Origin of the sequence: Pseudomonas antarctica (genome assembly GCF_900624995.1) — a bacterium.
Taxonomy (GTDB): domain Bacteria; phylum Pseudomonadota; class Gammaproteobacteria; order Pseudomonadales; family Pseudomonadaceae; genus Aquipseudomonas; species Aquipseudomonas antarctica.
In genome coordinates this window covers 1-47,723 of the sequence record NZ_UYXQ01000030.1, presented here as the reverse complement: position 1 = coordinate 47,723, position 47,723 = coordinate 1, and the positions used below count along the sequence as shown (strand labels likewise).

Below are 47,723 nucleotides of genomic sequence, written 5' to 3'. Positions count from 1 at the left end.
ATCCCGAACTCAGCAGTGAAACGATGCATCGCCGATGGTAGTGTGGGGTTTCCCCATGTGAGAGTAGGTCATCGTCAAGATTAAATTCCAGAACCCCTGTTTGCTAACGCAAACAGGGGTTTTGTTTTGGGCGGTCGGAAAGCGTGAATGGGCTCATTCGCCCTTAGCGCGAATGGTGTCGCCAGCCAATTAAAGCAACGTTCTGATTGCCTGCTTTCATCGGCCACCCCGGTTCTTCCCGACAAATTTGCACAGTTATTTCTGAACCAGACCACTAGAATAGGCACCTAACCTTTTTTACAGTTCGAGCCCTATCTATGCCCGATCCAGTTGATACCCTCAAGGTGTCGGACTTACCACTGGAGGATCTGGTGGCATGCCATGAGTGCGACTTGCTGATGCGCAAACCCGTACTCGCCCTCGGTGAAAAAGCCCAATGCCCGCGCTGCGGTTACGAGTTATATGCGCACCGCCACAGCGTCGTTGAACGAAGCCTGGCCTTGGTGCTTGCCGCGTTATTGCTGTACATCCCCGCGAACTTTTTACCCATCATGCAGCTCAATCTACTCGGGCAGTCCTCAGAAGACACCGTATGGAGTGGTGTTGTCGGGCTTTTCGATACCGGTATGCAAGGCGTCGCGGCCGTGGTGTTTCTGTGCAGCATGGGCATTCCCCTGCTTAAGTTGCTCTGCCAATTGGCGGTTCTGCTCAGCATTCGCTGGAGGATCGGTCGCAGTTATGGGCTGTTGCTCTACCGCATTTACCATCACCTGAAGGATTGGGGGATGTTGGAGGTTTACTTGATGGGCGTGCTCGTTGCGATCGTCAAACTCGCCGACATGGCCTCCATCACGATAGGCCTGGGGCTTATCTGTTTCGTCAGTCTATTAATGGTTCAAGTACTGCTTGAGGTGGTGATGTCGCCCCACCAGATCTGGCAAGCGCTGTCAGGAGAGGATGATCATGCGGGCGATTGATGCGGGCATTCTGATTTGTACCGAGTGCCACGAGTTGAACAAGCAAGCGGCTGATACAGAGGAGCAACTCTGCACCCGTTGCGGTGCGCTGATCCATGCCCGTCGCCCCAACAGCCTCACGCGTACGTGGGCATTACTGATCACGGCGGCGATCTTGTACATCCCGGCCAACTTATTGCCAATCATGACCGTCAACTCCCTTGGCCAGGGCGATCCTAGTACCATCATGGCCGGTGTGATCCAGCTGGTTCAGCACGGTATGTTCCCCATCGCAGCAGTAGTATTTATCGCCAGTATCCTGGTGCCGACATTCAAGCTGGTGGGCATTGGCCTACTGTTGTTTTCGGTGCAGCGTCATCAACCGTTGAGCGCGCGACAACGCATTGTCATGTACCGCTTTATCGAATTCATTGGCCGGTGGTCCATGCTGGATATCTTCGTGATCGCCATCCTGGTGGCGGTTGTTAACTTTGGGCGACTTGCCAGTGTCGAGGCCAATCTCGGTGCCGCAGCGTTCGCCAGTGTGGTGATCTTGACGATGCTTGCCGCAGTAACTTTTGATCCCCGACTGATTTGGGACAACACGGAGTCGGACGACGACCATGAGTGATTTGCCAAAAGCTAAAACCCGCCCAGCCTCCAACTGGTCGGCCATTTGGGTGTTGCCGTTGGTGGCCCTGATCATCGGCGGCTGGCTGGGATGGCGTGCCTATTCCCAGCAAGGCATCGAGATCCAAGTGCGCTTTGAAAGCGGTGAGGGCATCCAGGTCAACAAGACTGAGGTAGTCTACAAAGGCATGACCGTGGGCAAGGTCAAGACGCTGGCCCTGGACGACGAGGGCAGCAATCGCGGGGTGATCGCGACCATCGAAATGAACAAGGATGTCGAGCAATACCTCAAGACCAACACGCGCTTCTGGCTGGTCAAACCCAGCGTCAGCCTCGCCGGTATCACTGGCTTGGAAACCCTGGTCTCGGGTAACTACATTGCCGCCAGCCCTGGCGATGGTGAGCCCACACGCAAGTTCAAGGCCCTGTCTGAAGAGCCGCCGTTATCCGATGCCAAGCCCGGCCTGCACTTGACCATCAAGGCCGATCGCCTCGGCTCGCTCAACCGTGGCAGCCCGGTGTTCTACAAGCAGATCCAGGTCGGCCAGGTTAAAAGCTACCTACTGTCGCAGGACCAGAGCACCGTCGAGATCAAGGTCTACATCGAGCCGACCTACGCCAGCCTGGTGCGCAAACATACGCGTTTCTGGAACGCCAGCGGCATCAGCATCGACGCCAACCTCTCCGGCGTCAAAGTGCGCAGTGAATCCCTTTCCAGCATCGTCGCCGGCGGCATCGCGTTCGCCACGCCCGAGAATCGCAAGGACAGCCCTGCGACCGACCCGAGCCTGCCGTTTCGTCTCTACGAAGACTTCGACGCCGCCGCAGCAGGCCTCAAGGTCAAGGTCAAACTCACCGACTTCGAAGGCCTGCAGGCCGGGCGTACCCCGGTCATGTACAAAGGCATCCAAGTCGGTAGCCTGAAAACCCTGAAGATCGACCCAGACCTGTCCAGTGCCAACGCCGAGTTGACCCTCGACCCACTTGCCGAAGACTATCTGGTGCAAGACACCCAGTTTTGGGTGGTCAAGCCGTCCATCTCCCTGGCCGGTATTACTGGCCTGGAGGCACTGGTCAAAGGTAACTACATCGCCATCCGCCCCGGCGACAAAGGCAGCGCACCACAGCGTGAGTTCGTTGCTCGGGCCAAGGCGCCGCCGCTTGACCTGCGTTCCCCAGGCCTGCACATGGTGCTCTTCACCGATAATCTCGGCTCGCTGGATGTCGGCAGCCCGATCCTCTACAAGCAGGTCAAGGTCGGTTCGGTGCAGAGCTACCAGTTCTCGCGCAAGAACAAGCAACTGGTGATCGGCGTTCACATCGAGAAAGAATACGAAAACCTGGTCAACGGTTCGACACGCTTTTGGAATGCCAGCGGCGTCACGCTGACGGGCGGCCTCACCGGCGGCATTCAGGTGAAGAGTGAATCCCTGGCCAGCCTCATGGCCGGCGGTATAGCCTTCGAAACACCAGAGCCAAACGTGCCGCTGAAAAAGCGCATCCCACGTTTCCGTTTGTTTACCGATCGTGAGGCGGCCAATCAACATGGCACCTTGGTGACCATCAAGGTTGATCGCGCCGACGGTTTGCGCGCCGGCACGGCGGTACGCTTCAAGGGCCTGGACGTAGGTAAAATCGAGAGCGTCGATCTGAGTGCCGATATGCAGTCCGTGTTGCTCAGTGCACGCATTACCCAAGTGGCTGATCGAATCGCACGCACCGGCAGTCAGTTCTGGGTGGTCAAGCCTGAGCTGGGTCTGATGAAAACCTCGAACCTGGAAACCCTGGTGACCGGCCAATACATCGAGGTACAGCCTTCAGCGAAAAACGCGAGGCCACAAAAGAGCTTCGTCGCCTTGGAAAAACCACCAGAGGCAGTTCATCACGAGGAAGGCCTGAGCCTGGTACTCAGCGCCGCACGCCGTGGCTCGTTGAAGGAGGGCGTCCCGGTCACTTACCGCGAAGTCACGGTCGGCAAGGTCACCGGCTACGAGCTGGGCCAGACCGCTGACCGCGTGCTGATCCACATCCTGATTGAGCCCAAGTACGCGCCACTGGTACGCAGCGGCAGCCGCTTTTGGAACACCAGCGGCTTCGGGCTCGACTTCGGCCTGTTCAAAGGCGCGACGGTACGTACCGAGTCCCTGGAGACCCTGGTCGCGGGCGGCATCGCCTTCGCTACGCCAGATGGCGAGCGTATGGGCAACGTCGCACGTGCGCAGCAAACCTTCCCGCTGTTCGACAAGTTTGAGGATGAATGGCTGACGTGGGCGCCTAAAATTCCGCTCGGAAAATAGACCGAGGCGCGCCTATCGCGGGCAAGCCCGGCTCCCACATACAACCGCATTTATCTTGTAGGAATGCGGTCACCTGTGGGAGCGGGCTTGGCCGCGAAGAGGCTGTAACAGGCGACAAAAAAGGCCCCTGGATTTTCACCCAGGGGCCTTTTTGCATTTCATTTCAGCCGATCAAATCTCATCCAGCTCCGGCTCATCCGCCTGCACATTCACCGTGGCCTTTACTGCATCATGACGACGGATGTACTTCCAATCCGCCTCATCGATATAGATACCATTCGGCCCGCTGCCACCTTCCAGGTCGATCGCCACTTGGGCGGATACCTGCGGTTTCACACTGGCCAGAATCGGCACGAAGCCCAGCTGCAAGCTGGTTTCCAGCAGCGCCGCCTGGTTCTTCTCATCGATGTCCGCCGCCTCGTCGAGGTAGTACGGCAAGCGCACACGCCCGGCCTGATCACGGTCCATCAAGTGCAGCAACAAGTACATGTTGGTCAGCGCTTTGATGGTCATGGTGGTGCCGTTGGACGCCGCACCATCGATGTCGGTGTGAATCACCGGCTGGCCATGCACCTTGGTGATCTCGAACGCCAGCTCGAACAAGTCCTTGAGGCCCAACTGGTTATGGTTGGCCGCCACCAGGCGCGCCAAGTATTCCTTGGCCTCTTCGTTCTTGTTGTCCTGCTCGGCGCTTTGGCTTAAGTCGAACACCGACAGGGTCTCGCCTTCTTCATACTGACCGGCACTGTGGATGATCTGGTCGATATGCTTGAGGGCTTCCTTGTTCGGCGCCAGCACGATGCGGAAGCTTTGCAGGTTGGACACCTGGCGTTTGTTGATCTCGCGGTTGAACAACGCCAACTGGTGTTCCAGGCTGTCGTAGTCGCTGCGGATATTGCGCAGGGTGCGCGCGATATCGGTGACGGCTGCACGGCGCGCCTTGCCCAAGGTCAGGGCTTCGTCGGTGCGGTGCGCATAGGCGTTGATCAGCAGGTGCAGGCGACGCTCCATATCATCTTCACTGTCGAACTTGGCCACACCTTTGAGGCGCACCTGCGCATACAGTGCGTCGATCTGCCCATCGGCGCGCAGCAAACCTTGCCAGCTGTCCTGATAGTCATTGAGCAGCGGCAACAGGTTGTCCATGGAGTCGTCGACCGGGTCCATGAACGGCGTCCCGAACGGCAAGTCCGCCGGCAACAGCTGGCGACGACGCAGTGCGTCATCCAGCGTGCGTTGCTTGGCTTCCATATCGCCGATCTGACGGCCGACCAGTTGCAGCTTGGCCGACAGTTGCTGCACGCGTTCGGTGAAGGCGTCACTGGAGCGCTTCAACTCATCCTGCGCGGCTTCCATCTGCGCCAGCTGTTCCAGCTTCTCGCCTTCTTCAGCGCTGAGGGTTTGCGCGCGTCGGAAGTCTTCCAGCGCCTTTTGTGCATCCAGCACTTGCTGGTACAGCGCTTCGGTCTGGGTCTTGCTCGCCGCACGGTCAGAGGCTACAGCCTGCTGCGTCTTAAGCTGCTTGAGTTCTTTTTCCAGGCGCTCTTTCTGATCGCGCAACGCCGCGCGATCCGCCAATGCCTGCAGCGCAGGTGGCTCGATGTGCGAGATGTCGATGGACAGCCCCGGCACTTCAAAACGCTCGCCTTTGAAACCGTCGAGGATGTGCTCCAGGGATTTGACCCATTGGCCGTCCTCATCCAGCGTGATGCCATGCTCGCCCAGCGGCAGGCTGAACAACGAGCTGTTGAACAAGCGCATCAGACGCTCGACATCCTGCTGCGAAAACTCCTCGCGCAGTTTGGCGTAGCTGTTGTTGTCCGCGTGATCAAGCTGCTGCTTGACCGACTTCAGGCGTTTTTCCAGGTCGCGCAGACGCTCGTCCAAGTCCTCGGCGCTGAACTGCCGGGACTGTGCCAACGCACCTGCCAACTCATCGTGGGCATCCTTGGCGGCCAGCAGTTGCTGCTCCAGCACCTTGACGTCATCCACCAGCGCAAAGCGATGCTTGAGCACCGACAGCTCGCCCAGCCAACGCTGAATACCACTGATTTCCCGCTCCAGGCGCATCAGCTCCTGGGTGCCGCCACGCTGGTCGTTTTGCAGCGAGTCCTGCTCGTTGCGGTAATGCTCGGCCTGGAGGGTCAGCTCTTCCTTGCGTGCACTGGCGTAGTCCGACCAGGTGCCGAGCAAGGAGTCCAGCAACGGCGACAGGCGATGCAGTTTGCCGCGCAAAATGTCGCGCTGTTTCACACCATTGGCCAGGGCTTCAACCAACGGGCCGGCAGCCACCAGCGAGTTGTAGTCCTGCTCCATGCGTCGCACATCGCGGAAGGCTTCTTCGCACGCCGCGATGTAATCGACGCTGCCCGAACGCAGGCTGTGTTCGAAGGCATCCAGGAATAATTGCTTGAGCTTGGCCGCGGTGATTTCGCGCATGTGCAGCAGGTTGATAAACAGCGCGCGGAAGGTTTTCAGGCTCTGCTCGCTGGTGGAGCGCAGCGGGATCAGGGTCAGGTCAAGCGGGATTGACGTGTGGCCGCCCACCAGCAAACGCCGTAGTTCATCCGGCTTGAGTTCGTAGGCTTTCAGGCCTTCGCGTTCAAGGTTGGTGAACAGCTCTTTCTGACGCAGGCAGGTGTCGTTTTTCTGGTAGTGGGCCAGGTCCAGCTTGCCGGCATAGGCAAAGAACTGGTGACCAAAACCACCGCCAGGGCCACGCCCGACTACGCCGATCACGTGTGGGCCGTGGGGCAGCGAGACTTCTACAAGGATGTAGCTGGTGTCGGTGGCAAAGTAGAAGCGTCGCGATTGCTCCAGGGTGTACTTGCCGAAACTCATGTCCGACATACGCGCCAGAATCGGGAATTGCAGGGCGTTGATCGACGCGGATTTACCCAGGTTGTTCGCGCCATACACCGACAGCGGTTCTTCCAGCGGGAACAGGCCCAAACTGTAACCGGCGGTGTTCAATAGGGCGAAGCGGCGGATGCCGTAGCGTTCCTTACTCATGCATCGGTCTCCTGTTCTTCGGCAATCGCACGGGCGATGGCGTCTTCTTCGCTTTCTTCGGCGAAGTCGCTCAAGTCCAGCGGGTCATCGGTTTTGAGCAGTTTCTCATCGCTGTCTTCGTCGATGATCACCGGCGCCGGCAGTGGCAATACGCTGTGCACGCTGGCCGCGAGGTCACGGTCTTGCTGAACCGACAGGCACACGTCGAGGAAACGGTGCATCGGCGGCAGGAAGCGATAAACGCCGTTGTCTTCGCTGGCAAAACCCAACTGGGTCATGCGGCGCATGATTTTTTCTTCGAGTTCTTCCTGGGTCTGCACTTCGGCCTGGATAAACAGGTCGCGGTACTTCTCCAAAAGCGACGGCAGTTCATCGCGGCCGAGGCTGCCGCCGTCGAGCACGGCAATCGGGTCGCGGCCCTGGTCGGCCAAATGCTCGACGATGATAAAGGTGAACAGCGCCAGGCGCTGCGCGGTCTTGTTGACCTGCGCGCTGGCGATGGCGGAGTCCGGCACGAAATAGTAGAAACCGCGCGTATCGCAGACCAGCTCAAAGCCCAGTGCCTTGAACAGCGTGCGGTATTGGTCCTGGAAGTTCGACAGTTGCGCGTACAGCTCCGGGTCGCGGCGGCTGACGTGGTAACCCTTGAACAGCTCGCGAAAGATCGGCGCCAGTTGGGACAGTTCGGATAGATCAAGATGCATAAGGGGTGCTCGCAGAATGCTCGGCCGCGTCAGTGCTGGCCGGGAGCAGGGCGAATGAGCGCAGGCTGACCTGATGCTCGTGTGTGTGGTAATCGCGGCGCTCCAGGCGTTCGCGCTTGAAGCGTTTTTCGCGGGACAGGCGTGAGAACCAGTACAACAATTCGTCGGTGGCGCCGTCCGGTTCCTGCTCCAGCAGCCAGCTCATCAAGTCCGGCATCGGCAGTGCGTCTTCGCAGCGTTCGAGCATTTCCTTGACCGTGCGCGGTGCACGCTGGGCTTCGCTCTTGTGGGATTTGTGCGCCTTGGGGAAACGCGCCGGTTTCGGCTCGAAATTCGCCAGGGCATACACATAGGCCTCGACCTGGCTGGCACTGCCGAGGAAGGTGCTTTGCGGCCGCGTGAACATCGGCATCGCCGCCTGCGGCACCGCGTCCAACCCTTTACGGCGGATGGCCGACAACGCGAGTGCCGCGCCACGGGTCACGGCGTTGTGCCGACGTGCTTCTTCACGCAACGGCAGCAGCAGCTCGCGGGCGTGACGCAGGGTCAGTTGGGCGCTGGTCTGCATTTCGAGGATGCGCGCGTGAGTGCGCAACAGCATGTCGTCGTCGACCAGATGGCCAAGACGCTGCTGCTCGGTGAGCATGCGCAGCAGCACGTTCTCGACCTTGCGCACGCCTTGCTCGAAGGCGCCGTCGGCGTTCACCAGTTGGATCATCGGTTCGACGTATTCGTCCCAGGTCGCCAGGACCTCGGCGTAACGCTGGCGCAATGGGATCTGCCGGTCGCTGGTCTTGGCGCGGTCGGCCACGGCAGCGAGGGCTTGTTCGTCGTTGGCGAGTTTTTTAAGCACGTCGCGTACGCGCATATCCAGCAGGCGCAACTGACGGGCCAGGTCGTGGCCATCGCGGATGTCGAAGGCGTCCTGGATATAACCGGCCAGGCGCTCAAGGTGGCGCAGATAGGCTTCGATTTCCAGGCACAGGCCAAGCCGGTGCTCCTTGCGAAGATAGGCGAGGAAGTCATGGATCTGCGCGTTGAGCTCGAAACGGTTCGGGCTCTTGGCGACAGGCACCAGGATATCCAGGCGAATCCACACGTCCAGCAGGCTGGTGATGTCCTGTGGCGTGCTGTCCAGTTGTTGGGCGGCCAATTGCGCGCGCAGCTCGCTCAGGCTCAAGGTGCCTTGGTCGAAGTGTTCGCACAGTGGCTCAAGTAAGGCCCAGTGTTCGGCGAGGGCGCGCAGGACGCGCTTGGGTTCGATCATGGGAATGGCCGGCTGGTTGGCGATTAAAAGTCGCGATTGTACTGCATCAGGCGCGGGATTTATCCACAGCCGGTCAGTGCGCAGTGGGCGATTGTTACCGAACAGCGGTAGAATCCCTGCTCTTTACTTATCCACAAGTGGCCGAGCTGTGCTTATCGAGTCCCGACGTCGCGCTTACTTGACCGCCATGCAGGTGGTCAACTGGCTGCCCCGCACCGAACTGCCGTTTGCCGCCCCGTCGCGGCCCGAGCTGCTGCAAGCGCTTGAGCCCTATGAGGCGTTCGAGGTTTCGGGCGAGGAGGCCGCCGCACCGGTCGCGGTGGTCAAGCCCGTCCCCGAGGTGCGGCCGGTCGTCGAGCGGGCGAAAATTGAAGTGCCGCGCCCATCGCCAATGGCCAAGCCGGCAGTGGCCGAAGAAACTGCCCCGGTGGCCAAGGCGCCCGTGGTGCCGCCGCCGCGTTTTGCCCTGCAATTGCTGCGGGCCGGGCGTTGCCTGCTGTTGGTGGAGTTACCCACCGGCGAGCGCTTCCAGACCCGCGACCCGGCCTACATGCTGCTCAAGGACATGCTGCGCGCGGCCGGCCTGCCCGATAGCCCGCTAATCGTCGGTGACCCGGTGCGCTGGCCGCTGCTGGTGCGCGGCAACATGGACCAGGGCCCGGAAGCCGCGCGGGATTTTGTCCAAGGTTTCGTGTCTGCGCGCTTGGAAGACGAACCCTGCGTGTGCCTGTGGCTGATCGGCCTGCCCGCCGTACGGTTTGCCGGCGAAGCGAATGCCGAAGCCTGGTACCGCGAACTGCAGGTCGAAGGCCTGGGGTCCGTTTGGGCCCTGCCGGGCCTGGAATTATTAATGGAAGAGCCACAGCGTAAGGCTGATGTTTGGCAAGCCATGCGCCGGCTAATGGCGCGCTGGAAAAGTACCGATGAGTGAAGCTTTATCCTTCCGCCCGATGACCGAGGCGGACCTCGACGCTGTACTGAAGATCGAATACGCGGCGTTCAGCCATCCCTGGACCCGTGGGATTTTTCTCGATGGGCTAGGCAAATACCAGATCTGGCTGATGTTCGAGGGCGAGCAACAGGTGGGGCACGGTGTGGTGCAGATCATTCTCGATGAAGCACATCTGCTCAATATCACCGTCAAGCCGGAAAACCAGGGCCGTGGTTTAGGCCTGGCTCTGTTGGAACATTTGATGTCCCGGGCGTATGCCGCCAGTGCTCGCGAATGTTTCCTGGAAGTGCGCGACAGCAATACCGGCGCGTTCCGCCTGTATGAGCGTTATGGGTTTAACGAAATTGGCCGTCGGCGAGATTACTACCCTGCCGTGGGTGGCCGCGAAGATGCCGTCGTGATGGCCTGCACGCTAGTCGACTGAATACACAAGCCAATGTGGGAGCGGGCTCCCACATTTTGAACCGCGCTGTGTCAGCGGTTACCGTCGACCGGATCAATATCGGCCAACTCAGCCTCATCCAGCCCATTCCCCCCGCCGATTTCATCTTCATCGACGATGCTCAGATCGTAATCCGCCGGGCTGTCTTCACCTTCCTCCCGTGCATCGCGCGCGCCATCTTCGTGGATCAGGGTTTCCGGGCTCATATCATCGTCGGTCGACTCATGGTCATCCGTCGACGCACCGGTCATCCCTGCCTCGCGTACCCGTTCGTCGGGCAACAAATGCTCGCGCTCACTAGGCGGGATCTCATCGCCGATTTCCGCCGTTGGCCCTTGCTCGTCAAAGTCCAGCTCGCGCATCGAGCCCATGCGGTCTTCGTTGTCGTCAATTGGTTCTGGCTGCGTAGCGCCGTAGGGACGTCGTGATTCGGTCATGGCCATTCCTCATACTGTGGGGCTTATAGTGTGTGGACCGGCACGGCGACCTAAAGATTCAAGCTAATTGCGGTTGGGCGTGACCCGGACGAGCGCTCGTCTGTCACACAGCTGCGCATCATTCCTGAGGCTTTCCCTGATGAACGAACTACAAAACTTGCTTGATAACAACGAACGCTGGGCGGATGCGATCAAACAGGAAGATCCCGAATTCTTCGCCAAACTTGCCCGCCAGCAAACCCCGGAATACCTGTGGATCGGCTGCTCCGACGCCCGCGTGCCGGCCAACGAGATCGTCGGCATGCTGCCGGGTGACCTGTTCGTGCACCGCAATGTGGCCAACGTGGTGCTGCACACCGACCTCAATTGCCTGTCGGTGATCCAGTACGCGGTCGATGTGCTCAAGGTCAAACACATCCTTGTCACCGGCCACTACGGCTGCGGCGGTGTGCGCGCCTCGATGCAGGACCGCCAATTCGGTCTGATCGACGGCTGGCTGCGTACCATTCGTGACCTCTACTATGAAAACCGCGACTTGCTGGCCCAATTGCCGACCGAAGAAGAGCGTGTGGACCGCCTTTGCGAGCTGAACGTGATTCAGCAGGTGGCCAACGTCGGTCATACCAGCATTGTGCAAAACGCCTGGCACCGTGGGCAGAGCCTGTCGATCCACGGCTGCATCTACGGCATCAAGGATGGCCGTTGGAAGAGCTTGAACACCACGATCAGTGGCTTCGAGCAACTGCCGCCGCAATATCGCCTGCGTCCGCTGGGTGAAGCTTAAGGCCGTTTGCGCAGGCGCCATTGGGTCATGAAGGCCTGACCATCAGCGTTCAAGGGCTCTGCACTGCCGGTGATCCAGCCCCGGCAGTTCAACTCGCCGCATTGGCAGGCGAACTGCCGGAACAGCGCGTCTTCGGTGGTGGCGTAATCCATCGTCAGCAGTTCGCCGGCAACGATGGACCGCACGCTCCAGACTTCCAGGTAAGTGGAGTCGAAGAACACGTTCGGGTTGCAGGAGTGCCTCACTAGGCCGCTGAACCACGGGTCGTATAAGTGGATGCGTGTGGATAGCTGCAAGGTATGCGTGCGCCGCTCGTTCAAGGCGTGGCCGGACACTCGAGCGATGCGTACGCGACTGTCGAAGTCGACGCGGGCCTCGATGCCTACGCCGATGCCATTGGTGCCCTGCGCGATCTGGAAGTGTTTGGTCGAAGGGTAACCCTGTTCGACGAGCACCGTCTGGAAGGGGTAGAGACCCTTACTCACAGCAGTTTTAGCCTTATCCATGGCTTGAGTTTTCATAACTCTCCCGGGTTAGGCTGCATCGACTTGCGAGTGGAGTCTGACTACCAGTCTTGCAGCGGGTGTGTGCTGTTCAAGACTCGCTCAAGTTAGGCTCGGTTTCTACTGTGAAACCTGACAGTAGAAACCGCTTATATTTTGTGCGAACTACAGCGCTGGGGCTAAGACCGCTGGGGTGGGTGCGGCATTCCTCAGTTGCTTTAACTGAGCCTTGATGGGGGGCGTGGCGCATTTGGCGTTCGCTTGTTCCGCAGTCAGGTTGCGCACCGAGGTGTAGAACAATTCACAGGTCTGCTCCTTGCGCGTCACTTGCCACGTGTTCATGCAGGCCTTGAGCAATACATTCGCATCGCTGGCAGGTTTGTGTCCCATGCCGGCCTGCCAGCAGGCAGCGCTCAAATCTTGTCCCATCACCTTCAAACCCGCTTCATCCGCTTGCTGCTCATCGCCGCCATAGCTGGCCGGGTCCGCCGCATACCAGATGTAACTCGGGTGGTTCGACCCCAGCACCGACACGCTTTTACCCGCTGCCGGGCTGATCTGCGCCAGGCCAAGCACCGCCACGGTCTGGCCGTATTGTTGCTTGATCCAATTACGCACCGGTGCGCCAAATGCGACCATCGGTAATGAGCCGTTCGCGCGCAGGCTCAGCTCCCTGACCATGCGGGTCTGGTAATCGGCGAAATAGCTGTAGACGTTTTCCAGATCCTTGCCGGCATTGGACGGCGCGGCGATCGGTGCAATATCGATGATGGTCTGGTAAGCCGGGGTTTCGGTGGCCGGGATGCCGTTGTCGGTGAGCAACGTGGCCCATCGGTCAGTGGTGGCCGATTCCAGGTAGTCCTGCGCCTGGGTCAGCGAATAATCCGGCGGGAAGTGCAGCAACTCGATGCTTTTGCGGTTTTCCAGCGCCATGCCCAGCGGCAGGAACAGGTACCAGTTGTAGGCCCATTTGCCGTCGGCGTTGAGTTTGCTGGCGCCTTGGTAGGCTAAGTCTGCGGTATTAAGCAACGTGGTCAGAGGCTGGCCGTAATGCTCCGGCACGCCGGTGAAGGTGGCTGAGACCTGGCCGTCGTGGGTCTTCACGCTGACCTTGGCGCGGCTGTAACCGTCGCGCTGCAGGCTCTGGTTCAAGTAGTGCTCGGCGGTCTGCTCCAGTGTCCAGGGCCGAAAGCAGATCACGTTGCAGTTATTGGGAAAGGCAAATAATTGGGTGACGCGTTGCGTGCTGCCCAGTGGTACTTCGATATCGGCCTGTACGACCGCACTGGCCAGCAGTGCGGCCAGGGTGAAGGACAGCCTGGTCGGTTTAAACATAGTTGGTTCCTTGTCAGCGAAAGCCCGTCTGCGCGGGTTGAAAGCCCACATCGACACAGTAGCGGTTGACCAGGAAAACCGCGTGTTAAATCGCCAGGCGTGTCGCTATTGGATAAGAAAACCTACGCCTTGAACTCCAGCGCGTTGCTCAAGTCGCCCATGGGCGTCTGGCCGCGGGCAGTCATTGCATCATCACGCAGCTTGAGGCCCTCCAGTTTCTCCAGCTGGAACACCCGGGTGATCAAACGCAGGATCGACGCCGTGTCGTACACCGTATGGTCCACCGTGCCTTTGCGCGCAAATGGCGAGACCACCACCGCCGGAATCCGTGTGCCCGGGCCCCATCGGTCGCCTTTGGGCGGTGCAACGTGGTCCCACCAGCCGCCGTTTTCATCGACGGTGATGATCACCACCATGTTTTTCCATTGTGGGCTTTCCTGCAGCACCTTCAGGGAGCGGGTGATATGGCGATCACCCGAGGCCACGTCAGCGTAACCGGCGTGCATGTTGAGGTTGCCCTGAGGTTTGTAGAAGGTCACCGCCGGCAGTGTTCCCGCCTGGGCATCAGCCAGGAAGTGGTTGGTGCTCGGCTCATCGCCCAAGCCGCCATCGCGCAGACGTTTCTTGCGCTCAACCGGGTTTTGCGGGCCTTGCTGCTTGAAGTAGTTGAACGGCTGATGGTGATACTGAAAACTTGGAATCTTCGGGATCGCTGCCGAATCCTTGTGTTCGTCGATCGTCGCCTGCCAAGCACCACCGTACCAGGCCCAGTCGACGTTTTTCTTCGACAGCTTGTCGCCGATGTGGTCGTGAGACTGCGGCACCAGCACGCTGGGCAAGTCGGGTTTGGCGTAGTCCGGGCGTTCCGGGTCGCGGATCCAGGTCGGCCAATACGGTGGTGCCATGGTGTTCACCGCGTAGCCGTCCGGCGTCAGCGCACTGGGGCCGAATTGCGGCGGGCCGGTCATGGCGCTGGCCGGGGACTTGTCCAGCGGCTTGAGGCGTGTGTCGGTCGGGTCGTCACTCTGCAGCGTGGCGATCTGCGATTTAGCCACTGAATTGGCAGCATCCGGGTAAAACGGCACTTGAGCACTGATCAAGTACTGGTGGTTGAGGTAAGAACCACCAAAGGCGCCCTGGAAAAAATTGTCGCAGAGCACGAACTCCCTGGCGACGTCCCACAGGCGCAGTGAGTAGCGCGTTTGCGGGTAATGGCCAAACGTCAGCGCGCCGGAGTCGGCCCAGGCGACGAACTGATCGTTCTTGCCACCATTGATCTGCATCTGGTTCTGATAAAACACGTGCCACAGGTCGCGGGTGATCAGGCTCAACGGCAGGTCTTCGCCGTCCGGGCCTTTCAAGGCGTAAGGTGCATTGGGCAAGTGTTCTTGATATTGAGTGGCGATGGGGTACACCACCCCGTCGATCGTCTGCGGCCCAAGTTGAGCAACGCCGCCCCACACTTGCGGCAGCGTCTGCAGCAGGCTGCCGTCACGGTCACGTTGCTGGTAGTCTGCGGGCTTGAGCGCGGACAGCGGGCTCTCTACGCCGGGGAAATCGGCAAACAGGTTGTTGAAGCTGCGGTTTTCGCCGTAGATCACCACCACAGTCTTCACGTTGTCGTGCAGGGCCTTGTCCAGCTCTTGCGGCGTGAGTGGGCGCACTTGCGGTTTGCCCGAGGGCTCGCCGGTATTGCCGCAGGCACCCAAGGTCGCGCCGACCCCCAGTACCGCCGCGCCTCCCAAGAAGCGCCGGCGGCTGGTATCCACCGGTGGTAGAGCTGTGGAATCGCAGGAAGGGCGGTCTTGGTGCTCGTCACTCATTACTGGGAGTCCTTGCTGGCTAGTTGTTGCAAGATGTTTCGCCAGGACGGTAACAACCGAATATGACCGAACGAAGACAGCGATTTGAATCCGGCAATTACAACAGGCGCAGCGCCAACTGGCTACCCGCGCGCAAGTACTCCACCTGAGCCGTCATTGCATCCTTGACGATGGCTTCGCCGGTATCGGTCAACCTGGCCTTCTTCGCATCGATGACGCTGGTCTGCAGCAGTTGCATGGCAACATCCACGGCTTTTTGGAAGGCTGTCACGTTGTTGTGCAGACCAAATTCTTTGATCACGGCAGCCATGCGCCGATCGGCATCGTCTCGCAGGGTTGTGTACTCAACGACCGATACGTTGTCGTCCTTATAAATATCATTGATCAACTCTTCCAGTGATTTGGACAGGGGCGTCATCGGATTTTCCTTGGCGATTGGTGAGTGGTAATCCGAGTCAGGTTAATCAACGGCGCAGGGGATAGAAGTCAGGCGTTGTCGACACCCAGAGTGGGACGAACCCCATGCGTTGCATCAGAAAGGCGGCTTGTCGTTAATAATGTGGGCGCGGCCCAGTCGCAGCGCCGCACCCACACTGACCGCGTCAGGGCAGGACCGGCGGCAAATACTTCAACGTCGTCCCCAATGCCCACAGCAGGAACAACACCAGTGGCGTGTGCACCAGCAACTGCACAAACGAAAACCCGATCAAGTCCCGCGCCTTTAGCCCCAGCACGCCCAGCAGCGGCAGCATATAGAACGGGTTGATCAGGTTCGGCAGCGCTTCAGCTGCGTTGTAGATCTGCACCGCCCAGCCCAGGTGATATTGCAGGTCATTGGCCACTTGCATCACATACGGCGCTTCGATGATCCACTTGCCGCCACCCGACGGAATAAAGAAGCCCAGCACCGCCGAGTACACGCCCATCAACAGTGCATAGGTGTCGTGGGAGGCGATGGCGGTGAAGAAGGTCGAGATATGGTGCGCCAGGGTCTGGCCGTCGCCGCCCTTGACCACGGTCATCAGCGCCGCGATGGAGCCGTACAGCGGAAACTGGATCAGCACGCCGGTGGTGGTCGGCACCGCCCGCGCGACCGCATCGAGGAAGCTGCGTGGGCGCCAGTGCAGCAGCGCGCCGACCATGATGAACAGGAAGTTGTAGGTGTTCAGCCCCGAGATGGCGCTGATTGCCGGCTTGGTTGAAAACTCATGGAACAGCCAACCGGCCGCCAGCAGGGCCAGCAAAATGGTCAATAGCGGGCTGTGTTCCAGCCATTCGCCTGGGCGGGTTGGCGCTTGAATCTTGGGCAGGTTGAAGGCCGGGTCGACGCCGCAGGCTTTTGCATCACGGGCGCTGCTCGGGCCGGGCGCGGTGGCGTAGGCGATGATCAATGACACCACGATCAGCGCGAGCAACATCACCCCGGATTGCCACAGAAAGATGGTCTCGGTGAACGGAATCACCCCAGTAATCGACAGAATCGATGGCGGCAAGCTCGCTGGGTTGGCCTGCAATTGCGCAGCCGACGACGATAGGCCCAGCGCCCACACCGCGCCCAGGCCCAGGTAGGCCGCAGCACCGGCCGCACGGTAATCCATGCGCAAATCCGTGCGACGGGCCAGTGCGCGCACCAGCAAACCGCCGAACACCAGCGACAAGCCCCAGTTGAGTAGGGAGGCAACCATCGAGATCAACGCCACCCAGGCCACGGCCGAGCGGCCGTTCTTGGGGATGCGCGCCAGGCGGTCGATCAGTTTCACCGCAGGCGGTGAGCTGGCCACCACATAACCGCCGATCACCACAAAGGCCATCTGCAGGGTGAACGGGATCAGGCTCCAGAACCCATCACCAAAGGCTTTGGCGGCTTCGGTCGGCGCGGCGCCCATGCCCAGGGTCGCCACGGCGACGATGATCACCGCAAGGGCGGCAAACACCCAGGAGTCGGGAAACCAACGCTCGGCGAAGTTGGAACAACGCAGGGCAAATCGGGCATAGCGGCTTTCTTCGATAGCATCGGCCACGAGTCTTTCCTCTTGTATTTATTATGGTGTTGGCAGTTTTACGGCATGTTCCGCTACGGCTATTGATATGGGAATGCAGTTATTTTCATCGATCCATGAGGAAAACAAATATATCTGTCGTGATTGCCATCATTGGGCGCAGCTCATAACCTGCACGCCATTTTGTTTGTCTGCCGAGCCTCCACATGACTGCCACCTTCTCTCCACAGGCGCAGCGTTTTTCCCGCTCCGACTACAAAACCCTGGGCTTGGCCGCCCTCGGCGGCGCCCTGGAAATCTACGATTTCATCATCTTCGTATTCTTTGCGCTGACCCTCAGCCAACTGTTTTTCCCGCCAGAAATGCCCGAGTGGATGCGCCTGCTGCAAAGCTTCGGCATCTTCGTGACCGGCTACCTTGCACGACCGCTCGGCGGCATTCTGATGGCGCACTTCGCCGATCACCTGGGACGCAAACGTGTGTTCAGCCTAAGCATCCTGATGATGGCCTTGCCCTGCCTGCTGATCGGGATCATGCCGACCTACGCGCAAATCGGCTATTTCGCACCGTTGATCCTGCTGGCGCTGCGCGTGCTGCAAGGCGCAGCGGTGGGCGGCGAAGTGCCCAGCGCCTGGACCTTTGTTGCCGAGCACGCGCCCCGTAATCACCGTGGTTACGCCTTGGGCTTCCTGCAAGCCGGCCTGACCTTCGGCTACTTGCTCGGCGCATTGACCGCCACACTGCTGGCGCAAGTCTTCACTCCCGCTGAAATCCTCGATTACGCCTGGCGCTTTCCGTTCCTGCTCGGTGGCGTGTTCGGTGTGATCGGCGTGTGGCTGCGCCGCTGGCTCAACGAAACCCCGGTATTTCTTGAAATGCAGGCGCGTCGCCAGGCCGCCGCCGAACTGCCACTGCGCACAGTGCTGCGCGAGCATCGTGGCGTGTTGTTGCCGGCGATGATCCTTACCTGCGTACTCACTTCTGCCGTGGTGGTGCTGGTGGTCATCACCCCGACCATGATGCAAAAAACGTTCGGCATGAGCCCCAGCCACACTTTCGCCTTGAGCGCATTGGGCATCGTCTTTCTGAATATCGGCTGCGTCCTCGCCGGCCTGCTGGTGGACCGCATCGGCGCCTGGCGCGCGGTGCTGGTCTACAGCCTGTTACTGCCGGTGGGCATTGCGGTGCTGTATGCCAGCCTGATCAGCGGCGGCGTTTGGCTGGGCGCGGCGTATGCCGTGGCGGGCTTGAGTTGCGGAGTTGTGGGCGCGGTGCCCTCGGTGATGGTCGGCCTGTTCCCGGCGCAGGTGCGGGTGTCGGGGATTTCCTTCACCTACAACATCGCCTACGCTTTGTGGGCGAGTACCACGCCGTTGTTGTTGATTGCGTTGATGCCAACGAGCCCGTGGATCTGCGTGGGTTATTGCGTGGTGATGGGCGCCGTCGGGGGGGGGAGTGTGGCGCTGTTCGGCAAGCGCCACACATTGGCTACCTGAGATTCAAGTCAGAAAGTGCCAGAGCACCAGCGTACCCACCAAGCCGACGACGGAAACGATGGTCTGCAACACCGACCACACCCAGATCGTCTGCTTCAGTTGTAGGCCAAAGTACTCGCGGACCATCCAGAAACCGGCGTCGTTGACGTGGCAAAAGAACACCGAGCCGGCGCCAATCGCCAGCGCCACCAATGAACTCTGGGTCGCCGCCAAACCCGCCATCATCGGCGCGAGAATGCCCGCCGTGGTAGTGGTAGCAACGGTCGCCGAGCCGGTGGCCTGGCGCAGGGCCACGGCGATCAACCATGCCAGCAGCAAGTAGGGCATGTGTGCGCCTTCGGCGACCTTGCTGATGGTCTGGCTGACGCCGGCGTCCAGCAGGGTTTGCTTGAGGCCGCCACCGGCGCCGATGGTCAGCAGCAGCACGGCGATGGGCGCGAGGGCTTTGCGCAGGGTGTTGCCGACGTCGGCACGCGGCATGCCAGCAGCCCAGCCCAGGCAGACCACCGCGGCGATCACGGCCAGGCCGAGGGCGATCAGCGGCTCACCGAGGAATTTCAAGGTCAATGCCACTGGGTTTTCCGGTGACATGGCGACCTTGGCCAAGGTGCTGCCGAGCATCAAAATCACCGGCAGCAAAATGATCAGCAACGACACACCAAAACTTGGCTGGCGCGGCGCCTTGGGCGGCGCGCTGAACAACGCGCCGATGTCGGCCGGTTCATCCACGTGCATGCGCTTGGACAGCCAGTTGCCGTAGAGCGGGCCCGCGAGGATGACCGCCGGTACCGCCAGGCAGAAGCCCAGCAACATGGTCAGGCCCAGGTCGGCGTGCAGCGCGCTCACTGCAATCAGCGGCCCAGGATGCGGCGGCATCAAAGCGTGCAGGGTGGTCATGCCCGCCAACGCTGGAATGGCGATTTTCAGCAGCGGCTGGTTCGACCGTTTGGCCATGACGAAGATGATCGGCACCATCATCACCAGGCCGACTTCGAAGAACAGCGGCAGGCCGATCACCATCGCCACCAGTGCCATTACCCACGGCAGTGATTTGCCTTTACCCAGCCCGAGCAGGGTGGTGGCGATACGGTCGGCCGCCCCGGATTCGGCCATCAGCGCACCGAGCATCGAGCCCAGCGCAATGATAATCCCGGCTTCACCGAGGATCGCCCCAGCGCCTTTGCTGAACGCCTTGGCAACTTCTTCCGGAGGCAACCCGGCACCGACACCGGCGATAAATGTGCCGATCAGAATCGACAGGAAGGGCGGCAGCTTGGTCGCGCTGATCAGCACAATGATGCTGGCGATGGCCAGTAATACGCAAAACATGAGGCGGGTGTCGTGAACCATCCACGCAGCAGTCGATAACTCCAAAACGGGACTCCTTATCGAACAGGTTGGCTAATATGTTTCTTTTTGTTTCCTGCTCGAAAAGCATACCTGATACAACTGTTCCAGAGCGTTCATGGGCGATTTTGGTGCGCGTCATGTAACGGTGAGCTGTCACGCGGATGACAAATTTGCAACCCGTGCGTGGGGATTTCGCCTACAGTGCTATGATCTACGGATTAAACCTTTTGAGGCCCTTTCATGAGCGCAGGACATAACCACGGCCAAGTACGCGCCGGCCACGAGCGGCTTTTATGGATCGCCCTCGGTCTGACCAGCAGTTTCATGATTGCCGAGGTGATCGGTGCGTTTATCACCGGCAGCCTGGCGCTGTTGTCCGATGCCGCGCACATGATGACCGACGCCTTGGCGCTGGCGATTTCCCTCGTGGCCATCCAGGTCGCCAAGCGCGCGGCGGACCGCAAGCGCACCTTTGGCTATTCACGTTTCGAAATCCTGGCGGCGGCGTTCAATGCGCTGCTGCTGTTCGGCGTCGCGTTTTACATTTTGTATGAGGCTTATCAACGCTTGCAGGCACCGGCTGAAATCCAGTCCACCGGCATGTTGGTGATTGCCATGCTGGGGCTGGTCGTTAACCTGATCTGCATGAAGCTGCTCAGCGCCGCCAGCGGTGCAAGCTTGAATGTGAAGGGCGCTTACCTGGAGGTCTGGAGCGACATGCTTGGCTCTATCGGCGTGATCATCGCCGCGGTGGTGATCATGTTTACCGGTTGGGGCTGGATCGACTCCGTGGTCGCGGCGGCTATTGGTTTCTGGGTGTTGCCGCGCACCTGGACCCTGCTGAAGGAGAGCATGAACGTGCTGCTGCAAGGCGTGCCGGACGGCATCGATATCGATCAGGTCGAGCAAGCCATTCGTAGCGTGCCTGGGGTCAAGGACGTGCACGATCTGCACATTTGGGCCCTCACCAGTGGCAAAAATGTGTTGAGTTCTCACCTGGTGGCGGGCTCGGCGCTCGGCACCGAGCAGCAGATCCTAACGTTTGTGACGGAAATGCTGCACGAACAATTCGATATTTCCCACGTCACCTTGCAGGTTGAAGGCGAAGGGTTTCATCACGACGAACATGACGACCTGCACGCCTGATCCTCGCTAACGGATTTGTAATGTTCTGCCCACCGCCCTGATAAGTACCGAAAGCTACATTGCCCCCGCTGGGAGATCTCAGCGACTTCATGGGCGTGGAACTTTCGTTATGGCACTTTCCGTTAGAACACTGTTGGCTGTTAAAACATTTTTGGGCGCAGCAGCGTTTTGGGTGGCCGCAAGCGTTGCCCAGGCGCAAACCCTCACGCTCGATGCAGCCCTGCAAACCGCCTTCGCCAACAACCCCGACCTGGCTGCCGCGCAATGGGAAATCGACATTGCCCAAGGCGCTCGTCAACAGGCCGGCTTGATACCCAACCCGGTGGCCTCCTGGGATGCCGAAGACACGCGCCGCAACACGCGCACCACCACGATTAAACTCAGCCAAACCCTGGAACTGGGCGGTAAGCGCGGTGCGCGGATTGACGTGGCCACGCGCGCGCAGGATGCCGCCGCACTGACCTTGGAGCAACGTCGCAACGGCCTACGCGCCGATGTGATCGACAGCTATTACGGCGCGCTGCGAGCCCAGGAGCGCCTCGACCTGGCGCAGCGCTCGATGGCCCTGGCCGAACGCGGCCTGGTGGTTGCCAACGGCCGCGTCACCGCCGGCAAATCATCGCCGGTGGAAGCCACCCGCGCACAGGTGCAGTTATCCGAGATCCGCCTGGAGTTGAACCGCGCGCGGGTCGGCCTCAGCGATGCCTATCGCCGCCTTGGCGCCAGCACCGGCAGCGCCACGCCCGACTTCCAAGCCGTGGCCACTCAGGGCCAATTCGCACCGCCCTTGCCGGCCTCCGCACAACTGCTGGCGCGGCTTGAACAAACCACCGAACTGCGCCTGGCCGACATGCAGATTATCCAGAGCGAAGCCAGCGTAGGCCTGGAAAAAGCCCAGCGCATTCCCGACCTGGATGTGTCGATCGGCAGCCAGTACGACGCCAGCGTGCGTGAGCGGGTGAACCTGGTGGGCGTGTCGATGCCGATCCCGCTGTTCAACCGCAACCAAGGCAACGTGCTCGCTGCCAGCCGCCGCGCCGATCAAGCCCGCGACCTGCGCAATGCTGTTGAGCTGCGCTTGCGCACCGAAACCCGCCAGGCCCTGGACCTTTGGCAAACCGCCAACACTGAAGTGCGCACGTTCAACCAACAAATCCTGCCCGCCGCCCAACGCGCGGTGGACAGCGCCACCCGTGGCTTCGAGATGGGCAAGTTCAACTTCCTCGACGTGCTCGATGCTCAGCGCACTTTGATTGCAGCGCGCACGCAATACCTCACGGCGACCGCCCAGGCGACCGACGCCTGGGTGCGCATCGAACGGATTTACGGCGACCTCGCCCGGTTTTGATTTTTTCTGGAGTCTTTTATGAAGCATAAATACGGCGTGGCGCTTGCCGTCGCCCTGGGCCTGATGCTGTCGGGTTTTGCACAGGCCGAAGAGGAAGAAGAAGGCAGGCTCGAACTCACTGAGCAGCAGATCCAGGCTGCCGGTATCCAACTCGCCCAAGCCCAACCCCGCGCGATCAGCACCCTGCTGACGCTGCCGGGCGAAGTGCGTTTTGACGAGGACCGTACCTCGCACATCGTCCCGCGAGCAGCCGGTGTGGTGGAGGAGGTCAAGGTCAACCTCGGCCAGTCGGTGAAGAAAGGCGAACTGTTGGCGGTGATCGCCAGCCAGCAGATTTCTGATCAACGCAGCGAACTGGCGGCCAGTGAGCGCCGCGTCGAACTGGCGCGCACCACCTTCCTGCGCGAGCGCCAACTGTGGAAGGACGAGATCTCCGCCGAGCAGGATTACCTGCTGGCGCGCCAGACCTTGCAGGAAGCGGAGATCGCCCTGAACAACGCCCGTCAGAAGATGACCGCACTCAGCGGCAGCGCAGTATTGGTCGGAGGCAATCGCTATGAACTGCGCGCGCCGTTCGCTGGCGTAGTGGTGGAAAAGCACTTGGGCGTTGGTGAGGTGGTGGGCGAAACCAGCAATGCCTTCACGCTCTCGGATTTGTCCCAGGTGTGGGTCACCTTCGGCGTGTTTCCCAAGGACTTGAACAAGGTGCGCGTCGGTAAACCGGTGAAAGTCACCTCCACGGAAATGGGCACTGAAGTACAAGGCACCGTGGCCTACGTCGGCAACCTGCTCGGCGAGCAGACGCGTACCGCCACCGTGCGCGTGACCGTGCCCAACCCCGACGACGCCTGGCGCCCCGGGCTGTTTGTCACCGTGCAATTGGCCACCGACACCTACCAGGCCAAGGTCACCGTGCCGCAAACCGCGATCCAGACCGTCGAGGACAAACCTTCGGTGTTCGTGCGCACTGCGGACGGTTTCATCACCCGCCACCTCGAACTGGGCGTGAGTGAAAACGGCTACGTCGAAGTACGCCAGGGCCTCGAGGCCGGGGCGCAGGTGGCCACCGAAGGCAGCTTCATCCTCAAGTCCGAACTGGGTAAAGGCTCGGCCGAGCACGCCCATTGATCCCGCGAGTGATTCCCCATGTTTGAGCGCCTTATCCAATTTGCCATTGAGCAGCGCATTATCGTGCTGCTGGCGGTGCTGTTGATGGCCGGTGTCGGCATCGCCAGCTATCAGAAGTTGCCCATCGACGCGGTGCCCGACATCACCAATGTGCAGGTGCAGATCAACTCGGCGGCAGCCGGGTTTTCGCCGCTGGAAACCGAACAGCGCATTACCTTTCCGATCGAAACCGCCATGGCCGGGTTGCCCGGCTTGCAGCAGACGCGTTCGTTGTCGCGCTCCGGCTTGTCCCAGGTCACGGTGATCTTCAAAGACGGCACCGACCTGTTCTTTGCCCGCCAATTGGTCAACGAGCGCTTGCAAGTGGCCCGCGAACAATTGCCCACCGGCATCGAGACGGCGATGGGGCCGATTTCCACCGGGCTTGGGGAAATTTTCCTATGGACCGTCGAAGCTGAAGACGGCGCACTCAAGGACGATGGCACGCCTTACACGCCGACCGACCTGCGGGTGATCCAGGACTGGATCATCAAGCCGCAACTGCGCAACGTACCGGGCGTGGCCGAAATCAACACCATCGGCGGCTTTGCCAAGGAGTACCAGATCGCCCCGGACCCCAAGCGTCTAGCGGCCTACAACCTGACGTTGACCGATTTGGTCACTTCGCTTGAGCGTAACAACGCCAACGTCGGCGCCGGTTACATCGAGCGCAGCGGCGAGCAACTGTTGATTCGCGCTCCGGGGCAAGTGGCGTCCATCGACGACATCGCCAACATCGTCATCACCACCTCGGACGGCACGCCAATTCGCGTGCGCAATGTGGCGCAGGTCGAAATCGGCCGTGAGCTGCGTACTGGCGCCGCCACGGAGAATGGCCGTGAAGTGGTGCTGGGCACGGTGTTTATGTTGATCGGTGAAAACAGCCGCACCGTGTCCCAGGCGGTGGCGAAAAAACTTGAAGAGATCAACCGTTCACTGCCCCAGGGTGTGGTCGCCGTGACCGTCTACGACCGCACTAACCTGGTGGAAAAAGCCATTGCCACCGTGAAGAAAAACCTCTTCGAAGGTGCGCTGCTGGTGGTCGCGGTGCTGTTCCTGTTCCTGGGCAATATCCGCGCGGCGTTGATTACTGCGATGGTGATCCCGCTGGCGATGCTGTTCACGTTTACCGGGATGTTCACCCACAAAGTCAGCGCCAACCTGATGAGTCTTGGCGCGTTGGACTTCGGCATTATTGTCGACGGCGCGGTGGTGATCGTCGAAAACGCCATCCGCCGACTGGCCCCTGCGCAGCAGCGCCACGGCCGCCTGTTGACTCGCAGTGAGCGCCTGCACGAGGTATTCGCGGCCGCCAAGGAAGCGCGACGAGCCCTGATCTACGGGCAACTGATCATCATGGTCGTGTACCTGCCGATTTTCGCGCTCACCGGCGTGGCCGGGAAGATGTTCCATCCCATGGCGTTTACCGTCGTGATTGCGCTGCTCGGTGCGATGATTCTATCGGTAACCTTCGTGCCCGCCGCGATAGCGCTGTTCGTGACCGGCAAGGTCAAGGAAGAGGAAAACTTGGTAATGCGCACGGCGCGTCGGGTTTATGCGCCGGTGTTGGACGGGGTGATGAAGCGCCGTGCACTGGTGTTTGGTTTGGCGGTGTTGACCATCGTCGCCTCAGGAGCAGTGGCCAGCCGCATGGGCAGTGAATTTATCCCTAGCCTCAGCGAGGGCGACTTTGCCCAACAGGCGTTGCGCGTACCCGGCACCAGCCTGACGCAGTCGGTGCAAATGCAGCAGCAACTGGAAAAAACCTTGATGGCGCAGGTGCCGGAAATCGAGCGGGTCTTTGCGCGTACCGGCACTGCGGAAATCGCTTCGGACCCGATGCCGCCGAATATTTCCGACAGCTATGTGATGCTCAAACCCAAAGAGCAATGGCCGGATCCGAAGAAGTCCCGCGAGGCGCTGATCGAAGACATCCAGCGCGCCAGTGCGATTGTGCCGGGCAGTGCGTATGAACTGTCGCAACCGATCCAGCTGCGTTTTAACGAGCTGATTTCCGGGGTGCGCAGTGACGTGGCGGTGAAAGTATTTGGTGACGACATGGCGGTGCTCAACAAGACCGCTGGGGAAATCGCCGAGACCTTGCAGAAACTTGAGGGTGCCTCGGAAGTGAAGGTGGAGCAGACCTCCGGGCTGCCGGTGCTGACCATCAATATCGACCGCGACAAGGCCGCGCGTTTCGGCTTGAACGTGGGCGATGTGCAGGACACCATTGCCGTCGCGGTCGGTGGGCGCCAGGCCGGTACGTTGTACGAAGGTGACCGCCGCTTCGACATGGTTGTGCGTTTGTCCGACGCGTTGCGCACCGATATCGACGGCTTGTCGCGACTGTTGATTCCGGTGCCGGCGCTCGCCAGTAACGCTTCGGGGCAGCTGGGCTTTATCGCCTTGTCCCAGGTCGCCAGTTTGGATTTGGTACTCGGCCCGAACCAGATCAGCCGTGAGAACGGCAAGCGTCTGGTGATCGTCAGCGCCAACGTACGCGGGCGTGATATCGGTTCGTTCGTTGAAGAGGCCGAGACGGCTATCAGCACGCAAGTGAAGGTGCCAGCGGGTTACTGGACCACATGGGGCGGGCAGTTCGAACAGTTGAAGGAAGCGTCCGAGCGTTTGCGCATCGTGGTGCCGGTGGCGTTGCTGTTGGTGTTTGGCCTGCTGTTCATGATGTTCAACAACCTCAAGGATGGCCTGCTGGTGTTTACCGGGATTCCGTTCGCGTTGACCGGTGGGATTATGGCGTTGTGGCTGCGTGATATTCCGTTGTCGATTTCGGCGGGCGTGGGCTTTATCGCGCTGTCGGGGGTAGCGGTGCTTAACGGGCTGGTGATGATCGCCTTCATCCGTAACCTGCGTGAGGAAGGGCGTTCATTATCGGTGGCGATCAATGAAGGGGCATTGACGCGGTTGCGGCCGGTGTTGATGACCGCGTTGGTGGCGTCCCTGGGGTTTATCCCGATGGCCTTGGCCACTGGCACCGGGGCCGAAGTACAACGTCCGTTGGCGACGGTGGTGATCGGCGGGATTATTTCTTCTACGCTGCTGACCTTGCTGGTGCTGCCGGCGTTGTATCAGTGGGCGCACCGCAAGGAGGAATGACGCGGGTGTGGTGTGCAGGCTTGTTGGGTGGCATGGACTGTCTGTGGCGAGCGGGGATGTTGTGGCAAGCCCGCTCGCCATAACAATCGGGCTCACCCTAGAGGCGGGTTAGACTTGAGGAAACACCAGGCGAAACAAGGTAAAGCCACCCGGCAAGCTGCGCACGTCCGTTTGCCCCTGGTGCAAGGTCATGATCGATCGCACGATGGCCAGTCCCAGGCCGGTACCGCCTTCGGTGCGCGCGCGGCTGCTGTCGACACGGTAGAAACGTTCGAACAGGTGCGGCAGGTGTTGCGCTTCAATCCCCGGGCCAGGGTTGCTGACAGACAACGACACGCTGTTGCCGTAAGCCTCCACCAACAACGAGATATGCGCGCCTGATGGGCTATGTCGGATCGCATTGGACAACAGGTTTGAGAGCGCGCGTTGAATCATCAGGCGATCGCCGTGTACCTGGGCCTCGCCGCTGAGGGTCAGGTTCAGTTGTTTGTCTTCGGCACTCAGGGCGAACAAGTCCATCACCCGGTTCGCCTCCGCCGCCAGCGATACGGCGGTAAACGAAGCCCGCGCCGCCGGGTGACTGACCTGGGCCAGGAACAGCATGTCGGAGACGATGCGCGCCAGGCGCTCCAGCTCTTCGGTGTTGGATTCCAGCACCGCTTTGTATTCCTCTGGCGGGCGTTGGCGCGACAGCGTTACCTGGGCCTTGCCCATCAGGTTGGTCAGCGGCGCGCGTAATTCATGGGCGAGGTCATCGGAGAATTGCGACAGCTGCTGCACTCCGGCGTCCAGGCGATTGAGCATCACGTTGAAGCCTTGTGCCAACTCGCCCAGCTCGTGGGGAAGGTTGTCGACGGACAATCGATGGGTCAGGTCCTGGGTGGTGACTTTGGCCGCCACATGGCTGAACTGTTTCAATGGCGCCAGACCACGCTGTACCAGCCACCAGGCCCCCATGCCGATCAGGATCAGCAACATGGGCAAGGCGATCACTGTGGCGCGCAGGTAGGCGCTGAGCAACGCTTGGTCGTCCATGCGGTCCAGGGACAGTAACACGCGTACGCGCTCGCCGCTGGCCAGGCGCATCAGGCTGGAAGCGCTGAGCACTTGGTTGCCATTGCTGTCGGCCCAGTTGAGGTAACCGAGGATTTCTCGCGGCGTGAAGTCTGTCAGCAATGGTTCCTGCGGTTTGGCCCCAGCGCTCAATAGCACGCTGTCATCGGGGGCGGTGCCGACGATGGTCAGGTAGAAGTTGTCGTGGCCGATCACCAAGTCCATCAGCGAATGCGGGCGGGCGCGGATGCCATTGGCGTTCAGGCCCTGAGACAGGCTGTGCTGAATCTGTTCCATTTTGCTTTCCAGGCCCTTGCGCGCCAATTTTTCCAGCTCGTGCGTCAAGGCCAGGTAGGCCAGGGTGGCCAGTAACAGCACCAGGCCGGCGCCCATCAGGCTGACCGTCAGCCCCAGACGCATCGACAAACTGCTGGTTTTCATTGCCGCGCCTCCAGCACATAACCCACGCCGCGAATGGTGTGGATAAGTTTGACCTCGCTCTGGTCATCGACCTTGGCGCGCAGGCGGCTGATGGAGACTTCCACCACGTTGGTGTCGCAGTCGAAATTCATGTCCCATACCAGCGAGATAATCTGCGTACGCGTCAGCACCTCGCCGGTCTGGCGCATCAGTACCTGCAGCAACGCGAACTCCTTGGTGGTCAAGTCGATGCGCCGTGTGCCGCGGTAGGCGCGGTGGCGGCGGGGGTCCAGTTCCAGGTCCAATACGCGGAATACATCCGGCTGCGGGATATGCTCGCTACGCCGCAACAGCGTGCGCACGCGCGCCAGCAACTCGGGAAACTCGAAGGGTTTGACTAAGTAATCGTCGGCGCCCATGTCCAGGCCTTTGATTTTGTCGGCCAGCCGGCCACGGGCGGTCAGCATCATCACGCGTTGGCTGCCGTTGCGGCGCAATTGCTCCAGCACTTCCCAGCCATCCTTGCCCGGGAGGTTGACGTCGAGGATGACCAACTCGTAGGCGTGCTGCGCTGCCAGGTGCAGGCCGTCGATGCCGTTGGACGCGCAGTCGACCACGTAGCCACTTTCATTCAGGCCTTGCTGCAGGTAGTCGGCAGTTTTTTGCTCGTCCTCAACCACAAGGATACGCATTGGGATTTACCTTTTACTGAAAGAGAAGGGTTCCATTTCCTTATGGATGGGGTGTTTTGGGAGTAGGAAAATTCTGAAGTGTGAAGTAGCTTCAGGGTCAACTGCGACCATTGGTCGCGACTAAGTCGCTGCGCAAAAAAAACGCCCCAGAGGGGCGTTAAAAATTCATCTCTTTCCAAAGGAGCTACAAAAAAAGCTTCTGAGATGAATGTTGCTCGGTGCAAATAAGTTGAGGTGAGTATAGGAAGTTCAACTTAACGGGAAGCTGAGGCTAATATTACAGTTTTGATAGTTATCAATTTGTGAACAAATGTTAGTTAACGGCGAGCGAATGTAAGCGTCCGCGTTGATGATTGCTCAGAGTGCCAGCAGTGGGTATTCGGCAATCAAGCGAACCTCTTCCAAGTCCGACTCAAACGCACTGGAACGCACGGTGGCCTGGCGCAAACGCAGCGACAAGTCCTTCAAACTGCCACTTTGCAGCACATATTTGGCCTCGATATCACGCTCCCAGCGGCGTTGATCGGTCAGCGGGTTGCCTGCCGAGTCACGACGCATATACACCGCGTTGGCATTGCTGTAGTCGGCGCCGGTGCCTTTTGCGTAACGGGTCATAAATGACAGGCCGGGAATGCCGAACGCCTGCATATCCAGGTCGTAACGTGCCATCCACGAACGTTCTTTGGGCGAGTTGAAGTCGCTGTACTGGATCGAGTTGTTGAGGAAAATCGAGTCCGACTGGCGCAGGTAATCGAAGTCGTCATCGCCGTTGTTGCGCTGGTGCGACACGGCCACGCTGTGGGCGCCGACCTTTACCCCGAGCCGGGCGCTCCAGATGTTGTTATCAAATTTACCGAGCAGCTTTTTACCTTCGTCTACGGCCTTGTAATAGTTGACGTCACCGAACAAAGACACGTCGTCGTTCAGTGGGTAACTGGCGGCGCTGCCGACGTAATATTGGTCCCAGGCGTCCTTCAAGCGGCTGCTGTACAGGCTAACACTCAGGTGTTTGTTGACGGTGTAGTCACCGCCGAAATAGCCGATCCAGGGCGAGTCGACCTTGCCTGCATAGAAGGTCGAAAAGCCCTTGTTCATGCCGCTTTCGCTTGGCTGGCTCATACCGCTCAGGCGTCCGCCCTGAAGGCTCAGGCCTTCAAAACTGGTGTTGTGTGCGGTGACGCCACGAAAACTTTCCGGCAATAACCGCGAGTCGCCGGCGGCCACCACCGGGGTGGCGGGGAATACGTCGCCAGCCTTGATGACGGTATCCAGCACGCGCAATTTCGCTGCGCCGCCGAATTTACTGTAGCTGCTTTCAGGGTGATTATTGCTGTCCACCGGCAATACACCAAACGAGCCCTTGCCGCCGCTGCGGCCTGTGCCCGAGTCGAGTTTAAGGCCATACATGGCAAACGCTTCCAGGCCGAACCCAACCGTACCTTGGGTAAAGCCGGATTCGAATTTGCCGATCAAACCCTGTGCCCAGGCCTCGGAATAGCCATTCCCGGTGGGGCTGGACTGGCCCTTGCGGTCATCTCGGTTGAAGTAAAAATTGCGCGCCAGCACGTTTACGCTGCTGCCTTCGATAAAACCTTCGGGCTTGTCCTCAACCGCCCCGGCGGCCAGGGGCAGCGCAGCAATCAAGAAAAAGGGAAGGGTGTAGTAAGCAATGCTCATGTTTCGCTCCTAGGTGTTGGCAGTTTTCAGCTTCTTATAGAGGTGGGCGTTCTTATTGATCTGGCCCGGGCTGATAGTTGCAAACCGCGGATAACGAACGGGTGGCGTGAACATTACAATTCTGGAAACTTACGGCCACCTAACAGATAAGTAATGTTGCAGTGAACATGGCGACAGGCTTGGTTGATTAGTCTCGTTACTGAACTTTTCAAGCGAGGAACCTGTTATGAACTTTTATAAAATTGGCTTGGGTGTATTCACGGCAGTCTTGTCATTCGGTGCGTTGGCCGAAGGTGGGGGGGATCGCACCTTTGCCCTGATGATGGAGCGCAATGAGAAAGCCATGGCGGCCTACGCCGAAAGAAAGGGCAAGCCGGTGCCTGAGGTACAGGCCTACCGCTATGGCATGACGCTGGACATTGCCAAGGTGGTCAACGTCACACCGCCGATCCGCTCGTGCAATGCAGTGCCATCGCGCATGACCTATGAAGACTCCAGCGGCAAGCTCAATACGCTTGAGTATCAAGTGATGGGCATCTGCCGACACAACGGTGGTTGATGGGGCCAAAAAACAGTTGGGGGCGGCGCAAAAAAGCGCTTCAGAAAACGCCGGCAGCGCCGATGCAGGTGAGAATCCTCTCCCAATATGACCATCGGTGCCTCATGTTCAACACCCGTTTGAAGCAGGAGCTGTCGGCTCTTCGTGAAGAGTTGTCCAGCTTGCAGCAGGTCAAGGAGAGCCTGGAAAGCGAAATGCTGTGCCTGACGCTGGACGCTGAAGGCCGGGTGGCGTGGGCGAACGTCAACTTCCTGCAAGAACTGTCGTACCAGGCTACAAACATACTGGGGCGCCATATTGATGAGTTGGTGCCCGCCTATCTGCGTCAGGACGAATTCCAGCTGCGCTTCAAGAATGCCCTGGTACGCGGTGAACACTTCGCCGGCGCCGTGCGCCTGATGCGTGGCAACGGCAAGGAGGCGTGGCTGCGCTCGATCCTACAGCCGGTGCGCGACTCTGACGGGCGCATCAAACATTTTTCGATTTTTTCCAGCGACCTCACTCGCACCATCGAGGCGTCGCGCGAGCACGAGAACCTGATCACCGCGCTGGTGCGTTCCACCGCGGTCATCGAGTTCGACCTCGGCGGGCATGTGCTCACCGCCAATGACCGATTCCTGAGCGGCATGGGCTACAGCCTGGCGCAAATCCAGGGCAAACATCACCGTATGTTCTGCGAGCCGCAGGAATACAACAGCCCGGAGTATCAGCACTTCTGGAAACGTTTGAATGCCGGTGAGATCGTTGCCGCGCGCTTTAAGCGGGTCGACAGCCATGGCCGTGTCGTGTGGTTGGAGGCGACCTATAACCCGGTGCTGGATGCCAATGAACGGTTGTACAAAGTCGTCAAGTTCGCCACGGTGATCACCGATCAAGTTAATCAAGAGCAAGCGGTGGCCGAGGCCGCCAACATCGCCTACAGCACCTCGCTGCAAACCGACAACAGCGCTCAGCGCGGTACCGCTGTGGTGACGCAGGCGGTGGATGTCATGCGTGATCTGGCCAAGCACATGCAACAGGCCGGTGATGGCATCGAGGCGCTGAACCAGCAATCACAAGTGATCGGCACCATCGTCAAGACCATCAGCGGCATTGCCGAGCAAACCAACCTGCTGGCGCTCAACGCGGCCATCGAAGCGGCGCGCGCCGGCGAGCAGGGTCGAGGCTTTGCGGTGGTGGCTGATGAAGTTCGTCAGTTGGCCTCGCGTACCAGCAAGGCCACCGAGGAAATCGTCGGCGTGGTGCGTCAGAACCAAGACATGGCCCGTGACGCAGTGTCCTTGATGACCGAGGGGCGCCTGCAAGCCGAGCAAGGTTTGGCGCTGGCCGCCGAGGCGGGCACGGTGATCGTGGAAATCCAGGACGGTGCGCAAAAAGTGGTTAGCGCGGTCGGGCAGTTTGCCAATCAGCTGTCGAGCTGACCCGCAGGGCTTGTGCTTGAGGTATCGTAGGTTTTTTCTTGCTTGAAGAGCCGACCTTCCATGAGCCCGACCCACCGTCGCCCCGTTCCGTTGTCCAAGGCCTACCGTTTGCTCAATCACGGGCCGACCGTATTGGTGAGCGCGGCCCACGGCGGCAAGCGCAATATCATGGCCGCTGCCTGGGCCATGCCGCTGGATTTCGAACCGCCGAAAGTTGCCGTCGTGCTGGACAAGGCCACTTGGACCCGCCAACTGCTGGAAGGCGCCGGCACCTTCGTGCTTCAGGTGCCTTGCGTGGCCCAGGCCGATCTGGTGCAGACCGTCGGCAACATCAGTGGCGCAGACACCGACAAATTCGCCGCCTGCGGCCTGCAGGTGTTCAGCGGTGAACACACCGAAGCGCCGCTGCTGGAAGGTTGCGTGGCGTGGCTGGAATGCCGCCTGCTGCCCGAGCCGCACAACCAGCAGACCTACGATTTATTCCTCGGCGAAGTCGTCGCCGCCTATGCCGACGAGCGCGTGTTCAGCGAAGGGCACTGGCACTTTGAGGGCCATGATGAGCTGCGCACCTTGCACCATATCGCCGGCGGCAATTTCCTCAGCATCGGCGAGCCCATTGTTGGGCGTCAGCTGTAAGCCTTACCCGCGTACGTCTACCCGCCAGCAGATCGGCGGGGCGTTGGGGTGGACGCGGGAATTACCTTGATGGGCGCGGTGTTGGTGTTGCGCCTCAAGCAAAACGGGCTCAAGCCGAGTTCGATAGTGGAAACGACATAGAGTCAATGTGGGAGCAAGCCCGCTCCCACCTGTTGATTGCATTTCACATCAGGTAATCAGCGCCCGAGCATCTTCACCCAACGCGACGGCGGCATGCCGTAGGTGCTGCGAAATTGTCGGGTCATATGGCTCTGGTCGGTAAAACCCGCAGTCAGTGCCGCGTCCACCAACGATTGGCCTTGGGCCAGCAGGCTGCGCACCAAGTCCAAGCGGCGCATGGTCAGGTAGCGATAGGGGCTGGTGCCGAACAACAACCGAAAATCCCGCGACAATGCCCAGCGATCGCGCCCGCAGTGGTCGGCTATTTCATCCAGGGTGATGCTGCGGCCCAAGGCGCTGTGGATAAATTCTCGGGCGCGCTCGGCAGCGACGTAGTCGAAGGATTTACGGCTGATGATTACGCCCGATGCCTCGCTCAATGCCTGGGCCAGGTCGTACAGCGCGTCCTGTTCCTGCATCGGATCAATCGGGCAATCCAGGCTTTGCAGCAGCACTTCGCTGGCGCGAAACAGTCGTGGGTCAGTCGATAACCCGTTGTGGATAAACGGTAATGGCCTGCCGCCGAGAATCTGTTGGACCAGCGCCGGCTCCACATAAATCATGCGGTACTTGAAGCCTTCCACACTGCTGGCGCGGCCGTCATGGCATTCATCCGGGTGAATCACCATGGTGGTGCCGGGTAAGCTGTGGGTCATGCAGCCGCGGTAGTGATAACTCTGCACGCCGAACAGCGTGCGCCCGATGGCGTAGGTGTCGTGGCGATGCGGGTCGAACGCAAAGCCTGCAAAGTACGCTTCGATACGGTCCAGGCCGCTGGCGTGCGGGGCGCGGTGCAGCCAATCGAGGGTAGAAGTGGGTTGGCCCATGGTGACTGGTCACAAGTAGAGGTGGAAATACGTTAACTCAGTCTGGCGCGGGTTGTCTGCCGAGGTCTTGTACGATCGTGCGTGTATTGAATGAAGCCTTTTATAAGGATTGTATTGATTTGCGTTAAAAAATGATTGTTTTACGATAAGTTATCTATTATTTTGCACGATCACTCACTTACCGAGGTTGTTTATGAATACCCAACGTCTGGCCCAACTCAGCCAGCGCATGTCGCTGCTTACCCTCTTGCTGATTGTCGTTATGCTGGTGCTCAACACTGCCGTGTGGCTGTTTCCGGTGCTGGGTTCTTCCGCCGATGGTCTGGGGTTTGGCTTTGCCTTGAGTGACCGTCTGATCGAGGCGCACGCCGCTAAAGTTGCGCTGTTCCCGTGGTGGCAGACAGCGGGTGGCATTGTGCTTTCCAGTATCCCATTGATGGCGTTGGCGTCAGGCTTGAACCATCTGCGCCAACTGTTTCGCAAATACGCTCGGGGTGAGTACTTTTCCAGTGCTGCGGCGCAGCACTTGGGCAAAGTTGGGCGAGCTGTTGCGTTATGGGTGCTGCTGGACTTTTTATGCGAGCCGTTGCTCAGTGTCTGGGTCACGATGAATGAGCCGGTTGGCCAGCGATTGATTACGCTGAGTGTCACCGCGCCAAGCTTCGTTGCGTTGTTTCTCGCTGCCTGTATCGCAGTAATCGCGCGTATCCTGTGGCAGGCCAGTGAAGTGGATTCTGAAAACCGCACTTTTGTTTGAGATCGAAATGCCCATTGTGATTGAACTGGACGTTATGCTTGCCCGGCGCAAGGTCAAATCAAAAGACCTGGCGGCCGCCATAGGGATTACCGAACAGAACCTGTCGTTGCTCAAACAAGGCAAGGTCAAGGGCATACGGCTGGGCACGCTGGATGCCATCTGTACTTACCTGGACTGCCAGCCCGGTGACCTGTTGGTGCACACGCCTGAGCCTGCGGCCGAATAGGGTTAACCACTGACGAAGAGGGATCGCTCCATGCCGTTCTCCGACCTGCCGTATGCCGCGCCGTTGCTGTCGCTGGGGCTGCTTTGGGCTGTCGCGGTGGTGACGCCGGGGCCGAACTTCTTCAACACTGCTCAACTGGCGGCGAGTTGCTCGCGTCGTCATGGTGTGGTGGCGTCCGCCGGGGTGGCCACGGGCACGGTGATATGGGGGCTGGCAGGCGGCTTGGGCATCAAGTCGCTGTTCACCGCCGCGCCCATGCTCTATCTGGCCTTCAAGATCATCGGCGGCTGCTACCTGATCTACCTGGGGCTGAAACTGTTCAAGCGTTCGGCTCCCATTAATCAGGCGGCATTGCCTGAGGAGCCTCAGCGTTCGCTGTTCTCTGCCTGGCGCTTCGGTTTGCTGGGCAACTTGTCCAACCCCAAGGCCGCACTGTTCGTCGCCACGGCCTTCGCCTCGACCATGCCGCCCTCACCGTCGCCGACGTTGTTGGCGCTGGCGGTCATCACCATGGCCACCTTGTCGTTCAGCTGGTACACCAGCGTAGCGCTGGTGTTTTCCAGCCAGCGCATGGCCAACCTTTACAGCCGTTCACGCAAGTGGCTCGACCGGTTTGCCGGTGGGTGCTACCTGTTGTTTGGCGCACATCTGGTAGCGAATCGCTGACCGCTCATGGTAAGAAGCCTTACTTTCAACAGTGAGGCCGAGTCATGAGCAAGGTGCGGGTAGGTATTATTTTTGGTGGCCGTTCGGCCGAGCACGAAGTCTCGCTGCAATCGGCGCGCAATATCGTTGATGCACTGGACCGTTCGCGCTTCGAGCCCGTGCTGATCGGCATCGACAAGGCTGGTCACTGGCACCTCAACGACACCTCGAACTTCCTGATCAACCAGGAAAACCCGGCGCTGATCGCCCTCAATCAATCCAACCGCGAACTGGCAGTGGTGCCGGGCAAGGCCAGCCAGCAAGTGGTGGAAACCTCGGGGCAGGGCTTGCTGCAACACATCGATGTAATCTTCCCTATCGTCCACGGCACCCTCGGTGAAGACGGCTGCCTGCAAGGCCTACTGCGCATGGCCGACCTGCCTTTCGTCGGCTCCGACGTACTCGGCTCGGCCGTGTGCATGGACAAGGACATCAGCAAACGCCTGCTGCGCGATGCCGGCATTGCCGTCACCCCGTTCATGACCCTGACCCGTGGCAACGCTGCGCGCACCTCCTTTGAGACTGCGGCGAACAAGCTTGGCTTGCCGATGTTCGTCAAACCCGCCAACCAAGGCTCCTCGGTGGGCGTGAGCAAAGTCGCCGACGCTGCCGAGTACCACACTGCCGTCGAGCTGGCCTTGGGCTTTGATGAAAAAGTGTTGGTGGAATCCGCCGTTCAAGGCCGCGAAATCGAATGCGCCGTGCTCGGCAACGACCACCCCATCGCCAGCGGCTGCGGCGAGATCGTGGTGAGTAGCGGCTTCTATTCCTACGACAGCAAATACATCGACGCCCAGGCTGCCCAAGTAGTGGTACCGGCTGATATCAGCGTCGAAGCCAGCGAGGAAATTCGTCGCCTGGCCATCGAAGCGTTTGAGGTGCTGGGTTGTGCCGGGTTGGCGCGGGTCGACGTGTTCCTCACCGACGACGGTGAAGTGCTGATCAATGAAATCAACTCACTGCCCGGTTTCACCCGTATCAGCATGTACCCTAAGCTGTGGCAGGCGGCGGGGATGAGCTACAGCGAGTTGGTGAGCCGGTTGATTGAGCTGGCGCTGGAGCGGCATGCGGGGCGTAAAGGACTGAAGATCAGCCGCTGACATTACTCGGGGTAAGTGCGAACTCACAGGGGCGGTGTGTTTTCAGGCTTCTCGGGCAATCCACGAATAGATCAACGTCTTTGCCTCTTCAGGGTTATGAGTCCTCCTGCGGTAGCTGGCGAAGGTCGGTGAGGTGCAATAAGTGCACACCTCACTTACCTCGATCTGCTCACGCTTGACCCCGGCCGCTTGCAACAGCATCAACCCGTAACCCGTCAGGTCGAACCACGCGCTTCCCGTCTGCCTCGCGTGAGGCGGTGCAATCTGCGCTGGCAGTCGTGGCGCCGGTTGCTCGAAGCGCCATGGCGCCTGCCCGTCACGCCACAAGTGGCCTTGGTCCGCCTGAAACTGCGCAATAAATTCCTCGCTTACCTCATAGCAGCACGGCTTGATCGACGGCCCAATAGCCACCTGCAAGTGGTCGGCGGCGAACCCTTCGGCAGCGAAGCGCTTTAGGGCGTTGGCGATGATTGCGCGTTGCAACCCTTTCCAGCCGCCATGCACGGCGGCAACCATTTCGCCGCTGTTCGAGGCGATAAGAATGGGCAGGCAATCGGCGGTAATCACTGCAATCGGCTGATGCTTGCGTGTGAACACGCCATTGGCCTCAACGGTATTGGCCACCTGATCCGCCTGCCATTCAATCACCGACGCACTGTGCACCTGCTTGCAGATGAACACTTCTTCCGGGCGCAGCGGGTCATCGATCAAACAAAAACCATGGTCGACGCCGGGAATGGCGCCGAGATTATTTGCCTGTTGCAAGGGCATCTCTCCACTCAATAAAGTCAGTCGCCGACTGCTTCGCCTTCACGTCGAGGGTCCGCGCCGCCGCTCAGCGACACCTTGCCCTGGGCATCGCGCGTGCGAACGATGGCCTGGACGCCGCTGGTCATATCGATTTCGCTCAACGCGTGGCCCTTGTCCTTCAGCGCCTGTTTCAGCCCTGGGCTGAACAAGCCTGCTTCCAACTCGGTAGCGCCGTTGCGGCTGCCGAAGTTAGGCAGGCTGATGGCCGCTTGCGGGTCGAGGTTCCAGTCGAGCAGCGCCACCAGGGACTTGCTCACATATTCGATGATCTGCGAGCCGCCCGGTGAGCCCACCGTAGCCAGTAACTCGCCGCTCTTGCGGTCGAACACCAACGTCGGAGCCATGGACGAGCGTGGGCGTTTGCCGGGCTCGACGCGGTTGGCCACCGGCTGACCGTTTTCTTCAGGGATGAACGAGAAGTCGGTCATCTGGTTGTTGAGCAAAAAGCCCTGGACCATCACATGCGAACCGAACGCCGCTTCCACCGTGGTGGTCATCGAGACGGCGCCGCCCAGGTCATCCACCGCCACCACTTGCGAGGTGGAGATGCGCAACGGCGAGCGATCCGGCGCGTATGCCACTTGGATACCCGCAGGCGTGCCCGGTTTGGCGATGCCCATGCTGCGTTCGCCGATCAGCGCGGCGCGCTTGGCCAGGTAGTCCGGGGCGACAAGGCCTGCGGTCGGCACTGGCACGAAGTCGGCGTCGGCCACGTACAAACCACGGTCCGCGAACGCCAGGCGACCCGCTTCGGCGAGCAGGTGCACGGCTTCAGGTGTGGGCTCAAGGCCGGCAGGCGATGCGCTTTTCACCGGTTTCATAGGGGCGATAGCCAGGCGCGGGTCGCGGTTTTCCAACGCTTGCAATGTGCCGAGGATCTGCGCGATTGCAATCCCGCCCGACGACGGCGGTGGCATGCCGCACACCTTATACTGCTTGTAGTCGGTGCACAGCGGTGTGCGCTCCTTGGCGGTGTAGGCCTTGAGGTCGGCTGGCGACAGGCTGCCCGGATTGCGGTTGCCCTGGACCTTACGTGCGATCTCATCAGCAATCGGCCCGTGATACAGCGCGTCCGGTCCTTCCTTGGCGATGCGCTTGAACACAGCGGCCAGCGCCGGGTTTTTCAAGCGTGTGCCGATGGCTTTAGGCGTGCCATCGGCATTCAGAAAATAGGCCGCCATTTCGGGGGATTGCGCGATGTAGCGGTCGGCTGCGATCAGCGCGTGCAGGCGCGGGGAAATCGCGAACCCTTGCTCTGAGAGACGAATCGCCGGTTCAAACAGTTTGGCCCATTGCAGGTGCCCGGTCTTCTTGTGCGCCATTTCCAGCGCACGCAACACCCCTGGCGTGCCCACTGAACGCCCGCCAATCTGCGCCTCGGGAAACGCCATTGGCGTGCCGTCGGCTTTTAGAAACAAGCGCTCAGTCGCGCCGGCGGGCGCGGTTTCGCGGCCATCATACGCGTGCACGGTTTTGCCGTCCCACAACAGGATGAACGCGCCGCCGCCGATGCCGGAAGACTGCGGCTCCACCAGCGTCAGCACGGCCTGCATCGCAATTGCCGCGTCAATGGCCGAGCCGCCTTGGCGCAGCATCTCGCGCCCGGCTTCGGCGGCCAGCGGGTTGGCGGCGGCGGCCATATGGCGCGTGGCGTGGCGGGTGGTGAGGTCGGTGCGATAACCTGAACCCAACTCCGGCGCTGGCGGTTGTTCATTGACGGGGGCTTGACAGCCGACCAGAGCGAGGGCTGTGGCAATCACTGACAGTTGACGGCGGGTAATCGAAAACACGCGCTGAACTCCGTTCATTTTGAGAATGATCTGTTGTCCTTGGGGACTGCTTTTTACAGGTGAATCACGCCTTGCAGGTAGAGCACCGCATGGCCCGAGATGATCACTCGGTCGCCCTTTAGTTCGCAATGCAGTTGCCCACGGCGCTTGCCGCCTTGTTCAGCGGTCAATTGCGACCTGCCCAAACGATCGGCCCAGAAAGGTGCCAGCGAGGTGTGCGCAGAGCCCGTGACCGGGTCTTCATTGACGCCCACGTTGGGGCCGAACCAGCGCGAAACAAAATCAAACCGGGTGCTTTTGGCCGTCACCGCGATCCCGCGCTTGGGCAGGCCTTTGAGGCGCGCGAAGTCGGGTGTCAGGGCGGCGATTTGAGCTTCGTCATCGACCAACACGATGTAGTCATCGGTGGCAAACACCTCGGCGTGCTCAATCCCCAATGCACTCAACATCCCGCTGGGCGGCTCGCAGCGCTGGGGCTGTTTGGCCGGGAAGTCCATCGCCAGTTCGTCGCCATTACGCGTCACGCGAAGCTCGCCGCTGCGGGTGGCAAAGCGCAACACTTCAGGTGCATCCGGCAGTTGATGAATCAGCACCCACGCCGCTGCGAGCGTGGCATGGCCGCACAGGTCCACTTCGACTTCCGGCGTGAACCAGCGCAACTCATAAAAATCGCCACGGGGGACGAAGTAGACGGTTTCGGAGAGGTTGTTTTCAGCGGCAATATTTTGCAGTTGTTCGTCGGGCAGCCACTCGGTCAGCGGGCAGACCGCCGCCGGGTTGCCGCCGAACGGTTGTTGGCTGAAAGCATCGACTTGATAGATGTCCAATTTCATCCGGGGCACTCCGTGTAGAGGAGGCTGGACACTAACAGTGGCTCAGGGAGGCGTCAAAACACAGATACGCAGTTTTTTTTGCGCGCAAACACCTGGGGTTGCTCAACCCAGGCGCAACAGCATCGCCCCGGCGGCAATGACACATGCGGCAACGATACGAATACGCTGAGGCTCATGAGGCGTGGCCTGCACTGTTGATCAGCGACGTCAGCACAGGGTCCGCCCACACGCCATTAATCTTCAGATAGGCACGCGCTTCACCCTCACGCTCAAACCCCAGCCGTTTCAGCAGGCGTGCGCTGCGTTGATTTTCAGGGCGGTAATTGGCCATGATTCGATGCAGTTTCATGGTATCGAACACATACGCAATCGCGGCTTTCAACGCTTCGTGCATCAGCCCGTGGCCCTGCGCCGATTCGTCGAGCGCGTAGCCCAAGTGACACGCTTCAAATGCACCGCGCACGACGTTGGTGAAGTTACAGACGCCGATGATATGGCCGTCGCGCAGTATCAACAGATGCAACGCTTCGCCGCTGGCAGTTTTCTCGGCCAGGGTTTCGAGGCGTTGGGTGATGGCCTCGAGTGCAAAGAACTCTTCGCCGCGCGTGGGTTCCCAGGGTTGAAGGTAAGCCCGGTTTCGCAGCAGATACGTTTGCAGGGCGCCAGCGTGAGACGGGCGAGCGGCTTGCAGCGACAGCCGTTCGGTGGTGATGCCGTGGGTGGGGAAGTGAGGGCTCACGTATCGCCTCCTTGTGGTTGGGGGCGAGTATGCCTCAGGGCTTTTCTTCAGGCATAAAAAAACGGCCTACCTTTCGGTAAGCCGTTTTTAGTACTTGGTGGCTACACAGGGACTTGAACCCCGGACCCCAGCATTATGAATGCTATGCTCTAACCAACTGAGCTATGTAGCCAAGTGGCGCGCATTATTCGCGTAGAACGGGAATGCGTCAAGCGTTTATTTTTAATTTTTATCTACGCTTTCAACTGTTTAACCGAAAATGCCGGGTCCGGCGACGAGTGGCTCGTGGATTTTCACGTCTCTAGGCTACACAAAAAACGCCTGTGGGAGCGGGCTTGACTGCGATTGCGGTGGGCCAGCCGATGATGAGGTTGAATGTGCCGCCGTCATCGCAGGCAAGCCCGCTCTTACATTTGATCGGTGTTAAGTGTTACTGCGCGCGTGGTTGCGGATGATCGCAGCAGTCGAGGCGTTGGCTGAGGTACTGCGGATCAGGGGGAGAGGTAGAGTTGGGTATCTTCAACGCTGAGGTTTTCGTTGACGACGAGGCAATCGGGCAGTTGGCGATCCAGTTGCCGCGCATGCGCAGGTGTAATTCGGTTGGGCAGATATCCCTGCCGCCCAACGATTACCCTTTAGAGAGCCTTACGGTTGCGACGGGTTATGCGTGACGCGCTTGAGGTGCTCACGTGCCCGTGACAGGCGTGAGCGAACGGTGCCGATGGGGATGTCCAATACGTCGGCGGTGTCCTGGTAGCTGCCGTCGGTCTCCAGTGAGGCGTACAGCGTCTTGCGCATTTCTGTCGGCAGATGGTCGATGGCTGTTAGGGTTTTTTCCAGTCGGCGGTTGATCTCAAATTCCCAATCCAGGTTGTTGTTTTCCTCTTGGCCATGCCAAAGCGATTCATCGAATTCGCAATGCACCGGTTTGGCATACAGGCGTCGGAAGTGGTTGCGCACCAGGTTTTGCGCAATGCCGCACATCCAGGTGCTGAGGCTTGCCTGACCACTGAAGCGCTCCCGGTTGCGCCAGGCCTCCAGGTACGTCAATTGCAGGATGTCGTCCGCATCTTCTGGGTTGAGTACGCGCTTGTGGATGAAGCGTCGAAGTTTTTTTTGTTGGTCATCCGTCAGGTGATGCATGAATTGAGGCGAGCTGCCAACAAGGTGCGCTAAAGCTTCAATTGAGAGAGTCATGATTTTTCCTCAGGGTAGGCATTATCGAAATGGCTTCGATGCGAACCCCTTTTGCACTGGCTGTGCCAACGAAAAAAATCTCTCAATAGATTGATTTATATAGATAAATATATTTAGGCTAGGGTTTTTTGCGCAGTAATTTGCAAAATGCGCCGATGATTTGTGCCGGTATTTTCAAACGTGCCGAAAGTCGAGTTTTGATGGAACCGTATCGGCAGGCCTCGCCACATAGGGACACACTCTTCCCTTCTTGGCATGCTTATGAAAGTCGAATCCCCTAAAGATGCGCCCTCTACCCTGCGCCTGGATCAATCCGCCGCTGCGCCTGTTTCTACGCCCGCGCCTGAGAAGGTCAATGAGCTTGCTCGGCTCTTTGACCAAGAAGTGGTTGTTGATAACCGAGCCCAATGGGCGAAGTCGATACACGTCCCTCCACCCGAGCGGCTTGCACAACTGTATGAACAGTTGGGTCATCCGGCTCAGGAGTCCTTGGCCGCTATTTCCCGGCGGTTCAGACAGCAGTTGCCGTACCATCCCAATGTCGACAAGTTGCTGGAGCTTGCCGAGGGTGACCCTGCGCGTGCATTTGTGGTGCTCAAGCATCTGGAGGCCCATGCCAACAGTGAAGGGCGTCTATCCGAAGCCACCATGGCACGGGAGGCTGTTGCTCTACTGACGGTCGGTTCCAAAGGGGAAATCCAGGCAGGTCTTACATTCGCCATGGCGTTGCTGGAGGCGGGTGGCGATCCGCAAGAGCGCCAGGCCCTGCGTGCTCTTTACTACTCCAGTGTGGCCACGCGCCAATCCCTGGTGACGATGATGCAGGCCCTGCTGGGTGTATACGGTGTCGATACGTTTTCCGACCGGCTCAGCAGCATGCGTAAAGCTTTGGCTGACGATATCGCGGTACTGGTTTCGTCAATGACCACGCCCCGATTGCGCACCTTGTTGCTGGCCCTGCAAAGCTGTGGGCAGTTGAGCACCGTGTTGGCCGGTTGCCAGGCGTTGAACGAGCGCCTGGGCATAGACTACGACGCGGTAAGCCTACTGCAGCGCTTGCTGGGGTACGCTGGCAGCGGTATCGACGCCAGCGAAATCCTGCGGCTTGGGCATGATCTGGGCAGTGGTCTGAACACGCGGCAAGTGGTGCTCCTCAACGCGCTATACCCCCTGATTCGGGAATTGCCGTTGGCCTTGTGGCCCGACAGTCGAGTACGCCAGGGGGCCCTGGACAGCTTTCTGGCGGTGATGGGCGAACTGGACCGGATTGAGCGCGGCCCCCAACAGTTCGTCGGTGGCCTGGGGACGTTGGCGTGACTGCACTGTCGGCCATCAACAACGTCTTGCTCAAAGTGGCACAACGTGCCGAAGTGCTGGGCGCGGTGGTGGTGCTGGGCATTGTGTTTATCTTTATCGTGCCGCTGCCCACCTGGCTGGTGGATATTCTGATTGCGGTCAACATCTGCATATCGTGTCTGTTGATCGTGCTGGCGCTGTATTTGCCAGGCCCCCTGGCGTTTTCGTCGTTTCCATCGATTTTGCTGCTGACCACCATGTTTCGCCTGGCGCTGTCGATCGCCACTACGCGTCTGATCCTGCTGGAGCAAGACGCTGGCGACATCGTCGACGCCTTCGGCAATTTCGTGGTGGGCGGCAACCTGGCGGTGGGGATGGTGATCTTCCTGATCCTGACCCTGGTCAACTTCCTGGTCATCACCAAGGGCTCGGAACGGGTTGCCGAAGTCGCAGCGCGGTTCAGCCTGGACGCGATGCCGGGTAAACAGATGTCCATCGACAGTGACCTGCGTGCGGGCCTGATCGACGGCATGCAAGCGCGCGAAAAGCGCGAGCAATTATCCCGCGAGAGCCAATTGTTCGGCGCCATGGACGGGGCCATGAAGTTCGTCAAGGGCGACGCCGTCGCCGGTTTGATTATCGTCGTGGTCAACCTGTTGGGTGGTTTCACCACCGGCATGTTTCAACACGACTTGAGCGCTGCCGAGTCGATACGATTGTATTCGGTACTGACCATCGGCGATGGTTTGATTGCGCAGATTCCTGCGCTGCTGATCTCCCTGACTGCCGGCATGATCATTACCCGTGTGGCGCCGGATGCGCGCAGGGGTATCACTAATATGGGCGCGGAAATCGCCCGGCAAATGACCAGTGAGCCCAAGAGCTGGATGATTGCATCGGTAGGGATGCTCGCGTTTGCAATCGTGCCCGGCATGCCCACGTTGGTTTTTATTCTGCTCTCGGCGGTAACTGGCTCCCTGGGTTATTACTTGATGCGTCAGCGTCAGCAAGCGGAAAAGCCTGCTGATGAGGCAGCCGAAGCCGTCCGGCCCGAAGAGAACGGGGAAGAGGACTTGCGCGGGTTCGATCCCTCGCGGCCTTACCTGTTGCAATTTCACCCCGCCTTGCGCGGGACACCTGAGGTTACGGATCTTATTCACGGAATCCGTCAGGCACGAAATGCGCTCGTCGCCAATATCGGTCTCACATTGCCGCCGTTTGAAGTCGAACTCGATGAATCGCTGGCCACCGATGAAATGCGTTTTTGCGTGCATGAAGTACCGATGATCAAGGCTTCGGTTGTCACCCACCTGGCCGTTGAGCGTAAGTCGCTGACGGTTGAACCTGAGCACGCTGTACCGGGGCTTGCTGAACGTGATGAACAGGACTGGCTCTGGCTGGCGCCTGATGATCCTCTGCTTGATGACCCGCAACTGGAGCGCTTTAGCGCCACGAGCCTGATCATCGAACGTATGAGGCAGGCGATGATGCTCAGCGGGCCGCAGTTCCTGGGCATTCAGGAAAGCAAGGCGATCCTCGGTTGGCTTGAGCACAACCAGTCAGAACTGGTGCAGGAGCTACAGCGCATCATGCCGCTCTCGCGGTTTTCAGCGGTGTTGCAACGCTTGGCCAGTGAAGGTGTACCGCTGCGTGCCGTGCGGCTGATTGTGGAGTCGCTGATCGAGTACGGCCAGCATGAGCGTGAACCCGATGCCCTCGCCGACTATGCACGCATTGCCCTCAAAGCGCAGATCTTCCACCAGTACAGTGAGAGCGATGGCCTGCATGCCTGGTTGCTGTCGCCGCATACCGAGAACATCTTGCGCGAAGCGTTGCGCCAGACCCAGACCGGCGTGTTCTTTGCACTGGATAACGAAAGCAGCGCGGCATTGATCAACCTCCTCAACCAGGCCTTTACCTTACGTGCCAAGAGCAAGAGCGTGATGTTGGTGGCGCAGGACCTGCGTAGCCCGTTGCGTACCTTGCTGCTGGAAGAGTTCAACCATGTGCCGGTGCTGTCCTTTGCTGAGTTGGGAAGCACGTCCAAGGTGAAAGTATTGGGGCGCTTCGATCTTGGTCAAGATGAGCTGATGCGTGGTGCCGCGGCATGAATCTTCAGCCAGGTTCAACGCTCGGGAGGGCTCGATAATGTTTGAGTTACGGGTGCTCAATGGTCTGAACCAAGGGGCTGCATTGCCGCTGTTTGGTGAGCAGTGGAGCATCGGTGCTCACCCTGATGCTGACCTGATGCTGAATGATCCGGGCATCGCCGAGCATCACGCGCGGTTACGACTGATCGACTCAAACTGGTCAGTGCAGGCCGAGGCCGGGCTGCTGCACGGCGATGAGGGGCAAGTGCTGGCGCAGATCGCGAGCCTGGCACTGAACGTACCGTTTTCAGTCGGGGCTATCCGGCTGTGTGTCACCTTGGCCGATCAACCGTGGCCTGAAATACCCGCCCCAACGCCACCGCCGCGCACTCCTGACGCGCCGCGCACGCTGCAGTTATCGTCGATCTCGCACGCGCAGCAAAAACGACTGATCAGTGTAGTGCTGGTGGTTGCAATCATCGTCGCAGTGGTGGGCATAGCCTCTACGGTGGAGCGTGGGCCCCAGGCCTCGTTAAGGCCTCCCGTGGTAGCCAAACACGAGCTGGCCACGCCGTTTGAAGTGCGCCAGCAGTTGGTGAAGATGCTCAATGAGCGTGAGTTGAGCCAACGGGTCAGCTTGCAGGTGATCAATGGGCAAGTCGCGCTCAACGGCGACGTTTCCCAGGACGATGTGGAGTTGGTGTCGCGCATGCTTAGCCGTTTTGGTGAGCTGTTTGACAGTGCTGTGCCGGTGATTAGTCGCGTACGTGTACGCGATGGAGCACTGCCGTTCAAGATTGTTCAAATCGTCGGCGGGCCCAATGGCCATGTCGTACTGGAAGAGGGCAGCCGGGTGTTCGTCGGTGATGAAGTGGACGGTTTGCGCCTGGTGCTGATCGACAATAGCAAGGTGGTTTTCGATGGCGCGCAGCGTTACGAGGTGCGTTGGTGAACGCGCAAATTCAGGCGCGTCTTGAGGCCTGGCAGGAGCGCCAGACGCAGTCGCTGGCCAACCTGATGCCGGTGACCATGCGCGGGCGCGTCCAACGCGTCAACGGCATGCTGTTGCAGTGCCGATTGCCCAGCGCGCGTATCGGTGACTTGTGCCAGGTTGAAAAGTCTGCCGACGAATACATGCTGGCTGAGATCATCGGGTTCGATCAGCAGGATGCCGTACTCAGTGCCTTGGGTAACCTGGAAGGGATACGTGTGGGCGCCAGCGTGCAGCGCCTGGGGGTGTCGCATCGGGTACGGGTCAGTGATCAATTGCTGGGCCAGGTGCTGGATGGCTTTGGGCGGCCGATTACCGGCGTTGGCCCCAGCGCCTTCGTCGAGACCGACGGCCCGGATGCGAGCATGGTGCTGTGTGAAGCGCCGTTGCCGACCGAGCGGCCGAGGATCAATCGGGCCTTGGCGACGGGCGTGCGCTCGATCGATGGTTTGCTGACGCTTGGCGAGGGCCAGCGTGTGGGCCTGTTCGCCGGTGCCGGGTGCGGCAAGACCACTTTGCTGGCAGAGATTGCCCGTAACGTCGAGTGCGATGTGATTGTGTTTGGCCTGATCGGCGAGCGTGGTCGAGAGCTGCGGGAATTTCTCGACCATGAGTTGGACGATCAATTGCGGGCCAAGGCCGTGCTGGTGTGCGCGACGTCCGACCGTTCGAGTATGGAGCGCGCCCGCGCAGCGTTTACCGCCACGGCGCTGGCTGAGGGCTATCGGCGCAAGGGCAAACGGGTGTTGCTGCTGATCGACTCCTTGACGCGTTTTGCCCGTGCTCAGCGAGAGATCGGCCTGGCGGCCGGTGAGCCCCTGGGCCGTGGCGGCTTGCCGCCTTCGGTGTACAGCTTGTTGCCGCGTTTGGTGGAGCGCGCCGGGTTGACCCGCGACGGCGTTTTCCCCGCGACCTCCCCGTTCCTGATCGAACAGGCTTCGGTGTGTTACCCCGTGCGTGC

Annotated in this window: 41 protein-coding genes, 1 tRNA gene, 1 rRNA gene and 1 pseudogene; 24 read left to right on the top strand and 20 right to left on the bottom strand. The window is 59.9% G+C overall.

Annotation, left to right across the window (positions count from 1 at the left end):
• From rrf to E0F99_RS16760, 4 genes are all read left to right on the top strand, one after another.
• Window positions 1-80, top strand: a 5S ribosomal RNA gene (gene rrf / locus E0F99_RS31170); the annotation flags it as partial.
• Window positions 81-317: 237 nt separating this feature from the next.
• Window positions 318-977: a paraquat-inducible protein A gene (locus E0F99_RS16770; RefSeq protein ID WP_083360309.1), complete on the top strand. Its 660-nt coding sequence runs from the start codon at window positions 318-320 to the stop codon at window positions 975-977.
• On the top strand, window positions 964-1,587 hold the full coding sequence (locus E0F99_RS16765; protein WP_083360308.1) for a paraquat-inducible protein A: 624 nt from the start codon (window positions 964-966) through the stop codon (window positions 1,585-1,587). Before E0F99_RS16770 ends, E0F99_RS16765 begins: the two co-directional genes overlap by 14 nt.
• Window positions 1,580-3,883: a PqiB family protein gene (locus E0F99_RS16760; RefSeq protein WP_083360307.1), complete on the top strand. Its 2,304-nt coding sequence runs from the start codon at window positions 1,580-1,582 to the stop codon at window positions 3,881-3,883. The genes E0F99_RS16765 and E0F99_RS16760 overlap by 8 nt, the downstream gene beginning before the upstream one ends.
• 171 nt (window positions 3,884-4,054) lie before the next feature.
• On the opposite strand, the gene mksF is transcribed toward E0F99_RS16760, so the two are convergent.
• Genes mksF through mksB form a run of 3 tightly spaced genes read right to left on the bottom strand, consistent with a single transcriptional unit; the run spans window position 4,055 to window position 8,866 of the window.
• The gene (gene mksF, locus E0F99_RS16755; protein ID WP_083360306.1) at window positions 4,055-6,895 is read right to left on the bottom strand and encodes an Mks condensin complex protein MksF; all 2,841 of its coding nucleotides are present in this window, start codon (window positions 6,893-6,895) and stop codon (window positions 4,055-4,057) included.
• A complete protein-coding gene (mksE, locus tag E0F99_RS16750; protein WP_083360305.1) occupies window positions 6,892-7,599 on the bottom strand; it encodes an Mks condensin complex protein MksE in 708 nt (235 codons plus the stop codon). Before mksE ends, mksF begins: the two co-directional genes overlap by 4 nt.
• Complete coding sequence (gene mksB / locus E0F99_RS16745) at window positions 7,589-8,866, bottom strand: Mks condensin complex protein MksB (RefSeq protein ID WP_083360304.1); 1,278 nt, start codon at window positions 8,864-8,866, stop codon at window positions 7,589-7,591. The genes mksE and mksB overlap by 11 nt, the downstream gene beginning before the upstream one ends.
• 187 nt (window positions 8,867-9,053) lie before the next feature.
• Between mksB and E0F99_RS16740 the strand changes: the two genes are divergently transcribed.
• Together E0F99_RS16740 and rimI are read left to right on the top strand one after the other, a co-directional pair.
• Window positions 9,054-9,797, top strand: coding sequence for an energy transducer TonB (locus E0F99_RS16740; RefSeq protein WP_083360303.1), 744 nt, complete (start codon window positions 9,054-9,056; stop codon window positions 9,795-9,797).
• Complete coding sequence (gene rimI / locus E0F99_RS16735; RefSeq protein WP_005784514.1) at window positions 9,790-10,242, top strand: ribosomal protein S18-alanine N-acetyltransferase; 453 nt, start codon at window positions 9,790-9,792, stop codon at window positions 10,240-10,242. Before E0F99_RS16740 ends, rimI begins: the two co-directional genes overlap by 8 nt.
• Before the next feature lie 50 nt (window positions 10,243-10,292).
• Here rimI and E0F99_RS16730 read toward each other — a convergent pair whose 3' ends face one another.
• Window positions 10,293-10,697 carry a serine kinase/phosphatase gene (locus E0F99_RS16730; RefSeq protein ID WP_083360302.1) on the bottom strand — a complete coding sequence of 135 codons (405 nt, stop codon included), beginning with the start codon at window positions 10,695-10,697 and terminating at the stop codon, window positions 10,293-10,295.
• 139 nt (window positions 10,698-10,836) lie between these two features.
• On the opposite strand from E0F99_RS16730, the gene can reads away from it, so the two are divergent.
• Window positions 10,837-11,481 (top strand): carbonate dehydratase, encoded by a 645-nt coding sequence (can, locus tag E0F99_RS16725; protein WP_083360301.1) that lies wholly within the window; start codon window positions 10,837-10,839, stop codon window positions 11,479-11,481.
• Here the strand turns inward: can and E0F99_RS16720 are convergent.
• The 5 genes from E0F99_RS16720 to E0F99_RS16700 form a co-directional block, all read right to left on the bottom strand.
• Window positions 11,478-12,002: an SET domain-containing protein-lysine N-methyltransferase gene (locus E0F99_RS16720; RefSeq protein ID WP_083360300.1), complete on the bottom strand. Its 525-nt coding sequence runs from the start codon at window positions 12,000-12,002 to the stop codon at window positions 11,478-11,480. The genes can and E0F99_RS16720 overlap by 4 nt on opposite strands.
• A 147-nt stretch (window positions 12,003-12,149) precedes the next feature.
• On the bottom strand, window positions 12,150-13,319 hold the full coding sequence (locus E0F99_RS16715; protein ID WP_083360299.1) for a hypothetical protein: 1,170 nt from the start codon (window positions 13,317-13,319) through the stop codon (window positions 12,150-12,152).
• Window positions 13,320-13,441: 122 nt separating this feature from the next.
• Complete coding sequence (locus E0F99_RS16710; protein WP_083360298.1) at window positions 13,442-15,142, bottom strand: acid phosphatase; 1,701 nt, start codon at window positions 15,140-15,142, stop codon at window positions 13,442-13,444.
• A 97-nt stretch (window positions 15,143-15,239) separates the two neighbouring features.
• Window positions 15,240-15,560, bottom strand: a complete 321-nt coding sequence (locus tag E0F99_RS16705; RefSeq protein ID WP_083360297.1) for a hypothetical protein — start codon at window positions 15,558-15,560, stop codon at window positions 15,240-15,242.
• A gap of 184 nt (window positions 15,561-15,744) precedes the next feature.
• Window positions 15,745-17,163, bottom strand: a complete 1,419-nt coding sequence (locus E0F99_RS16700) for a short-chain fatty acid transporter (RefSeq protein WP_083360296.1) — start codon at window positions 17,161-17,163, stop codon at window positions 15,745-15,747.
• A 185-nt stretch (window positions 17,164-17,348) separates the two neighbouring features.
• Here E0F99_RS16700 and E0F99_RS16695 point away from each other — a divergent pair, with 185 nt between their 5' ends.
• Window positions 17,349-18,638, top strand: a complete 1,290-nt coding sequence (locus E0F99_RS16695) for an MFS transporter (RefSeq protein WP_130908824.1) — start codon at window positions 17,349-17,351, stop codon at window positions 18,636-18,638.
• A gap of 3 nt (window positions 18,639-18,641) precedes the next feature.
• On the opposite strand, the gene E0F99_RS16690 is transcribed toward E0F99_RS16695, so the two are convergent.
• Complete coding sequence (locus tag E0F99_RS16690) at window positions 18,642-20,012, bottom strand: GntT/GntP/DsdX family permease (RefSeq protein WP_083360295.1); 1,371 nt, start codon at window positions 20,010-20,012, stop codon at window positions 18,642-18,644.
• A 216-nt stretch (window positions 20,013-20,228) separates the two neighbouring features.
• On the opposite strand from E0F99_RS16690, the gene E0F99_RS16685 reads away from it, so the two are divergent.
• The 4 genes from E0F99_RS16685 (at window position 20,229) to E0F99_RS16670 (ending at window position 26,763) form a co-directional block, all read left to right on the top strand.
• Window positions 20,229-21,134 carry a cation diffusion facilitator family transporter gene (locus E0F99_RS16685; RefSeq protein WP_083360294.1) on the top strand — a complete coding sequence of 302 codons (906 nt, stop codon included), beginning with the start codon at window positions 20,229-20,231 and terminating at the stop codon, window positions 21,132-21,134.
• A 109-nt stretch (window positions 21,135-21,243) separates the two neighbouring features.
• Window positions 21,244-22,482, top strand: coding sequence for a TolC family protein (locus tag E0F99_RS16680; protein WP_083360293.1), 1,239 nt, complete (start codon window positions 21,244-21,246; stop codon window positions 22,480-22,482).
• 18 nt (window positions 22,483-22,500) lie between these two features.
• A complete protein-coding gene (locus E0F99_RS16675) occupies window positions 22,501-23,610 on the top strand; it encodes an efflux RND transporter periplasmic adaptor subunit (protein ID WP_083360292.1) in 1,110 nt (369 codons plus the stop codon).
• Window positions 23,611-23,628: 18 nt separating this feature from the next.
• The gene (locus E0F99_RS16670) at window positions 23,629-26,763 is read left to right on the top strand and encodes a CusA/CzcA family heavy metal efflux RND transporter (RefSeq protein WP_083360291.1); all 3,135 of its coding nucleotides are present in this window, start codon (window positions 23,629-23,631) and stop codon (window positions 26,761-26,763) included.
• Between the two features lie 108 nt (window positions 26,764-26,871).
• Here the strand turns inward: E0F99_RS16670 and E0F99_RS16665 are convergent, their stop codons facing one another.
• From E0F99_RS16665 to E0F99_RS16655, 3 genes are all read right to left on the bottom strand, one after another.
• Window positions 26,872-28,257 (bottom strand): heavy metal sensor histidine kinase, encoded by a 1,386-nt coding sequence (locus tag E0F99_RS16665; RefSeq protein WP_083360290.1) that lies wholly within the window; start codon window positions 28,255-28,257, stop codon window positions 26,872-26,874.
• The gene (locus E0F99_RS16660; RefSeq protein ID WP_083360289.1) at window positions 28,254-28,928 is read right to left on the bottom strand and encodes a heavy metal response regulator transcription factor; all 675 of its coding nucleotides are present in this window, start codon (window positions 28,926-28,928) and stop codon (window positions 28,254-28,256) included. The genes E0F99_RS16665 and E0F99_RS16660 overlap by 4 nt, the downstream gene beginning before the upstream one ends.
• 357 nt (window positions 28,929-29,285) lie before the next feature.
• A complete protein-coding gene (locus E0F99_RS16655; protein ID WP_083360288.1) occupies window positions 29,286-30,605 on the bottom strand; it encodes an OprD family porin in 1,320 nt (439 codons plus the stop codon).
• A gap of 226 nt (window positions 30,606-30,831) precedes the next feature.
• Between E0F99_RS16655 and E0F99_RS16650 the strand changes: the two genes are divergently transcribed.
• From E0F99_RS16650 to E0F99_RS16640, 4 genes and pseudogenes are all read left to right on the top strand, one after another.
• Complete coding sequence (locus E0F99_RS16650; protein ID WP_130908823.1) at window positions 30,832-31,164, top strand: DUF2790 domain-containing protein; 333 nt, start codon at window positions 30,832-30,834, stop codon at window positions 31,162-31,164.
• A pseudogene (locus E0F99_RS31165) lies at window positions 31,164-32,045 on the top strand (PAS domain-containing protein); the annotation flags it as partial. The gene E0F99_RS16650 and the pseudogene E0F99_RS31165, both read left to right, overlap by 1 nt.
• A gap of 108 nt (window positions 32,046-32,153) precedes the next feature.
• On the top strand, window positions 32,154-32,585 hold the full coding sequence (locus tag E0F99_RS31160) for a methyl-accepting chemotaxis protein (RefSeq protein ID WP_408003456.1): 432 nt from the start codon (window positions 32,154-32,156) through the stop codon (window positions 32,583-32,585).
• Window positions 32,586-32,645: 60 nt separating this feature from the next.
• Window positions 32,646-33,221 carry a flavin reductase family protein gene (locus tag E0F99_RS16640; RefSeq protein WP_083360286.1) on the top strand — a complete coding sequence of 192 codons (576 nt, stop codon included), beginning with the start codon at window positions 32,646-32,648 and terminating at the stop codon, window positions 33,219-33,221.
• Window positions 33,222-33,418: 197 nt separating this feature from the next.
• Here the strand turns inward: E0F99_RS16640 and E0F99_RS16635 are convergent, their stop codons facing one another.
• Complete coding sequence (locus E0F99_RS16635; RefSeq protein WP_083360285.1) at window positions 33,419-34,228, bottom strand: AraC family transcriptional regulator; 810 nt, start codon at window positions 34,226-34,228, stop codon at window positions 33,419-33,421.
• A gap of 193 nt (window positions 34,229-34,421) precedes the next feature.
• Here E0F99_RS16635 and E0F99_RS16630 point away from each other — a divergent pair, with 193 nt between their 5' ends.
• From E0F99_RS16630 to ddlA, 4 genes are read left to right on the top strand one after another with little or no spacing between them, the layout of a single operon-like run.
• On the top strand, window positions 34,422-34,985 hold the full coding sequence (locus E0F99_RS16630; protein ID WP_083360284.1) for a DUF2975 domain-containing protein: 564 nt from the start codon (window positions 34,422-34,424) through the stop codon (window positions 34,983-34,985).
• A gap of 7 nt (window positions 34,986-34,992) precedes the next feature.
• On the top strand, window positions 34,993-35,211 hold the full coding sequence (locus tag E0F99_RS16625) for a helix-turn-helix domain-containing protein (RefSeq protein WP_083360283.1): 219 nt from the start codon (window positions 34,993-34,995) through the stop codon (window positions 35,209-35,211).
• A gap of 30 nt (window positions 35,212-35,241) precedes the next feature.
• On the top strand, window positions 35,242-35,877 hold the full coding sequence (locus E0F99_RS16620) for a LysE family transporter (protein WP_083360282.1): 636 nt from the start codon (window positions 35,242-35,244) through the stop codon (window positions 35,875-35,877).
• A 44-nt stretch (window positions 35,878-35,921) separates the two neighbouring features.
• Window positions 35,922-37,016 (top strand): D-alanine--D-alanine ligase, encoded by a 1,095-nt coding sequence (ddlA, locus tag E0F99_RS16615; protein ID WP_083360281.1) that lies wholly within the window; start codon window positions 35,922-35,924, stop codon window positions 37,014-37,016.
• 42 nt (window positions 37,017-37,058) lie between these two features.
• Here ddlA and pgeF read toward each other — a convergent pair whose 3' ends face one another.
• The 6 genes from pgeF to E0F99_RS16585 all read right to left on the bottom strand — a co-directional run bounded on the left by pgeF (window position 37,059) and on the right by E0F99_RS16585 (window position 42,385).
• Window positions 37,059-37,781, bottom strand: coding sequence for a peptidoglycan editing factor PgeF (pgeF, locus tag E0F99_RS16610; protein ID WP_083360503.1), 723 nt, complete (start codon window positions 37,779-37,781; stop codon window positions 37,059-37,061).
• A 23-nt stretch (window positions 37,782-37,804) separates the two neighbouring features.
• A complete protein-coding gene (gene ggt / locus E0F99_RS16605) occupies window positions 37,805-39,634 on the bottom strand; it encodes a gamma-glutamyltransferase (RefSeq protein ID WP_083360280.1) in 1,830 nt (609 codons plus the stop codon).
• A gap of 35 nt (window positions 39,635-39,669) precedes the next feature.
• Window positions 39,670-40,449: a PhzF family phenazine biosynthesis protein gene (locus tag E0F99_RS16600; protein WP_083360279.1), complete on the bottom strand. Its 780-nt coding sequence runs from the start codon at window positions 40,447-40,449 to the stop codon at window positions 39,670-39,672.
• A 172-nt stretch (window positions 40,450-40,621) separates the two neighbouring features.
• Window positions 40,622-41,188, bottom strand: a complete 567-nt coding sequence (locus E0F99_RS16595; RefSeq protein WP_083360278.1) for a GNAT family N-acetyltransferase — start codon at window positions 41,186-41,188, stop codon at window positions 40,622-40,624.
• 95 nt (window positions 41,189-41,283) lie between these two features.
• Window positions 41,284-41,360, bottom strand: a tRNA-Met gene (locus E0F99_RS16590).
• 473 nt (window positions 41,361-41,833) lie between these two features.
• Window positions 41,834-42,385 carry an RNA polymerase sigma factor gene (locus E0F99_RS16585; protein WP_083360277.1) on the bottom strand — a complete coding sequence of 184 codons (552 nt, stop codon included), beginning with the start codon at window positions 42,383-42,385 and terminating at the stop codon, window positions 41,834-41,836.
• Window positions 42,386-42,646: 261 nt separating this feature from the next.
• Between E0F99_RS16585 and E0F99_RS16580 the strand changes: the two genes are divergently transcribed.
• From E0F99_RS16580 to E0F99_RS16565, 4 genes are all read left to right on the top strand, one after another.
• A complete protein-coding gene (locus E0F99_RS16580; protein WP_173667131.1) occupies window positions 42,647-43,702 on the top strand; it encodes a TyeA family type III secretion system gatekeeper subunit in 1,056 nt (351 codons plus the stop codon).
• Window positions 43,699-45,792, top strand: coding sequence for a type III secretion system export apparatus subunit SctV (sctV, locus tag E0F99_RS16575; protein ID WP_083360275.1), 2,094 nt, complete (start codon window positions 43,699-43,701; stop codon window positions 45,790-45,792). Before E0F99_RS16580 ends, sctV begins: the two co-directional genes overlap by 4 nt.
• 37 nt (window positions 45,793-45,829) lie before the next feature.
• Entirely contained in the window at window positions 45,830-46,723 is an 894-nt protein-coding gene (locus E0F99_RS16570; RefSeq protein ID WP_083360274.1) for an FHA domain-containing protein, read from the top strand.
• Window positions 46,720-47,723, top strand: a 1,004-nt coding sequence (locus E0F99_RS16565) for an EscN/YscN/HrcN family type III secretion system ATPase (RefSeq protein ID WP_130908822.1), incomplete at its 3' end; no start/stop codon positions are given. The genes E0F99_RS16570 and E0F99_RS16565, both read left to right, overlap by 4 nt.

Excerpts from the sequence above, each read along its gene's own strand:
- E0F99_RS16770 (WP_083360309.1), top strand. The coding sequence starts at position 318 with ATGCCCGATCCAGTTGATACCCTCAAGGTGTCGGACTTACCACTGGAG.
- E0F99_RS16765 (WP_083360308.1), top strand. The coding sequence starts at position 964 with ATGCGGGCGATTGATGCGGGCATTCTGATTTGTACCGAGTGCCACGAG.
- E0F99_RS16760 (WP_083360307.1), top strand. The coding sequence starts at position 1,580 with ATGAGTGATTTGCCAAAAGCTAAAACCCGCCCAGCCTCCAACTGGTCG.
- mksF (WP_083360306.1), bottom strand. The coding sequence starts at position 6,895 with ATGAGTAAGGAACGCTACGGCATCCGCCGCTTCGCCCTATTGAACACC.
- mksE (WP_083360305.1), bottom strand. The coding sequence starts at position 7,599 with ATGCATCTTGATCTATCCGAACTGTCCCAACTGGCGCCGATCTTTCGC.
- mksB (WP_083360304.1), bottom strand. The coding sequence starts at position 8,866 with ATGATCGAACCCAAGCGCGTCCTGCGCGCCCTCGCCGAACACTGGGCC.
- E0F99_RS16740 (WP_083360303.1), top strand. The coding sequence starts at position 9,054 with ATGCAGGTGGTCAACTGGCTGCCCCGCACCGAACTGCCGTTTGCCGCC.
- rimI (WP_005784514.1), top strand. The coding sequence starts at position 9,790 with ATGAGTGAAGCTTTATCCTTCCGCCCGATGACCGAGGCGGACCTCGAC.
- E0F99_RS16730 (WP_083360302.1), bottom strand. The coding sequence starts at position 10,697 with ATGACCGAATCACGACGTCCCTACGGCGCTACGCAGCCAGAACCAATT.
- can (WP_083360301.1), top strand. The coding sequence starts at position 10,837 with ATGAACGAACTACAAAACTTGCTTGATAACAACGAACGCTGGGCGGAT.
- E0F99_RS16720 (WP_083360300.1), bottom strand. The coding sequence starts at position 12,002 with ATGAAAACTCAAGCCATGGATAAGGCTAAAACTGCTGTGAGTAAGGGT.
- E0F99_RS16715 (WP_083360299.1), bottom strand. The coding sequence starts at position 13,319 with ATGTTTAAACCGACCAGGCTGTCCTTCACCCTGGCCGCACTGCTGGCC.
- E0F99_RS16710 (WP_083360298.1), bottom strand. The coding sequence starts at position 15,142 with ATGAGTGACGAGCACCAAGACCGCCCTTCCTGCGATTCCACAGCTCTA.
- E0F99_RS16705 (WP_083360297.1), bottom strand. The coding sequence starts at position 15,560 with ATGACGCCCCTGTCCAAATCACTGGAAGAGTTGATCAATGATATTTAT.
- E0F99_RS16695 (WP_130908824.1), top strand. The coding sequence starts at position 17,349 with ATGACTGCCACCTTCTCTCCACAGGCGCAGCGTTTTTCCCGCTCCGAC.
- E0F99_RS16685 (WP_083360294.1), top strand. The coding sequence starts at position 20,229 with ATGAGCGCAGGACATAACCACGGCCAAGTACGCGCCGGCCACGAGCGG.
- E0F99_RS16680 (WP_083360293.1), top strand. The coding sequence starts at position 21,244 with ATGGCACTTTCCGTTAGAACACTGTTGGCTGTTAAAACATTTTTGGGC.
- E0F99_RS16675 (WP_083360292.1), top strand. The coding sequence starts at position 22,501 with ATGAAGCATAAATACGGCGTGGCGCTTGCCGTCGCCCTGGGCCTGATG.
- E0F99_RS16670 (WP_083360291.1), top strand. The coding sequence starts at position 23,629 with ATGTTTGAGCGCCTTATCCAATTTGCCATTGAGCAGCGCATTATCGTG.
- E0F99_RS16665 (WP_083360290.1), bottom strand. The coding sequence starts at position 28,257 with ATGAAAACCAGCAGTTTGTCGATGCGTCTGGGGCTGACGGTCAGCCTG.
- E0F99_RS16660 (WP_083360289.1), bottom strand. The coding sequence starts at position 28,928 with ATGCGTATCCTTGTGGTTGAGGACGAGCAAAAAACTGCCGACTACCTG.
- E0F99_RS16655 (WP_083360288.1), bottom strand. The coding sequence starts at position 30,605 with ATGAGCATTGCTTACTACACCCTTCCCTTTTTCTTGATTGCTGCGCTG.
- E0F99_RS16650 (WP_130908823.1), top strand. The coding sequence starts at position 30,832 with ATGAACTTTTATAAAATTGGCTTGGGTGTATTCACGGCAGTCTTGTCA.
- E0F99_RS31160 (WP_408003456.1), top strand. The coding sequence starts at position 32,154 with ATGCGTGATCTGGCCAAGCACATGCAACAGGCCGGTGATGGCATCGAG.
- E0F99_RS16640 (WP_083360286.1), top strand. The coding sequence starts at position 32,646 with ATGAGCCCGACCCACCGTCGCCCCGTTCCGTTGTCCAAGGCCTACCGT.
- E0F99_RS16635 (WP_083360285.1), bottom strand. The coding sequence starts at position 34,228 with ATGGGCCAACCCACTTCTACCCTCGATTGGCTGCACCGCGCCCCGCAC.
- E0F99_RS16630 (WP_083360284.1), top strand. The coding sequence starts at position 34,422 with ATGAATACCCAACGTCTGGCCCAACTCAGCCAGCGCATGTCGCTGCTT.
- E0F99_RS16625 (WP_083360283.1), top strand. The coding sequence starts at position 34,993 with ATGCCCATTGTGATTGAACTGGACGTTATGCTTGCCCGGCGCAAGGTC.
- E0F99_RS16620 (WP_083360282.1), top strand. The coding sequence starts at position 35,242 with ATGCCGTTCTCCGACCTGCCGTATGCCGCGCCGTTGCTGTCGCTGGGG.
- ddlA (WP_083360281.1), top strand. The coding sequence starts at position 35,922 with ATGAGCAAGGTGCGGGTAGGTATTATTTTTGGTGGCCGTTCGGCCGAG.
- ggt (WP_083360280.1), bottom strand. The coding sequence starts at position 39,634 with ATGAACGGAGTTCAGCGCGTGTTTTCGATTACCCGCCGTCAACTGTCA.
- E0F99_RS16600 (WP_083360279.1), bottom strand. The coding sequence starts at position 40,449 with ATGAAATTGGACATCTATCAAGTCGATGCTTTCAGCCAACAACCGTTC.
- E0F99_RS16585 (WP_083360277.1), bottom strand. The coding sequence starts at position 42,385 with ATGACTCTCTCAATTGAAGCTTTAGCGCACCTTGTTGGCAGCTCGCCT.
- E0F99_RS16580 (WP_173667131.1), top strand. The coding sequence starts at position 42,647 with ATGAAAGTCGAATCCCCTAAAGATGCGCCCTCTACCCTGCGCCTGGAT.
- E0F99_RS16570 (WP_083360274.1), top strand. The coding sequence starts at position 45,830 with ATGTTTGAGTTACGGGTGCTCAATGGTCTGAACCAAGGGGCTGCATTG.